Raw genomic sequence first — 53,382 nt, forward strand, 5'->3', positions numbered from 1 at the left:
CGCGGGTGCGGCCGGTGTAGGCGGTGGCCAGGTCGGCGGCGAGCGGCTGGACCGAGCCGGCGTCACCGGCCACGTGGTGCAACAGCAGGAGCAGGACGTGCTCCCGGTCGCCGGTCCGGAACAGCGAGACCCGCAGCGGCGTCTCGGCGGACAGGTCGAACCGGTACGCGGCGGCCTCGGCGAGCACGGCCGGAAGGTCGGCCGGGCTCACCTCGCCCGTCTCGAACGGCGTCGGCCGGTCCACGAGGATCTGGTACGGCCCGTCGGTGTCGTCGGCCAGCACGGTCCGCAGCGTCTCGTGCCGCTCGACCAGGTCGGTCACCGCCTGACGCAGCGCGGCGACGTCGAGGTCGCCGTGCAGGCGCAGGGCGGCGGCGATGTTGTAGGCCGGGCTGGGGCCCTCCATCTGGTGCAGGAACCAGAGGCGACGCTGGGCCGCGGAGAGCGGCAGCCGGTCCGGCCGGGTCCGCAGGCCGACCGGGGGCCGGCCGGTCGCGGCGCCGTCCAGTAGGGTCGCGATCCCGGACGCGGTCGGCGTCTCGAAGAGCTGCCGGACGGTGACCTCGACGCCGAACAGCACCCGGATCCGGGCGACCAGCCGGGTGGCGGTCAGCGAGTGGCCGCCGAGCGCGAAGAAACTCTCGTCGGGTCCGACTCGCGGCACGCCGAGCACCTCGGCGAAGGCGTCGCAGAGCAGCGCCTCGCGCGGGGTGGCCGGTTCCCGGCCGGTGCCGGCCGGGCCGGCCAGCACCGGCGAGGGCAACGCCTTCCGGTCCACCTTGCCGTTCGGGGTGACGGGGAGCTGGTCGAGGACCATCACCACGGCCGGGACCATGTAGTCGGGAACGCCGGCGGCGACGTGCTCGTGTACGGCCGCCGGTTCGGCCGTGCCGGTCACGTAACCGACCAGGTGCCGGTCGCCGAGCCGGTCCTCGCGCACCACCGCGACTGCGGCGGTCACCCCGGGATGCCCGGCCATCAGGGCCTCGACCTCACCCAGCTCGATCCGGTGGCCACGCAGCTTCACCTGGTCGTCGCTGCGCCCGCGGAACTCCAGCTCGCCGTGGCCGGTCCAGACCGCCACGTCGCCGGTGCGGTACATCCGGGCGCCGGGCGGACCGGCCGGGTCGGCGACGAACCTTTCCGAGGTCAGCGCGGAGCGGCCGTGGTAGCCACGGGCCAGGCCGTGGCCGGAGACGTAAAGGTCACCGACCACGCCGGGCGGCACCGGCTGCAGGTGCGGGTCGAGCAGGTAGACCCGGGCGTTGACGATCGGCCCGCCGATGGTCGGCGTGTCCGGGCCGGCCAGCGGCGTGCTCATGGTGGCGCAGACCGTCGTCTCGGTCGGCCCGTACGCGTTGATCATGCGACGGCCGGACGACCACTGGGCGACGATGCCGCCCGGGCAGTGCTCACCGGCCACCGCGAGCGAACGGACGCCGGGCAGCGAGTCCGGGTCCAGCTCGGCCAGGAGCACCGGTGGCAGGGTGACGTGACTGACCCGCTGGGCGGTGATCAGGTCGACCAGGGGTGCCTTCGGCAGCAGCCGGGCCTTCGGCGCGACCACCAGGCAGGCTCCGGAGAGGAGCGTGACGGCCACCTCGGAGACGGCGGCGTCGAAGCTGGGCGAGGCGAACTGCAGCACCCGGCTGTCCGGCCGCACGTCGAATCGCTCGCGTTGCGCCTCGACCAGGGAGTCGATGCCGCGATGCGAGACCACCACGCCCTTCGGGCGCCCCGTGGAGCCGGAGGTGTAGATGACGTACGCAGGATGATCGGCTCGCAGGCCGGGCTCGGTCCACGGGGCGGAACTCGCGTCCAGGCCCGCGATGCTCTTCTCGGTGATCACCACATCCGGCGCCGCGTCCCGCAGGATGTAGGCGATCCGCTCGGCCGGGTACTCCGGGTCGACCGGCACGAATGCCGCCCCGGCCAGGACCACCGCGTGCATGGCGGTGATCAGCTCGATCGACCGCGGCAGCAGGACGGCCACCCGGCGCTCGGGGCCGGCGCCGGCTGCTGCCAGCGCTCCGGCCCAGGCCGTGGCGCGCCCGGCCAGTTCACCGAAGGTGACCTCGACGCCCTCGAAGGCCAGCGCCGGGGCGTCCGGCGTCCGGCGGGCCTGGGCCAGGAACTCCACCGGCCACAGTCCGGTGGCCTCCGGGACCGGCCGGCCCTGCTGGCGGGGATCGTCCCGCCCGACCAGGCCGACCGCGCCGACCGGCGTCTCCGGGGCCAGGGCGACGACGTCGAGCAGTTCGCCAAGCCAGCGGGCGACCAGAGCGGCCCGCTCGGCCGGCACCACGTCCGGCCGGTGGTGCAGGCGGAGGTCAAGTCCGCCACCGAGCCGGGGCGCGGCCTCCAGCGCGAGGGCGTAGTGCGGCGCCGAGTGGTGGGCGATGTCGCCGATCTCCAGGCCGGCGCCGCGGGCGTACGCCCGGATCGCCTCCGGGTCGAACGGGTAGTTCTCGAACACCATGGCCGTGTCGAACAGCTCGTCGGCCCCGGCCGCCCGCTGGATCTCGGCCAGGCCGAGGTGCTGGTGCTCCAGCAGGGTGACCTGCTCGCGCTGCAGCCGGCGGGCGAACGCGGCGAGGCTCTCCCCGGCGTCGAGGCGGGCACGCAGCGGCAGGGTGTTGATGAACAGGCCGACCATCTCGTCCACGCCGGGCAGCTCCGGCGGGCGACCGGCCACCGTCATACCGGTGACCACGTCGTCCCGGCCGGTGAGCCGGGCCAGCAGCAGCAGCCAGACGGTCTGCAGCACGGTGCCGGGGGTGACGCCCAGGGCGCGCGAGGTGACGTCCAGCGGGACCGGCCCGGCGTAGGAGACGTCGATGCGGGCCGGTTCGGCGACGCCGGGCGCGGCGGCGACGAGCGTCGGATCCTCGAGCCCGTCGAGGGCGGTGCGCCAGGCGGCCAGGGCGGCGGGCCGGTCCCGCCCGGCCAACCAGGCGAGCTGAATCGCGTACGGCCGCGGCGCCGCCAGCGGTTCACCGCGGTAGAGGGCGAGCAGCTCGCGCACGATGATCGGCACCGACCAGCCGTCGCGTACCGCGTGGTGACCGGTGATCGCCAGCCGCCACCGCCCCTGCGCCAGACTGATCAGCGTGAATCGGATCAGCGGCGGCCGGCCCAGGTCGAAGCGCCGGTCCCGTTCGGCGGCCAGCACCGCGTCCGGTGAGCCGGTGTGCACGCTGAAGTCCAGCGGCGGGTCGGCCAGCACGACCTGCACCGTGGTGCCCTTGACGGTGAGCCGAAATCCGGAGCGCAGGGCGGTGTGCCGCCGCACCACCTCGGTCGCGGCCGTCCGCAGCCGCGCCACGTCCAGGTCCCCGTCGATATCGGCGACGAGCTGGGTGAGGTACGGGTCGCGCTCCCCCTCCTGGTGGGCGCTGTGGAAGACCAGGCCCTCCTGCAGCGGGGCGAGCGGTAGCAGCGCCGCGACGTCGCCCGCCGCCTCCAGCTCGTCGATCTCCGCCTGGGTCAGCCGGACGAGCAGGTCGGATGGGGTGTGCCCGGCCCGCGGCGGGGCCGCGGCGAGCGCCCGGAGCGCGGTGAACCACAGGTCGGCGAGTCGTTCCATCCGCTCGTCGTCGAGCGCCGCGCCGGCCCAGGTCCAGGTCGCGACGAGTTCGGGGCCGTCCGGGCCCTCGTGGGTGGCGGCGTTCAGCTCGACCAGGTGCCCGAGGGCGCGTTCCGGGTCGTCGGGCGCGCCCGGATGCGCATCCAGGGCGAACTCTCCGGCCTCGCCGGTGGTGAGCCGGCCCAGGTAGTTGAAGGCGAGCCCGGGGTGGCCGCGATCAGCGAACTCCGGCGCGGTGACCGGGTCGAGGTAACGCGTGACCCCGTACGCGAGATCTTGTTCCCCGGCCGCCCGCAGCTGCTCCTTGACCGTCTTGAGTAGGCCGTGGCCGCCGCGGCCGGCGAGCACGTCGGTGGCCCGGGCCGCGCCCAGCCGCAGCCGGACCGGCTGCACACCGGTGAACCAGCCGACCGTACGGGACAGGTCGGTGCCCGGCACCAGCCAGTCGGCACGGCCATGGCGCTCGGTGTCGACCAGCACGCCGTCGTCGTCGCCGCGCCAGGCCGAGACCGCCACGGCCAGGGCGGTCAGCAGCACGTCGTCGACGTCGCCGTGCACCGCGGCCGGGATCGTGGTGAGCAGGGGCAGAGTCGTGGCGGTGGACAGCCTGCGGGTAAGCCGACCGGCGCCGGCCACGGTGCCGGGGTCGGTGCGGCCCGGGTCGACGGCGAGCCCGGGCTCGTCGTCGAGCAGTGCCAGCCACGGCGCGGCGCCCACGGCCGGCAGCCGCGTCGAGCGCGCCGCCCAGGTCCGGAACGAGGTGGACGCCGGGTCGAGCGGGGCGTCCGGGTCCCGCCAGGCCGCCGCCAGGTCGGGCAGGAGGATCCGCCAGGACACGCCGTCGACGGCCAGGTGGTGAACGACCAGCAGCAGTCGTCCCGGAGCGTTGCCGGCGTCGAACCAGACGGCCCGGACGATCACTCCGGATGCCGGGTCCAGCTCGTCGCGGGCGATTTCACCGGCCGCAGTCAGCTCCGCGTCGGCGCCCGGGCCAGCGATCCGGCGCAGGCAGGTGGTGACGTCCACCGAGCCGGGCGGGGTGATCTCCAGTTCGGTGTCGTCGAGCAGCCGCAGCCGCAGCGCGTGGTGGTGGTCGAGCACGGCCTGCAGGGCGGCGGTCAGCCGGGCCGCGTCGGTCGGCGGGACGGTCACCACGACGGATTGGTGGTAGCGACTGGTCCGGCCCCCGCGTTCGGCCAGCCGCCGCATGATCGGGGTGGCCGGCATCCGCCCGAAGGCGGCGGCGACCGGCTCGGTGAAGGGGGCGGCCGCCTCCGCGGCGACGGCGAGCAGGGCGGCCGCCGTACGGTGCTCGAACACCTGCCGGGCGGTGAAGTGCAGACCGGCCGTGCGAGCCCGACCGACCAGCTGCATCGACATGATGCTGTCCCCACCCAGGGTGAAGAAGTCCTGGTCGGGTCCGACGTCGTCGCGTCCGAGGACCTCGCCGATCAGCCGGCACAGGCGCTGCTCGCCGGGGGTGGCCGGGGCTCGCCCGGACGCCGCCGCGGTGAAGTCGGGCGCCGGCAGGGCGGCCCGGTCGACCTTGCCGTTCGCGGTGGTCGGCAGGTTGGTGAGGGAGACCAGCGCCGACGGTACGAAGTGCTCCGGCAGGGTGGCACGCAGGGCGGCCCGGACGGTGTCGTGCTCGGCGACCCCCACCAGGTAGCCCACCAGCCGGCCGTCGCGGACGGCGGCGACCGCGCGGGTCACGCCGGGCTGACGGCCGAGCGCCGCCTCGATCTCCCCGAGCTCGATCCGGTGTCCACGGATCTTGATCTGCTCGTCCGAGCGACCGAGGTAGACCAGGAGTCCCTCCGGCGTCCAGCGGACCAGGTCGCCGGTGCGGTACATCCGGGTGCCGGGCGCGTCGTACGGGCTGGGTACGAACCGCTCGGCGGTGGCGCGCGGCGCGTTCAAGTAGCCGCGGGCCACCCCGGCGCCGGCCACGTACAGTTCGCCGACAGCGCCGACCGGGACCGGGCACAGGCCACTGTCCAGCACGTACGCGCGGGTGTGGGCGAACGGGCGGCCGATCGGCAGCGGCCCGGGCGGCAGCTGTTCGCCCGGTTCCACCCGGTGGTCGATGCAGTTCACCGTGGTCTCGGTCGGGCCATACGAGTTGATCACTGTGACGTCCGGGTGAGCCTCCCGCCACTCGTGCAGCCCTTCGGCGGTGAGCTGCTCGCCACCGAGCATCAGCAGCCCGGTGGGCGACACGTCGATCCGCTGGTTGACCAGGACCGGCAGGTGGCTCGGGGTGCCCTTGAGGAAGGTCGGCCGCTCGGCCGCGTCGGCGAGCTCGTCGAGCTGCACGCAGCCACCGGTCACCAGCGGGCCGAACAGCCCGGTGACGGTCAGGTCGAAGGCCGGTGAGGAGTGCACCAGGCTGGTACCGCCGACCTCCGGGTACGCCTCGCGGATGCGCAGCAGGTGCGCGGCGAGCGCGTCGTGCGGCACCACCACGCCCTTCGGCACGCCGGTCGAGCCGGACGTGAAGATGACGTAGGCGGCCTGCTCGGGGCCCGGATTCGGGGCCGGGACGGCCGTCGAGCCGGTGGCCAGGCCGGGCAGGTCCGCGGGGCGGATCACCAGGGCCGGGCGGGCCTCGGTGAGGATCCGGTCGATGCGGTCGGCCGGATAGTCCGGGTCGAGGGGCAGATACGCGGCACCCGCGTGGTGCACCGCCAGGAGCGTCGCGACCAAGTCGATGCCGCGCGGCAGCAGGACCGCGACCAGCGACTCCGGTCCGGTGCCGCGGGCCTGAAGTCCGGCCGCCAGTTCCCGGACCCGGGCGTCGAGCTGCCGGTAGGTGAGCACGGCGCCGCCGGAACCGACCGCGGGACGGTCCGGGCCAGCCGCGACCTGCTCGGCAAAGAGCTGCGGCAGGCTGGTGCGGGGCCGCTCCGGAAGGGTGCCGTTCCAGCGGGTCAGCACCCGGTCGCGGTCCTCGTCGCTGATCAGGTCGAGCCGGCCGACGGCGCGGTCCGGCGCCGAACTGAAGGCGCGCAGGGCCCGCAGGAACAGCTCGGTGACGCGGGCCGCGGTGTCCCGGTCGATCTGCGCGGACTGGTGGTGCAGCCGGAACCGGAGCCGCTCGCCGGGCATCGCCATCAGGCCGAGCGCGTAGTGGCTGGCGTCGGTGACCCGGGCGTCGATCAGGCGCAGCCCGGTGGTGGCGGCCAGGTCGTCGAGGGCGTCCTGCTCGAACGGGAAGTTCTCGAAGATGACTGCGGTATCGAAGAGCTCGCCGAGCCTGCGGTCACGCTGAATGGTGGTGAGCGCGACGTGCTGGTGGTCCAGCAGCCTGGCCTGCTCCCCGGCCAGGCGACCGAGCAGGGCGGTGACCGGCTCGGCCGGGTCCAGGCGGACGGCGAACGGCACCGTGTTGATGAAGAGGCCGACCATGTCCTCGGCACCGGCCAGATCGGCCGGCCGCCCGGCGACGGTGATGCCGAAGACCACGTCGTCACGGCCGGTCAGCCGGCTCAGGGCGAGCGCCCACGCCGCCTGCACCAGGGTGTTGAGCGGAACCCGGGCCTCGTGCGCGGCCCGGACCAGTGCCCGCGTCTCGGCCGCCGTCAGCTCGCGGTCCAGGCGGATCGGCTCGCTGTCGGCCGCCGCGGGGGTGCCGGTCCCGAGCAGCGTCGGCCGCTCCACGCCGGCCAGGGCCCGCTGCCACACCCGGGCCGAGCCTTCGTCCCGGGTGGCCAGCCAGTCGAGGTAATCGCGGTAGGGCCGGCGGACCGGCAGTTCGGTGGCGCCGCCGTACAGCTGGAGAAGCTCCCGGACCAGAATCGGCAGGGACCAGCCGTCGGCCACGAGGTGGTGCAGGGTGAGGACGATCGCCCGCTCGGCCAGACCGACCCGGATCAGCGGCGGGTTCGCCAGATCGAACCGCTCGGCCCGATCGTGGTCGAGGAACGCGTCCAGGTCGGTGATCTCGCTCCACGGCAGGGCGGCCGACTCGTGCACCACCTGGGCCGGCTCGGGCAGCCCGGTGGAGACGAACCCGGTGCGCAGCACGGGGTGCCGGTCCAGCAGCGACGAGCAGGCGGCTCGCAGCCGCGCCGCGTCGATCAGCCCGGCGACGTGCAGCACGATCTGGATCAGGTACGGGTCACGCGTACCGCCGTCGTAGGAGCTGTGGAATAGCAGCCCCTGCTGGATCGGCGCGAGCGGCAGCACGTCGGCGACCCCGGGCCGGGCCAGCAGCTCGGCGTGCTCGGCGCGCGGGGCGGCCACCGCGGGTGACTCCGGCGCCGTCCCGCGGTCACGGGTGACCGAGGCCAGCGCGGCCACCGTACGGCGCTCGAAGACGTCTCGGATGGCGAACGTGACACCCCGGACCCGGGCCCGGCTGAGCAGCCGGAAGCAGAGCACACTGTCCCCGCCGAGCGCGAAGAAGTCATCGTCGACACCGACCCGCGGCAGACCGAGCACCTCGGCGTAAAGGTCGCAGAGCAGCTGCTCGCGCGGGTTGTGCGGGGCACGCCCGGCCGATTCGGCCCGCTGCGGCGGGGCGGGCAGCGCCCGCTTGTCGACCTTGCGGTTCGGGGTCAGCGGGATCTCGTCGAGCGGCACCACCACCGCGGGCACCATGTACTCCGGGAGGGTGGCCGCGGCGTGCTCGCGCAGCGCGTCCGGATCGATCGCCGCGTGGGCGCCCACGACGTAGGCGACGAGCTTGCGGTCACCGGCCCGGTCCTCGCGGACCACCGCGACCGCGCGGACCACGACCGGGTGGGTCGCCAGCGCGGCCGCCACCTCGCCCAGCTCGATCCGGAAGCCACGCAGCTTGACCTGGTCGTCGACCCGGCCGAGGAAGTCCAGGCGGCCGTCGGGACGACGCTGGACCAGGTCTCCGGTGCGGTACATGCGAGCGCCGGGCGGGTCGTCCGGCGCGGCGACGAACCTCTCCGCGGTGAGCCCGGCCCGGCCGTGGTAGCCGCGGGCCAACCCGTCCCCGCCGAGGTAGAGCTCGCCCGGGACGCCGGGCGGGACCGGGCGCAGCGCGGTGTCGAGCACCCGGGCGACGGTGTTGAGAACCGGCGTGCCGATGTCCGGCCGGTGGTCGGTGACGACGCCGACGGTCGACCAGACGGTGGTCTCGGTCGGGCCGTACATGTTGAGCACCACGTCAGCCGCGCCGGCCAGCACGGCCGCCAGGTCCGGCGGCAGCGCCTCGCCCCCGACCAGGACCCGCAGCCCCTGCAGCGCCGCCGGGTCCTCCTCGGCCACGGCCCGCCACAGGTTGGGGGTGGCCTGCACGAGCAGGGCCGATCCGGAGCGGCGGGGCCGGCGCAGGGCGGCGCAGAGCGCGACCGGGTCGGTCACGACGTCGCGCGGGGCGAGGACGACGGTGGCGCCGACGAGCAGCGGCAGGAACAGTTCGAGGACCGCGATGTCGAACCCGACGGTGGTGACCGCGAGCAGGTAGTCGCCGGCGGCCAGGCTGGTCCGGTCGATCATCGCGATCAGGAAGTTGTCCATCGCCGCGCGCGGGACGACCACGCCCTTCGGCTTCCCGGTCGAGCCGGAGGTGTAGATCATGTACGCTGCGGCTCCGCCGGGCACGTCGACCCGCACCGGGGCGGTGCCGGTGACCGTGGTGTCCTCGACGTAGAGGCGGGTGACCGGGTGGTCCAGCTCGACCGTACGGTCGGTCAACAGCAGGACCGGCCCGGCATCGGCGAGCATGTAGTCGGCGCGGTCGGCCGGGAACCCGGTGTCGATCGGGACGTAGGCGGCGCCGCAGCGCAGCACCGCCAGCACCGACACCAGCAGGTCGGCCGTGCGGGGCAGGGCGATCGCGACGAACTCACCGGGCTCGACGCCGGCCGCCACCAGGCGCGCGGCCAGCGCGTCGGCACGGTCGTGGAGTTCCCGGTAGGTGAGCGTCGCGTCCGTGGCGACCAGCGCGATCCCGTCCGGGGTCCGTCGGGCCTGCTCGGCGAACCACTGCACGGTGTCGCCGGCCGGCAGCTCCCCGGCCGGTCCGGCGAGCGCGGCCGGGCCGCTCTCGAGCGCGACCGCGCCGAGGGTTCGGGTGGGGTCGTCGGCGACGGCCCGCAGCAGGGTAAGCAGCCAGTCCAGCGCGTGGCCGGCCAGCAGTCCGGTGACCGGCTGGTAGTCCAGGCGCAGACGCAGCTCGTCGCCGGGGAAGGCGTACAGGGCGAGCGGGTAGTGCGTGGCGTCGTCCACGCCGGCGTCAAGAATCCGCAGGTCGTGACCGGCGGCCGCCACCGCGGCGGGATCGGCCGGGAAGTTCTCGAAGATCAGGATGGTGTCGAACAGGTCGGCGCCGCCGGAGGTGGCCCGCTGCACGTCGATCAGCGGCAGGTACTGGTGCTCCAACAGGTCCGACTGCCGGTCCTGGATGTCCCGGGCCAGGCTTTCCAGGGTGTGCTCCGGCCCGACGACGGCGCGCAACGGCACCGTGTTGATGAACAGGCCGGCCATCTCCTCGACGCCGATCAGCTCGGCCGGGCGGCCCGCGACAGTAACGCCGACGACGACGTCGCTCCGGCCAGTGAGCCGGCCGACTACGGCCGCCCAGGCCGCCCGCACGAACGCGTTCACGGTGACGCCGGCGGCCCGAGCGCGGGCGGCCAGGCGGGCGGTCTGCGCGGCGTCCAGGGCGGCGGTCAGCCGCTCCGGGCGCCGCGGGGTGTGCGGCGCGGCGACCCGGGTCGGCTCGGCGCCGGCCAGCGCGGTCGTCCACGCCTGCAGCGAGGACCGCCGATCCCGGCCGGCCAGCCACGCCAGGTAGTCCCGGTAGGGCCGCGGGCCGGCTGCGGGAAGTTCCCCGTGGTACGCCTGGAGCAACTCGCGCAGCAGCACCGGCACCGACCAGCCGTCGAGGACCATGTGGTGACAGGTGATCGTCAGTCGACGACCGCCCTCCGGCAGCGCCTCCAGAGCGGCTCGCAGCAGCGGCGCGACGGTCACGTCGATCGGCCCGCCCGGCTCGTCGTCCCAGGGCACCCCCGGAGCGGTGTGCACGGCCAGCACGGGCCGGCTCAAACCCTCATGGCGTACGGCCGAGCGCAGGACCGGATGCCGGGCGAGGACTGCGGCCAGCGCCCGGCGCAGCGCGGCCGGATCGACGTCGCCGGCCAAGTCGAGGTGGATCCGCATCACGTAGACGTCGTCCTCGGCGTACGCGCTGCGGGCCAGTAGCCCCTCCTGCAGCGGCGTCAGCGGCAGCACCTCCGCGACGCCCGGCTCGGCCAGAACCGCTTCCAGTTCGCCGGCCGGCAGCGGCGCGGGCAGCTCGGTCTCCGCGGTGTGCACCGCGGTGCAGACGCCGACCAGCCGAGCCACCGTACGCAGCCGGAACAGCTGCCGGATGGGCACGTCCACGCCGGCCCGGCGAGCGGCGGCGACCACCCGGGTGGCGAGCAGGGAGTGCCCGCCGAGGGCGAAGAAGTCGTCGTCGATGCCGACCAGGCCACTCTCCAGCACCTCGGCGAAGATCCGGCAGAGGAGCGCCTCCAACTCGGTACGCGGCGCCCGGCTACCGGCCGTCCCGGTGCGCACGGGCGCGGGCAGGGCGCGCCGGTCGAGCTTGCCGTTCGGGGTCAGCGGCAGTACGTCGAGGGCCACGATCGCCGCCGGGACCATGTATTCGGGCAGCCGGTCAGCGATGTGGCGGGTCAGGTCCGCGTCGGTGCCGACCACGTAGGCGACGACCCGCTTGTCGCCGGGCGAGTCCTCGCGCACGATCACGGCGGCGCGCTCCACGGCCGGGTGCGCGGCGAGCACGGCTTCGATCTCGCCGAGCTCGATCCGGTGACCGCGGACCTTGACCTGGTGGTCGACGCGGGAGACGAAGAACAACCGGCCGTCGTCGCCGACCCGCACCAGGTCGCCGGTGCGGTAGAGGCGGCCGGTTCCGTAGGGGTTGGCCACGAACCGCTCGGCGGTCAGCCCCGGCCGGCCCAGGTAGCCGCGGCCCACGTTGCCGCCGCCGATGTAGAGCTCGCCGGCGTGGCCGGGCGGCACCGGTTGCAGGGCCGCGTCGAGCACGTGGACCTGGGTGTTGAGGATCGGCTTCCCCAGGTCGACGGTGCTGCCCCGGACCGCGCCGGCGGTGGCCCAGACGGTGGTCTCCGTCGGGCCGTAGACGTTCGTAACATCGCCTGCCGCGGCGAACAGCCGGGCGGCCAGGTCGTCGGGCAGCGCCTCGCCGCCGGCCAGCACGCGTAGCCTGGCCAGGTCGTCGCCGCCGCCGGCCAGGAACATGTCCCACAGGCTCGGCGTGGCCTGCATGACGGTCACCCGCTCCCGGGCGATAAGGGCACGCAGTTCGCCGGTGTCGAGGACCTGGTCACGAGTGGCGATGGCGGTCGAGGCACCCGACAGCAGCGGCAGGAACAGCTCCAGTACGGCGATATCGAAGCTGATCGTGGTGAGCGCCAGGACCACGTCGGCGCCGGCCAGCGGGAAGCGGACGACCATCGCCTGCAGGAAGTTGGCCAGGTTGGACCGGCTGATCGCGACGCCCTTGGGCCGGCCGGTGGAGCCGGAGGTGTAGATGACGTAGGCGAGGCTCTCCGGCGTCTGCGGCACGCCCGGGCTCCCGGCCGGGTCGGCCGGCACGTCGGACAGCAGCATCACCGGGGTGTCACCGGCTGACGCGGGGCAGGTCGCGTCGTCGGTCAGCAGCAGGGCCGGTCGGGCGTCGGCCAGCACCCCGGCGATCCGGTCGGCCGGGTGCTCCGGATCGAGCGGCAGGTAGGCAGCGCCCGTCTTGAGCACGCCGAGCAGGGCGGCCAGCAGGTCGGCGGACCGAGGCAGGGCGACCGCCACCAGACGCTCCGGGCCGGCGCCGTGCCGCATCAGGGCGTGCGCGATCCGGTTGGCCCGCTCGTCGAGGGCGGCATAGGTCAGGGCCTGCTCACCACGAACCGCAAGGGCGTCAGGGGTGGCCGCCACCTGCCGCTCGAAGCGTTCGACCAGGCCGGCCGGCACCGGGCCGCCCGGGCCACGGCCGAGCCGGAGCAGAACGGTACGGGTGTCGTCGTCGAGCAGATCGGCCGTGCCGATGGGCGCGTCCGGCCGGGCGGCCAGCGAGGCGAGCAGGGTGAGGAAGCGGCGCTGGTGCGCCATCACGTCGGTGTAGCGGTAGGAGCGCGGGTTGCCTGCGAACTCCAGCTGCACGTCGTCCGACGCCGGGTCGCCGAAGCTCTGCAGCATCAGGTCGTTGACCGGCCCGTTGGCCAGCTGAACGCCGGTCGCCACGGTGTCGCCGAAGCTAACCCGGGCGCCGAACGCCATCGCGTTGACGAGCAGGCCGTACAGGGTGCCGGTGGTGCCGGCCCGGCGCAGCTCGGTGTGCATCTCCTCACGGCGGAACCGCTGTGCGCGTAGCGCCTCGCCGAGACGCTCGCGGACCTGGCTCACCACCTCGGCGAAGCTGTCCTGAGCGGTGACCGTCAGCCGCAGCGACACGTCGTTGGCGAGCATGGCCGGGGTGCGCAGCGCGGCCGGGGTGCGGCGGGCGGCGACCGGCAGGCCGATCACGATGTCCGACTCGGAGAGCAGACGGTGCTGGTAGACGGCGGTCGCGGCGGTCATGACGACCGGCCAGCGCTCGACCGCGCTGAGTGCGGCGACCAGGGGTCCGTCGAGCGTGGTCCGGCTGCGCAGGGCGTCCGACGCCGGGGCCGCGGAACGCTCGGCGAGGGCCTGGCCGGCGGTCTCCTCCGCGTACCGGTCCAGCCAGTACCGCCGATCCCGGTGATACTGGTCCGACCCCGGATAGGCGGCCTCCTCGCCGGTGACGGTGCCGAGGCCGTCCCACTTGGGCTCGCCGGCGCCGGCGCCGGACGCCAGCGCCGTGTAGATCTCGGCGAGCCGAGCTACGTACTGGCTCTGTCCGTAGCCGTCCAGCAGGATGTGGTGGTACCGCAGGTAGAACACCCAGCGGGTGTCGCCGAGGCGCAGCAGCGCGTGGTGGAAGAGTGGGCCGGTGGTCAGGTCGGCCGCGGTCGCCCGGTCGTTATCCATCCATTCGATCGCCGCGGAGGCCGGGTCCGGCTCATCTCGCAGATCTAGCACGTCTAGGCCGGCCTCGACCCGTGGGCGGATCAGCTGGTGCACCTCGCCGTCGTCGCCGAAGACCGCGCGCAGCGCCTCGGCCTCCCCGACCGCCCGGTCGACCGCAGCGGCCAGCAGCCGCTCGTCGATCGGCCCGTCGCCGTCGTAGCGCGCGGCGCACTGATACATCGGGCTGTCCGGCTGGAGCCGCTGACCCACCCAGACGCCGAGCTGGGCAGCGGTGACGGGCAGCCGGACGGCTTGCAGGCTGGGGACCTCGGTGACTGCCAATCGACTCACGCTCCATGGGAGGGTTCACGGCTACTCCGCAGAAGCTCGGCCGTCGCACTACCCGGGGCCTATATGGCCGCCACATAGAGCAGGCATAGACGCTCACCTCAGCGTCGGCCGAAACCCGTCCGATGTCTGTGAGGTTTCGTTGCCTGCGACCATCGATATCGTCTGCCCGGCCTTCAACCGATCCGTGGCCATCAAGAACACCATCGATAGCGTCGTGGCGCAGAACATGACGGATTGGCGGCTGCTTGTCGTTTCGGACGGCAGCACCGACGACACCGACGAGGTGGTCCTCTCCTACGCCGACTCCCGCGTGCGGTTGATCCGCACCGAGCGGCATGGCCACCCCGGCGGGCCCCGCAACATCGGCCTGGCCGCGGCGGCCGCCCCGTACATCGCCTATCTGGACAGTGACGACCGCTGGCTGCCGGACCATCTGGCGGTGCTGCGCCGGGAGTTCCACCGTGGCGCGCGGCTGGTGGTCACCGCCAGCATCGGGATGAACGGCCAGGACGAGGAGCAGTACCGCTCCGACCTGCTGAACCACGTGTGGCACCCGGATCTGCAGCTGCTCTGGGCGCTGTACGAGCCGTCCCGCGTCGGGCACGTACGCGGGCTGGCCGAGGCGGCCGGCGGCTGGACCACCGAGCACACCGGCATGGAGGACTGGGATCTCTGGCTGCGGATGGCCGACCAGGGCGAACGCTTTACCACGGTGTCCGACCGGACGGTACTGATGTACCTGTCCGACTCGTCCCGACGCAAGACCATGGACGTCCGGCACCGCATCAAGCTGGGCCGCACCACCAAACCGGAGGCGCTGCTGGCCCGGGTCCGCACCCCGGAGATCCAGCACGAGCTGCGGGCCGCGTTCGCGAAGCAGATGCTGCGCTTCTACGAGTCCAAGGCGCAGGCCGGCGAGTTGGTCTTCCCCGCCGAGGTCTCGGCCGGTGCGGTGCTGGCCCGGGTGACCGAGTTCGTCCGCGAACCGGCGACACCGATGTACCGCGAGCTCAGCATCGACCCGGATGGCACCGTTTACCTGCCGCTCCAGGTCAGCAGCGCCAGCCACGCCGCACGACTGCAAACCTTCCTGCGGGTCCACGACAGCGGCCGGCACCGCATCGTGCGCCGCCTGATCGACGGAGGCAACCGATGACCGGCACCAGTCCGCTGCGCAGCCCGATCGCGCCCGCCGTCGCCTCGTCCGACTTCCGCGCCACCCTCGGTCACTACTGCACCGGCGTCGCGGTGATCGCCGGCTACCACCAGGGCCCGGCCGGTTTCGCCTGCCAGTCCTTCGCCGCGCTCTCCCTGGACCCGCCGCTGGTGACATTCTCGGTGGCCAACACCTCGCGCAGCTGGCCGCGAATCGCCCGCTCGGGCGCGTTCTGCGCCAGCATCCTCGGCGGGCACCAGATCGACACGTGCCGCACCTTCGGCACCCCCGAGGCCGACAAGTTCGGCACCACCGACTGGGCCCTGGCCACCATCACAGGCTCGCCCCGGCTCACCGACGCCATAGCCTGGATCGACTGCGAGGTGACCAACGTCCTGCCCGGCGGCGACCACACCATCGTCATCGGCCGGGTGGTCGCCCTGGACTACACCGGCAGCGACGACCCGCTGGTCTACTACCGCGGCCGCTTCCATACCGACGTCACCCGATGATCCTGTGGCCCGAGCGAAGCGTGGGCGATACAGCCGGCCTGAACCGCCCTCGGCGGCCCGAGTAGACCGAAGCGGGCAGCGCCCAGCACCAACACGACCCGGTACACCAACTTCGAGGGCGTCGTGCAGTCTGCTGGACTCAAGATCGCCGGATCCTGTCTCTGGCGGTACCGCTGCCCCACGGCACGCCTTGCCTCCGGCCTTCGACGAGAGTCACCACCAGCTCCCGTGTTGGCCGCCGCCCCGCCGGTGGGTGGACCGTCGGAAGTCACAGGTGGCGCGCGCCGGTCGACGGGCCCGTACCGGCAGGTGGGTCGGCGTCGGTGGAGAGGTGACTCCATCGAAAGGGCCCGGTCATGGCGAGGTCAGGTGTGATCTTCAAACGGTGTGGGTGCCGAGACGACCAGCGGCGGAGATGGGAGCAGTCTGCCCCCGACTGGGCGATCGTGGCCACGGCACCTGGTACTTCCACTGCTCGGCGAGGAACCCGCCACGCCCGCGACGAATGGTTGACCGCCACGAAGGCGGACCGGACGGCACAGGGCTGGACGGTCGAGCGGTGGCTGCGGTACTGGCTCGACAACCGCACCAAGATCCGCCCCACCACTCGCTTCCACTACACCCGCGACGTCGATACCGTCCTCATCCCCCACCTCGGCCCTCGGACGACAGGGCGAGTTCCTCGGCCCGAGCCCGCTCTGAAACCAGGAAGGTCTTCTCGACGGTGATCGGTGGCAGGTCGGTTGGCCTCGCGGACGTGTCGGGTCGCTTGGCCCACCGGGTGGCCTGCGTGTCTGGTGTGATGTACCGGTGGGGGTGCAGGGCGACAGCGAGTTGACGGTGCTGGTGGATCGGTTGCGGCGGGATCGTCGCCGTGATCCGTACTCGGGCCGGGACGCCTACTCGCGTACGGTGCGGGAGGTCGCCGACCGCTGCGAGGAGTTGATCGACGTGGGTGAGGCGTTGGTCGCGGTGCCGGTGCTGCGCAAGGCGGTCGATCGGATGACGAGCGCCCTGATGTACATGGACAGCTCCTCGGGCGTGCTCGGCAACGACCTCGCGTACCTGATGGAGGTCTACGCCCGGGCGTGTCGGGCCGCGCTGCCGCGGCCGGCAGGGTTGGCGGCGTGGCTGGTGAAGCTGGTGTGTGACGGCCCGGGCTGGCCGGACGTGGTGCTGCGCGAGTGGGCGCCGGCGCTGGGGCCGAAGGGCCTCGCTGAGGTCGCCCGGTTGGTCGACGAGCGTGCCGCCGCCGGGAACGAGCCCGATGGCTGGCATCGGCAGTGGGCGGTGCGGTACCTGCGGGAGCAGATCGCTGAGGTCTCCGGCGACACCGACCGCCACGTACAGGTCCTGGCGGAGCATCTGGTCAGCGCCGACCAGTACGGGCGGATCGTCACGGTGTTGGCGCAGGCGCAGCGCCCCGCCGAGGCGATCGGCTGGGCCCGACGCGGACTCGCCGCTCACCCGTCGGGGCATCAGGCTGTGGCGCTACGGACCTGCTCGTCTGGCTGTTGATCGAGACCGGTGAACCGGAGGCGGCGGTGGCCGAGCGCCGGACGGCGTTCGACGTCCAACCGACGATCGACAACTTCCGGTCACTGCCGGCCACGGTGGCCGACACCGACCGGGACGCCGCGCACACCGAGGCGGCATTGACGGTGGTACGCGAACGCGCCGCAGAGCAGGCGGGATATCTGCCCCACCTGATCGACGTGCTGATCCTCGCCGGTCGTGACGATGAGGCCTGGCACACCGGGCTCACGCGCTGGAACGAGATTCCCACCCAGCAGCGCGTCGAACTGGTGGAGTTGCGGCGGCGCACCCACCCGGCCGAGGTGTGCGAGCCCTACCAGGCGCTCATCGACGCCCAACTGCTGGACCCCTACGACAAACGCCGCTACGACAGGGCGATCACGCTGCTGCGCAACCTGCGCGAGGCGTACGTGGACACCGGTGAGGTCACCTGTTTCGAGGCGTACCTGGAGACGTTGCGCGCAGAACACCGCCGCCGGCCGACGTTCCTGGCCAAGCTCGACGACGCCCGCTTCCAGCCCAGCCGATAGGATGTGCCTGTGGCGGTCCGCATCGACGTAGAGGCCTTTCGTGATTCGATCCCCACCGTGGTGGATGAGATTGCGGCGCGACTGCTGGCCGACGGCAACGTCGGTGAGTTGGGATCCGCCGGGGGCGGTGTCCAGGCCTTGGTGCGCGACCACGACGCCACTTTCCAGCCCTGGGTGGGCATCGTCGACGGGATCTTCACCGGGGACTGCGATTGCGGGATCAGCGGAGACGACCTGTGCGCACACTCGGTCGCGGCCGCGTTGACCGCGTTCCACGCAGGCGCCACCTTCTCCGGCGCCGCCACCCCGCCCGGCGCCGCTCCCGGTGTGCCCGAACACGCCCGCTACCTTCGAGCCGTGCAGCGGCTGTCGCCCCACCAACTCGCCGAACTGGTGGCGGGGCACGCGGCCCGGGACCGCCTCTTCGCCACCCTGCTGCTGGGCGGGGCCGGCATGCTCGACGCCGCCGACACGTCCGGCCTCGCCGACTTCCGCACCGCAGTCGAGGACGCGTCGACCGTGACCGCCGGCAGCAGGTGGCAGATCTCCGACGTGGAAACCACGGGGGAGCGCCTGGCCGCCGAAGTCGAGATCCTCTGCGCCCACCCCGCAACCCCCGCCGCGCTCGACCTCGTCGAGGAAGCCATCCTCGTCTGGGACGACCTGTCCGGGCATCTCCGCGACGCCTACCACATCACCCGCACCGAACCGCAGGAGATCGCCGAGCCGCTCGTAGGCGCGCACCGTTACCTGTGTGAACGCCTCGACCTCGCCTCGGACGAGATCGCCCAGCGACTCAACCGGCTCCTCGAACGCTGCCACTACGACACCGTGGACGTCGACATCTACGCCGATCTCCTCGCTGAGCACGCCGTAGGAATGGCTGGTACGGCCGGTTGCTGATCATCGCGCGCGGAGGTAACGCCGTGTGATGCTTGTGCCGCCCGCCGCAGGACAGGACAACGCCGCCGGCAAGCACCGGCGGCGGGGCTACTGCCGGCCCCTACAGGTCAATCGTTGTTTGGTGGCAGTGGCTTGACCAACCGGAGTCGTTAAAGCCCTGGTAGCTGGGCTTGACCGAGAGGAATAGGCGTAGACAAAGTGTCCTCAGTCGATTGCTTGGGTTTCGACGGCCACGGTGGAGCCGGTGGCTGTCTTACGGACGTAGAGGCGGGATGGAATCCGCCGACGTAGTTCCGCGACGTGGCTGACCAGTCCGACGGTACGGCCACCTGAGCGCAGGCCGTCGAGGGCGTCGAGTACCTGGTCGAGTGCTTCTTGGTCGAGAGTCCCGAAGCCTTCGTCGACGAAGAGGCTGCCGAGTTGGGTGCCGCCAGCCTCAGCCAGGACGACGTCGCTGAGGCCGAGCGCCAGGCACAGCGAGACCAGAAAGGTTTCCCCGCCGGAGAGGGTGGCCGGGCGGCGTTCCTGGCCGGTCCAGGCGTCGACGACGGACAAGCCGAGCCCATTGCGGCCGGCGCGGCGGCCGGTGTCCGACTCGGTGACATGGCGCAGCAGGTAGCGGTTGTGGGTGACCTGCCCGAGTCGGGTGTTCGCCGCCGTGACGACGTGCCGGAACCGGTGGGTCAGCACATAGGTGGAGAGGGTCATCCGGGTACCGCTGTCGCTGCTATTGCCCTCGACGAGTTGGGCGAGGCGGTTGGCGATCTCGTACTCGGCGCGGATGGGTCTCCACTGAGCGAGGGCGTTGACCAGATCCGGGCCCAGCTGCTTCAGCCGGTCGTGTTGCTCGACGGCGAGGCCATGCTGGGCGTGCAGCTCGGTGGCCCGCAGTCGGGCGGCTTGGTAGGTCTGTTCGCTGCCCTCAACGTCCGGTGATGGTTGGTGTGCGGCGGCGAGCAGGGTGGGGTCCTGTGCTCGTCCTGCGGCCTGGTGGTACTCGCCGTCGAAAGCGTCGATACGCTCCTGCAGGTCGACGATCTCGGGGTCGGTCAGGGCTGCGGCCCGCGCTGCCACGGTGTCGGCGAACTCCGACAGGTGCAGGTGGTGCTGCGCCTCCCGGTGGGCGTCGGCGAGTTCCCTTCCTGCCTGTAGCCACTGCCCCAGGTTGGTCGCTGCGGTCCTGACCTCGGCGAGTTCCCCGGTCAGGCGGGTCACCCGCGCCCGCAGGGTCTTGTCCTGGCCGCGGACGGCGTCGATGCTCTCGTCGAGTTCGGTGATCTGCGCGGTCAGGGCGGCCTGCTGGGCGTTCGCCACCGCTTCGTCGCGGCCGATGTCGGCGGCCTCGCGGTGCTGATCGGCCAGCATCACGTCGAGGGTTTCCAGGTGGGCGCCGAGTTCGTCGGCCAGTTTCGTCGCCTCGGTCGCCGCCCGCACCGCCTTGCGTGCCTCGGTGACCGTCGACCTCGCATGGGCTGCGGTCAGGTCACCGACCGTCTCGGTGACTTCGTTGAGCTGGGCGTTGATGCGCTCGACGGTGACCTCGGCGCTGCGACGTTCGTCGAGCAGTTCGCCCGCCTCCGTCTTGGCGTGGTCCTCGTCGGCGGCGGAGACGGCGTCGGCGGCGGCCTGCGCGGGTTCGGGGTGTTCCGGGGAGCCACAGACCCCGCAGGGCTGACCGGGCCGTAGTTCACCAGCGAGCTCCGCGGCCATGCCGGCCAGCCGACGCTGCCGTACGTCGAGGTGCCGGGCCTCGGCGGCTTGGTGGCGGTCGACGGCAGTACGCCGTTCCTCCTCGGCGGTCGCAAGCCGCGCGGTGAGGTCGTCGCGGCGCTTGCACGCCTTGGCTTGCTTCTGCGCCTCGTCCAGCCGCAGCTCGGCGGCCTCCCGGTCGGCGGCCACCGCCAGGGCCTGCTCGCGCCGGCCAGTGATCTCGGCATGCTCGACCGGCAGCTCGACCAGGCGGGCGTTGACCTTCTCGCTTCGGCCGGCCAGATCTTCGAGCTTCTTGCCGACCGCCGTCCGCTGCCCTCGCAGCGTGGTCCGTCGCGCCTCGCTGTCGATCGCGGCCTCGGCGGCACGCAGCTGCGTGGTGCGGGTCTGTTCCGCCCGGGTCAGCGCGTTGACGTCGAGGCCGGCCACGTCGACGGCCTCCCCGCCGTCCGGGACAGTCAGCGCGATACGGTCCGGCAGCACCGCCACGTCAGCGGGCAGCGAGGCGAGGTGTTCGATCGTCGTGCGGCGGAGCAGGTCGAGGTCGGTGTGCCGCCGGTCGACCTGGTCGAGGTACGGCTTCAGCGTCGCCGCCGCGCGGGCGGAGTCGAGCTGGCGCTTCCAGCGGTCACGCTCCGGCTTGCGTGTCGTCAGCTCATCGCGCTGCTGCACCGCCGCCTGGTACTCCCGTTGCTGCCTGGCGAGGGTCGCGGCGGCCTGCCGAACCTGGTCGAGGCGCTGCTCCTCCGCCGTACCCACGGCCATGTTCTGGGCCAGGGCCTCCACCAGGTCAGCGGCCCGGTTTCGGTGCACGGCGGCCCAGGCGTCCAGCTCACTCAAGGTGTCAGGCTTGTCGAGATCGGCGGGCACCTCGACCTTGACCACCTCGGCGAAGCGCTGCGTCAGGTCGCGGATCGTGCCGAGGGCCGCGCGTTCCTGCTGGCCGAGTTGCGTCCGGTGCTCCGCCAGCCATCCCTCGGCGCGAGTGAAGATCTCGATGTCGAAGAGGCGCCGCAGGAGCCCCTGCCGGTCGTCGGCAGACGCCTGCAGGAACCTGGCGAACCCGCCCTGGGGCAGCAGGACCACCTGGCAGAACTGCTGGACGTCAAGGCCGGTCTCCGCCCTGATCAGGTCGGCGGCTTCCCGGTGCTCCCTGGTGACGAACTCGATCCGGTCCGGGAGCTGTTCGACGATCTCGACAAGAGCCTGTTGCCGGGTGGTCCCGCTGCCGCGCCTACGGGGACGCATCCACTCCGGGCTGCGGCTGATCAACAGCCGTCGGTTGGTCAGGGTGACGTCCAGTTCGACCCGGGGGCCGACACCAACGGCGGCATGCTGCGAGTGCAGCGACTTGGCATCGTCCCGGAAACCGGGCACGGACCCGTACAGGGCGAAGCAGATCCCGTCCAGGATCGTCGTCTTCCCCGCACCGGTGTCCCCGTGGATCAGGAACAGGCCGTCGGCCGTGAGCGCCTCGAAGTCCACGCTCACCGTGTGAGGAAACGGCCCGAAGGCGGTCATGGTCAGCCGGTGCAGTCGCATCAGCGGGTCACCTCCACCCGGCGCAGCTCGTCGAAGGTCCGCTGCAGCAGCGCGACCTCGTCGTTGTCCGCCGGCCGACCACGCACCTCGGTCACGAAGTCCAGCGCCACCTCCACCGGTGACAGCCGATCCAGATCGGCGAGATCCCGGCCGCCCACCTCGACGGCCAGGCTCGGCACCACGAGCTTCAGCAGATGTGGGAACCGACGCTTGAGCCGCTCGTGCGGCGACAACGGACGCACCGCATCGGTCAACGTCGCCTCGACCCAACACTGCTCATACGCGCTGTAGGCAGGGCTGTTCAACAATTCCTCCACGGTGCCGGTGAGCCGGGCCATCCGCCTCGGCACCGGAGCAGGAACCTCCTCCACACCACGCAGCCCATCGACACCAAAATCCACCAGATAGGACGACTTGACGTGCGCGGCCTCGGAAAAGCTAAAGGCAAGCGGTGAACCGCTGTACCGCAACCCGTCGGCCAGACGCTGACGCCCGTGCAAGTGACCCAACGCCACATAGTCGACGCCCTCGAACACCGCACCGGGCACATGCTGCACTCCACCCACGCTGATGTCCCGCTCAGTGTCACAACCCTGACCGCCGGACACGAAGGCGTGCGCCATGACGACGGACCGATAGCCGGGACGAAGGGCCAAATCCGACCGAACCCTACCCATCGCGGCACGCAGCGCCGCCGCGTGACTCCGATCCTCGACCCCCCAGGAGGCAACCACCGACGCCGGTTCGAGGAACGGCACCGGGTAGCAAGCGACCCTCGCGTCCTCGTCTTCCAGCAGCACCGGCGTACCCACCGCACCCGTGCCCACCCGCACGTGCACACCGGCCCGCTCCAGCAACCGGGAACTGACACCCAACCGCGCCGGCGAATCATGGTTCCCGGCGATGACGACCACCTTGGTCCCCGCCTCCAGCACGAGCCGGGTCTGCGCCTGATCCCACAGACCGACCGCGTCCGGCGGCGGCACCGCCCGGTCGTAGAGATCACCCGCGATGAGCACCGCATAGACCCGCTCGCTCCGAGCGACCTCGACGAGATGGTCGATGAACGCCTGATGCGCGTCGTGCAGGCTGAGGCCGTGCAGATGACGGCCCAGATGCCAGTCCGAGGTGTGAAGAAAACGCACGAGCCGAGACGCTAGAACATCCATTGACCGCAGCACATCACCCCAGCCGACCACACTTCCGGACGAAGATCGGGTGTGTCCCGGCAGTCCATAGGGGAAACCTTTGCTATGGAATGGCCGAAGGACCGGCGGGCGGTCCTCTTGGCACCATCGGCGCCACTGGCCTTGGAGGGCCCCGTGCCATACCGCCACAGCCGACCGGTCGCGCTGTCTCACACTTCGGCGGGGACACCTCGGGTGAAGGGGCGTCCGGTGTAGACCATGCGGTGAGCTACCCCCACTTCGGTGGAGAGAGGACTCCACCAAGTTCAGGCAGGACTACCGATACACGGCCGACACTGGCACCGCGCCAGGCGAGTAATAGCCTCGACCCCTCCTCCGCGCCAACGGGTGTGGTGAGTGGCCGAGTCCAACAAACCACTGCATCGTTGTCCCTCCATGTCGAGGGATGCCCGTAGGCCTCGGTGTGGGAGGTCCTGATGCAGTACACGCCGGAACTCGACGGCCCTGACCTGCTCGGCTGGTGGATGCGGCAGCCGACCCGGCGAAGCCGCCCTCGGACGCGGCGCCAGGCAACACCAAAGCCGATGGGTATCCGGTTCGCGTTCTACGGCCGGATGTCGACGCGGGAGTTCCAGGACCGGTTGTCGTCGGCGCGGTGGCAACGCGACTTCGCCGAAGAGGTGATCGACGGCCGGGGCGTGATCGTGGCCGAGTTCTTCGATGTCGGCGAGTCCCGTCAGGTGCCCTGGCCGCGTCGCCCGCAAGCCGCGCGATTGCTGGCAGCTCTCGCGGACCCTGGCCGGGGGTTCGATGCGGTGGTCATGGGCGAGTTCGAGCAAGCGTTCTACGGCAGCCAGTTCCGCGACCTCGCGCCGATGTTCAACCTGTACGGCGTGCAGCTGTGGCTGCCCGAGCTCAACGGACCGGTCGACGCCAGCAACGAGTTCCACCTGTCGCTGCTGGCCCTGCTCGGCGTGCACTCGAAACGAGAGGTCCAACGCTCCCGGTTTCGGGCCAAGGCGGCGATGCGCGCCCAGGTGGTCGAGCAGGGCCGTCATCTCGGTGGCCGACCGCCCTACGGCTACCGGCTGGCCGACGCGGGCCCGCACCCGAACCGGGCACACGCCAAATGGGGACGCGTGGTCCACCGGCTGGAACCTGACCCGTCCACGGCACCGCATGCGCAGTGGATGTTCGCCCAGCGCCTCGCCGGCCGCAGCGTCGCCGGGATCACCCGCGACCTCAACGATCGGCACGTGCCCTGCCCGTCCCGCGTCGATCCCGGCCGCAACCCGCACCGCAGCGGCACGGGATGGACACTACGCACGGTGGCGGCGATCCTCGCTAACCCTCGCTACACCGGACGGCAGGTCTGGAACCGGCAGCACACCGACCGCGGCCCGCTCGACGCCGCCGATGATCTCCTCGGCCAGTCAGAGGCACGCCGCTGGAACCTGATGCAGCAGTGGGTCATCTCCCGGGACCTCGCGCATCCGCCGCTGGTCAGCGAGCACGACTTCGTCGCCGCCCAACAGGCCAACGCCCTGCCCGCACCTGCCGACGGCTCGAACGGGCGCTACCTGCTCACCGGACTGATCCGCTGCCAGGAATGCGGCCGGATCCTCGACGCCCATTGGGTCAACAAGCACGCCGCCTACCGCTGCCGCCACGGCCACCGCACCGCCTCAACAGATGACGCGCCCCGGCCGCTCAACGTCTACATCCACGAAGCCAAAGCGATCACACAACTCGCCGAATGGATCGGCATCCCGGCCGCCGACTCCCACACGGTCACCGACGCGCTACTCGAACACGAGCTCCACATCACCTGCGCGATCGGCGGGACACTGACCATCACAAAGATCTCCGAGGCGGCCACAACGCATCGACTACCCGCGAAGACCACCCGTGGGGGTTAACGTGTCCGAGGGGGGACTTGAACCCCCACACACAGCATCCCTGCACACAATAGGTGTGCATGCAGTGAAGGCTACCGGCCGTATACCCCGCAGGGGAACCCCTCGCTTCCAGAACGCGCTTCCGCGGTCCAAGGCCCACACGTTGCAGGGATGGCTGCGTGAGCATCCCGGTGTCGAGGTGGTGTGCCGGGACTCCTCCGGCGCCTACGCCGAAGCAGTCCGCCGCGTTCTGCCCGACGCGGTGCAGGTCGCCGACCGCTAGCACCTGTGGCACAACCTCGCCGAGGCCGTCCAAAAGGAGGTCACCGCCCACAGTGCTGGGCCGCTGCTGACCTGCCGCGGCAGGCCGGCATCCGGGCCGTGACGACCCGGCAGCGGTGGCAGCAGGTCCACGACCTACTCGACAAGGCGTCTGCCTGCTCGAATGCGCCCGCCGGCTCCACCTCGGCCTCAACACCATCAAACGCCACGCCCGCATCAGCGAACCACAACGCCTCATCCGCGCACCCCAGTACCGACCCACCCTGGGCTTGACCCGTTTCGACGGACGGGGTCGATGTGTTGATCTTATCTAGGCGGCCGAATCTATCGGTTGAGTGACGTGGTGGGTGGCTTCGTACGCGGCTGGGCTGAGGTAGCCCAGCGACGAGTGCCGGCGGCGAGTGTTGTACCAGCCTTCGATGTACTCGAATATGGCCTGGCGGGCGGCGGTGTGGGTGGGCCAAGGCTGCCGGTGTAGCAGCTCGGTCTTCACCGTGGAGAAGGAGGATTCGGCTACCGCGTTGTCCCAGCATTGCCCGCGCCGGCTCGTGGACAGGCGGATGCCGTGCGCGGCGGCGAGGCGGGCGTGTTGAGCGCTGGTGTACTGACAGCCGCGGTCGGAATGGAAGATCAACCCAGAGGGCGGGCGGCGTCGCACGATCGCGTCGCCCAGCGCGGCATCGACCAGGTCGGTCTTGAGATGGTCGGCGACGGCCCAGCCCACGACGCGGCGGGACGCCAGATCGATGACGGTGGCCAGATACAACCAACCCTGCCACGTGTTGATGTAGGTGATGTCTCCGCACCAGCGGGCGTCGACGCGGGCGGGGTCGGTGGTGAAGTCCCGGCCGATCAGGTCGACACGATCGGCTGCCGCCGGGTCGGCGATGGTGGTCGTCAGCCACCGGCGCGGGTTCTTGCCGCGCACACCGGCGCCACGCATCAGCCGGGCGATGCGTTTGCGGCCGTGCCGCAGTCCGGCGTCGGCAAGCTCGGCGTGCACGCGCGGGGCCCCGTAGGTGCCCTTCGACATCGCGTGCACCTCAACGATCTTCGCGGTCAGGACCTCATCGGCCAGATCCCGCTGCGACTGCTGGCCGGCGGCTTGCTGGTAGTAGGCGGACCTGGAGACCTTCATCAGCTTGCACGCACGCGTGACGTTGTGCTCGCCGGCCTTCTCCGCCTCGATGAACGGATACACGTTCATCGGGTCTCCTTCGCGAAGAAAGCCGTCGCCCGCTTCAAGATATCGACGTCCTCCCGCAACCGGCGGTTCTCCCGCCGCAGCTGCGCGAGTTCGGCCTTCTCGTCGCTGGTCAGCCCGTCCGAGCGCGTGCCGGTGTCGAGTTCGGCCTGCTTGATCCACTCCCGTACCGCAGTCTCGGTCAAGTCGAAATCGTCGCTGACCTGCCGGATCGTGCGATCCCCACGCTGACACAACTCAACGATCTCGGCCTTGAACTGTGCCGTGAACGACCGACGAGGCCGGGGCCGCTTCTTACCCATGCTCTCCATGATGCTGGACATCCTCCCGGAGCCCACCGGGCTCCTGATCTCGGATGTCCGTCAAACCGGGTCAGGCCCACTCCGTCTTGTCCGCGTTGCCCGGCTGGTGCGTGCCGCCCTGCCCCACGGTCACGAACGACAGGACGACAATGCCCTCCATTACACCTGATAGGACCGCGATCGAGGTTGCCGGTGGGGTCGATACCCACCAGGACACCCACACCGCGGCGGTGATCGACTCGGTCGGGCGGGTGCTGGGCACCCAGCAGTTCGCGGCCACCGCAGCCGGATACCGTGACCTGCTGGCCTGGATACGCGGACACGGCCGGCTGGGCCGGGTCGGGGTCGAGGGCACCGGTGCCTACGGCGCGGGACTGGCCCGGCTGCTACGCGATGAGCACGTCGACGTGATCGAGGTCGACCGGCCGGACCGCAAGACCCGCCGCTTCCAGGGGAAATCCGATCCGATCGATGCGATTCAGGCTGCCAAGAACGCCATGGCCGGGGAACGTACCAGGATCCCCAAACAGCGCGACGGCCGGGTCGAAGCGCTGCGTAACTTGCGGGTGGCCCGGCGCAGCGCGGTCGGCTCAGCGTGCCGACACCCAACGGCAGATCAAGACCCTGATCGTGACCGCCCCGGAGGAGCTGCGCGTCCGACTACGCAGCCTGGGCGTGAAGCAGTTGGTCGCCACCTGCGCGAACTCGCGCCCCGACCCGGCCGACGCCGCTGCCCCGGCCACCGCCGTCAAGCTCGCCCTACGCAGTCTGGGTCGCCGCCACCAGCAGCTATCCACCGAGATCACCGACCTCGACGAGCTGCTCGAGCCTCTCGTCGCCGCGATCAACCCTGCCTTGCTGACTGCCAACGGCGTCGGCGCCGAGGTCGCCGGCCAACTGCTGGTCAGCGCTGGCGAGAACCATGACCGGCTGACCTCCGAGGCAGCGTTCGCCATGCTCTGCGGCGTCGCTCCGATCCCTGCCTCATCCGGCAAGACCACCCGACACCGACTCAACCGCGGCGGTGACCGGCAGGCAAACGCCGCCCTCTACCGCGTCGTGCGCTGCCGCCTGCGCTGGGATCCACGCACCCGCGACTACATGCAACGACGCACCAAGGAAGGCCTCTCAAAGAAAGAGATCATCCGCTGCCTCAAGCGGTACATCGCCCGCGAGCTCTACCAGATCATCACCACCAAAGACCTTGAACTCGCCGCTTGACATCCATAGGAGCATCAGACATGCGAAAGGCTCACTCAGGTGCGGCAGTCGCGGCCCGTCTCTCGCTCGTGGCCGCCGTACTGCTAGACAGCTTCTCGTCCTGGTACTCGAACAAGTAGAGCCCCCGCAAACCCCCGACCGCGATAGCGCTAGATCGGGGAAGCCAAGCAGAACAAGAAAGACTGCCGTCAACTCTCATAAAAGCACATCTTGTCCCGCTGTCCGTAGCAAACACTTCGAGCGTCCCTTTGCTCGTCACGGCCGCAAGATAAGAACCGGTGGGCGAGAAAGCGGTAGAGGTCACCGGGCCAGCACAGCGAAGTGTAACCTCGGCCGCAGGCTGATCGATTTTGTGCAAACCAACCGACTCCGTTCCATATGTCGTAGCCGCCCACGCCGCATCTGAGGATACTGAAATCGAGTCAGGTTGGCCCGATATGTCGATTTTTTCAAGCTTGGATTTAGCGACCAGATCCCAAACTTGGAGCGAGTTTTTGCTGTCACTGACGATAAGGCGGGAGGAAGCAACAGCTAATAGTATCTTGCCGTCAGTCGCCCTCCTGAGACCCAGAGCCTGATCAAGGTTCTTTACTGCGGACCGATCCGCGCTAATATCCCAGACCCGGAGGCTTCGCTCAGAGTCAACCGCCGCGAGCCATACACCATTTGGGTCCGCTGCCAAAGATCTGATTTCAGGGTTACTGTCCTTGTTGAAACTGAACTCCGCTTGGAGGCGTGTAGACTTGTTCCATAACCGCACAATTTACCCTCGCCCAATTGTGGCAATCATGCCATTGACTACAACCGCATCCCGGGTTGGCCCGGCCGGGCGAAGTTTAGCCGCCTTCAGCCTGTCTCCTGGCAACTCCTTTTCGTGAATGATGGTGCCAAGGCTCCGACCGCTGGAGACATCCCAAATTTGAGCGCCGCCATGTTGACCTGTGGTGACAACCCACATCTCCCCTGGCGCGGGACTGATGGTCGCGAGGCCCGCCTCGGCAGCGATTGGCGCCCGTTCTTCGGCAGCTTCCATATCCCAGGTGCGAACAGTGCCATCGCGGCTAGCCGACACCATCCACGTGGCATCGGGGGCAAACCGAACTGCTGTTATGTCGTCTGAATGGCCCTGGAGGCTAGCTAAAAGGTTCCGCTTCTTCGTGTCCCATACCCGTATCACCGCATCCTGTCCCGCTGCTGCTAGAAAGCGAGAATCAGAAGACGAGTGAAGGGCAACCGCCCTACTGTCAGCCTTCTCTAAGGAAACCTTCTTACCTTTATTCGTAAGGTCCCACAATCTCACGTGCTCCTGATCGGCAGTCGCGATCCATGTTCCGTCCGCGGCAAATCTGATCATCGTTACCCAGCCCGAGTGCGGAGAAAGGCTGAGATGGGATTCCCAGGACCGCGTGTGCCAAACTTTGACAGCCTCGGCCCGCCCACCGCTCGCAAATAACCTCCCGTCGGCCGAAAAGGCTAAGCAGGTGACCTCGCCTCGGTGGGCGCTCAGGGTAGTAACGAGACTTCCATCTCGTGCGTCCCAAATGCGGGCCGTGCAGCCACTGCTTGTTGCCACCCACGATCCGTCGGGCGAAACCGCTATTGCGCTAACTGTGGCAGCATGGCCTGACAGTTTGTGGATAAGACTCCCTTGCGTGGCGTCCCATACGAGTGCTTCCGGGTGGCTCCCAGCCGTCAGGAGCCATCGGCTATCAGGAGAGCAGGCGACGAGCGCAAAAGCGCCTGGTTGTGCTCGAAGTTGTGCCAGAAGTTGACCACCTTCCACATCGCGCAGTTGCACGCTATCTGATCCGGCAATAGCTATCCACATTCCGCTAGCTGCTACCGAAACGGTGGATATCGAGCGCGCCTCTCCGTTGAAGAGAACTTTCGCCTGGCCCGATGAGCTATCCCATAGGCGAACCTTTCCATCTTCACCAGCCGTCACAAACCAGTCGCCATCCGACGAAGTCACCACTCCCAACACGGCTCCAACATGATCGACGAGTGTCCGTCGCATCGCCGGATGCGGGAGGTCCGGCAGGGATAACGCGTTCACGAGGCGGGGTCGATTGAGAGCATGGCGGAGAGATTGGACTTGCATTCTCCAGCCAGAGCTATCGCCGAGCCTGCTGTGGAGAACATCGACTAACGCTTCTCGGGGATCAGTAGGTTGCAAGAGATGCGACGCACGAGCTAAATCTGCGCGAAGTTGGCTCGCATGCTTCGAATCGATGAACGATAAGTCACTGTACGGCGCGGCTGACCCGAAGCGCATGAGTCGTTCTCCAACCCACCGAAGGTTAGTGGCTATTGCGGCTGCGTCGGCCATTCGGTTAGCTGCTATAAGGTGGCTAATTATGTGCTCCCACAAATAGTGGTCCCGATTACCGAGATCCCACCACTGCGTCTGCGAAGCGCCTTCACCAGGCGGGCTGACGAGGGGAAGTCCTTCGGCAATTGCGTCTACGAACTTCCCATTAAGTGCCCGCAGCTCCGATGCACCCAACTCCGCACGAAGAAAATCCCGCACAACATCGTGCATGGAAAGCGCATCGTCGCCTTGAGAAGCCACATTTAGAAGCGCCAAGTTCATCATACGGCGACATAGCGATCGCGTCTGAAGCGCCGAGAGCCCTGCCGTACTGGCCCACAATTTACCAATGACTTCAATCGGGACCACTTCATCCTCGGCAAATATGCTCAACTCTGCTAATCGTCGAGCACCATCTTTAGTAAGGAGTTTAGTGCTCGCCTCGATCGTCGCGCGCACTGCTCTTGATCGCTGCTCAGGAACGTTCAAGTCAAGTTCCACGACATCCCCGGCAATGAGGTCAACCTGAGCAGGCCCGCCATCTTGCAGGAGACGTAGAACCTCGGCAGCGGCTTCCGATGGATCCCGACGATGGGTCAACTCATCTGCGAGTACACGGTTTACCAACCGAAGAAGTAACGGCCAGCGCCCCGTTGCCGACAGCAACCCGCGCAAGGTCCTCGGCTCCATAGGAGGAAGCTCCCATGTCAGAAGCTGGCGAGCTTGCTCTGGAGACATCTGGTCGACCCTGATGGCGATCGCCTGCGACGGAAGAACGGCTGGCAGGCGTGTGGTGATCAGTCGTGCACACTTTGATCCGCTTACAAGGAAGGGAGCAACCTGGTCATCGTTCCAGACATCGTCAATGAGAAGCAGCATGTTTGGGCGAGCATCTAAGGCCCTGCCGAGGTGCTGTCCTGCAAGCCTCGGATCGGCATAAGTCGTTCTCTCACCTGTGATCAAGTGAATGACGTCATTCACTCGCCCAGCGATTGCTTCTGATGAGCGGAGGTCGCGCCCTAACGTTATCTGATAAATGCGATTCTTGAACCGTTTCTTTATTCGCCTGTCCGAACAGACCACCGTGGCCAGAGTGGTCTTACCGAAACCTCCGGCTCCGTGGAGCGCAGTCGTAATTCCAACTGCGCGACCATCGCTTCGAGTGAGGCCCCACACAATCTCTTCCACTTCTTTCGGGCGCCCGACCACCCATCCAGGGGGGGCGGGCATCGCAGGTGGTGACGGGTCACTCTGCCCTTCGACCGCCGGCCCCTGGGACCGCACGGAGACGACAGCGAGGAGCGAACCCGCGATCGTCAATGCGGCAATGGAGATCAACGGCTCTTGAACAATGAAATCCAAGACATTGGGCAATTGCTTGTCGCCGGACGAGAGAATATTGATGGCGAAGCCTGACAGGTTGGCGACGAGCAGAACTGCGATTGGTAGCATGAACGCAATGCCTGACCTGATCCAGCGCCGCCTACCCACCCGAACCTCCCAAAGCGACGGATCAGTAGTGTGACCGCCTTAAGGGCGGTCGACCATGGTTACCCAGTCCAAACACCTTAGTACTACGCGGCAACCACTGCCTACCCGCGGCTACTGTGCCCCGGCGGCTGCCTCGCCCTCGTCGTCACCGCCCCCGCCTACGGATCAGGAGGTTAGGCGTTCGAGTCCCTTCGGGCACGCCTTCGATAACCGTAGCGGGCGATGGTACCGTCAGGGCAACGCGTGTGTTGATAGGTGATCGTGAGTCACCCCGCTTTCATGGAGCTTCTTGACCATGGTCTGATGGCCGTGGGGAGGAAGTAGTCCGTGGCTACACCGAAGAAGTACCCCGATGAGCTACGTCAGCGCGCGGTGCGTTTGTACCGCGAGTCGGACCCGAAGCCGGTGGTCCTGCGTCTGGCCGAGCAGCTCGGCTTGCATCACGAGGCGCTCAGGAACTGGATCCGCCAGGCCGCGGCTGACGCCGACGAGCGTCACGACCGGCCGACCAGTGAGATGGCCGAGGAGAACCGCCGGCTGCGCAGGGAAATCACCGAACTGCGACGGGCGAACGAGATCCTGGTGGCCGCGGGCGCGTATTTCGCGGCGGAGCGCGACCCGACCCGGCGACGGTCATGAGGTTCACAGCCCTTTTCATCCTGCGTAGCGGTTGGTTTCGGCGTGGTGCAGGACGGGGATGGCCTGCACGATCGCGGTGGTGCGGCGTGGACAGCAGCGCAGCTTGGTCAGGATCTTCCAGGTCTTGAGGGTGGCGATGGCTCGTTCGCCACGAGCGCGGATCTTCGCGTGCGTTCGGTTGATCGTCTTCTGCCGGGTTGGCAGCTTCGGCCGGAAGCGGCGCCGCTTGAACGGGGTACGGACGCTGCCCCTGGCGGCCTGGTAGCCCTTGTCGGCGAAGGTCATCATGTCAGCGTTGGTCAGCGCGTCGATGTTGCCGTGGATGCGGGCGGCGGTGAGGTCGTGCGCCGAGCCCGCCAGTGCCGGTGAGGTCCACACAAGCCGGCCGGCGGCATCGGTGATGACCTGGACGTTCACGCCATGGCGCTTGTGCTTGCCGGGGTAGTACGGCTTCTGGTCTGCCACCCGGTCGATCGGAATGAGCGTGCCGTCCAGGATTGCGTTCGCCAGGTGGCGGATGCGCCGCATCGCCGCGGCCAGGTCCTCGGCGGCTGCCGTGAGCAGCACGATGATCTCCTGCACGTACCGCCAGGCGGTAGCGACGCCGACGGCGGACCCGGCGGCGAGCCGGGTGTAGGTGTCGCCGTTACGCAGGTAGGCCAGGGCGAGCAGCGCCTGCCGGCCCGGTTCGAGGCGCCGCCATTGGGACCGGTGCTGAGTGCGGTGCGCTCGGATGAGGTCAGTGAGGTGGTTCAGGGTGCGGCCGGACAGCGGGATCATGGAAGGGTAAGACAGCACAGGTGAGGCTCCCGGTCGGGGCATCGGATCTTGGTCGACTGCTGTCTTACCTGGAGCCTCGCCCTATCGAACTCCGGGCTCGTTGCACCCGCCCTGCAAGACCAGCTTGGAAAAGGCTCCATGTACGGGTGGCCGTCCCCGCCAGATCAGTCTTCGGCGTACCAGGCGTCGTGGTGAAGGTGCCCTCGGTTGGGTCCGGCATCCGACCACGCTACCCAACGGACATCGGCACACGGAAACGTTCTATCTGGCCCGGCCGTACTACGGCGTCCGTCTGGGAGACTCGGAGGCCGCGAGTCTGCCATCCCATCGCGCAGGAGACGTCATGATCCGCCGGATCGAGTTCACATACCGGGGCGCCCTGAAAATCCTCGGTGCCGAAGACAGCTCATCCCTGACCGCGCTGGACGCCGCGCTCGGTTGCGTAATCCTAGCGTCCGGTCTACCGGGAGCGGCGACGGCGGCGCTGTGGGGACTGGTAGACCAGAAGAACGAGGCCGTGCGTCTACTCGGGCAACTCAGAAGCACCGCTACCGCCCGCATTGTCGAGAAGTCGGGCCTAGACCGTCAGCGCCTCCTGATCGCCTCGCACACGGTCATCGTCGTGGACGCCGCCTTCGAGAGCCTGCGAGCCGCCATCGGGACGAATAGCTATGCGGCGCTAGAGATCGGCGAGGCCGACAAGCAAAGTCTGACGGTCGGCGGTCGTGACCTCGCCGACGACGCCTACCGGACCCTCTACGACGGGCGGGTGCCGTGTCCGTCGACCACGGTGGGATTCGAGCAGACCGTAGAGGAGTACCTCACTCCGTACCTGAATCAGTTGACCACCAAACTGCTGGCGTTCTGCGAGGGCCTGGCCGCGTGGGGGAGATATCGTCCCCACGTCTCCGTTGACCAGCTCGCCAGGTCCGCAGTGCAGCGCTACCGTAGCTCATACATCACCATCAGCAGCCAGGTTCCCGAGTTCCAGATGTGGGCGACTCTCAACGAGACCTCCTCCATCCACCGGAAGCTAAGCGACGTCTCCGACGAAATCCGTGGCGCCCTCATAGTGAAAGAGCGCGCGCTCGCACGGTTGGAGCGGCTTCTCGACCAGATCCGACCCACCTCCACTCGGCACGGCCACGAAATGCGGGAGCAACTCGCACACGCCAACCGGATGATCCTGGGCCAGTCGATCGCACCCGGCCGCCTGGTTACCCACGCGAAGACCCTGACTTTTCCCAGCATCAATGCTGCCTACGTCACACCGCACTACCGTTGGGCCATTCATTCGGAGTCCGCGCGACCCTCGGACGAGGACTGGTGGGGCCAAGCACCTCTCGGGACGGACCTTGAGGCCTTCCTCGCCCGGTACTTCATCAGCCCGGAGAGCACCGAATTGCCCCTCGTTGTACTTGGGCACCCGGGAGCGGGTAAATCGCTGCTCACGCGCGTACTCGCTGCCCGGCTGCCGACCGAGAGTTTCACCACCGTCGTGGTCCCGCTGCGACAGGTGGATCCCGACGCGCTCGTCCATCGGCAGATCGAACTCGCGCTGAGCTCCGCCACGAACAGCCGCGTATCGAGCTGGCCGGGTCTAGTTGAGGCAAGCCGCGATATGACTCGGGTGGTGCTGCTGGACGGATTGGATGAGCTGCTGCAGGCCACGTCCCAGCGACGCGGTAGCTATCTGGAGGATACCGCCTACTTCCAGCAGGTCGAGGCCGCGCAGGGCCATCCAGTGGTGGCCGTCGTCACCTCGCGCACTCTCGTCGCGGACTGGGTGAACATCCCGGAGGGCTCGGTACTGATCAGGATCGAGGACTTCAGTCACGAGCAGGTGAGCGACTGGCTCGGGTACTGGAACCATGACAACCGGGCAGCGATCGACACGGGACGCGCCCGGCCGGTGGCACCGGAAGCAGTCCTACAGCATGCGCAGCTTGCTACCCAGCCACTGCTGCTGGTGATGCTAGCGATGTACTTGGCGGACCCGTCGTTCGCCGCTCAGCAGGAGGCGAACCTGTCCCGCACCGGCCTCTACAAGCAACTGCTCGAAACCTACATCCGGAGAGAGCTGAGCAAACTGCCATACAGCGTGGATGGTGACACGGTTCAAGCCAAGATCCAGGAGCAGATGTGGCGCCTGGCGATCGTCGCCTTCGGCATCTACAACCGGGGTCGGCAGTTCATCCGACAGGACGACCTGATCGACGACCTGTCGTCGCTCCTTGACCCAGGTAATAGCCGCCCGGATCGCAAAGAGTGGAGAATGCTCGCGGAGGAGACGGTTCAGCGGTTCTTCTTCGTACACACCGCTGCCCTGGAACGGGCTAGAAACGATGGGGACCGCTCCTACGAGTTCCTGCATGCCACCTTCGGGGAATACCTCATCGCACGGTACGTCGTCCGACTGATCAAGCAAGCCGCCGATCGCCACCGGTCAGACCACCAGGAATACTCTGCGATCCCCCGCCTGGACGACAGCATTCTCCGGCCATTGCTCTCACACCGCCCGCTGTCCCTCGCCCGTCCAATCCTGCTCTTCCTGGGAGAGATCCTGGCAGGCCTCGACGCCACAACCGCCGCCCGGATTCGGGCGTTCGTCGACGAGTTGCTGCGTGAGGCCCCGTACCGGCCCATCCTGCAGGGCGGCCGTCCCTATGTCAGCGGTCGGGTCAACCACGTCACAGCCCTCGCGTCCTACCTCGCCAATCTCACCCTGGTCCGGGTCCTCCTCGCCGAGAACTGCCCCGGCATCCCGCCGGCGGAGTTCGAGCACCAGTGGTTCCGGACGACCGTCCGCCTGTGGCAGGGCGGTCTGTATGGAGAGGGCTGGCGATCCATGGTAGGCACGCTGGAGGCGAACGGAAGGGAGGTTCACTCCCGCCGGCACTCTTACGCTCTGCACGGGCTGCTGCCCGCAGACGAGGAAGCCCTCGTCGGTGACACGCTGGGTTCCTACCTGGCCGCCTCCGCTGCACTAGGCAGTGCAACCCCTTTCCTAAGACGGGACGAACACGAGCTGCGCGGGGCGATTCTCCACGCCCTGCTGCACCAAAACGGCAATCTAGGCGGCATTTGCGACGTTACCGACGAAATGGACGGCCGCTCCGGGCTCGACGAACAGACCGTGCACCTCATCGCGCTGCTAGCGGCGAGGAAGACCACGTCACTCTCGGATGCGCACCTCAGGTCGCTGATGAGAGCCGTCGTGCATCTACTGGAGCGGTACATCCGGCACGGCGAGCGTCCGGGTCCCCACATGGCAAGGATCGTCCTCCTAAGTGCCGCCGTGGTCGCCGCTTCCCCGCTCCTCCTGCTCGACCACCCCGAGCTGGAGATTTTCTACCGGGAACTGATGCCGATGGTCCCAGACATCGTCGGTGTTTTCGGAGAGGGACCGAGGGAGCTCGACCATTGGTATCTCGTCGAGAATCTTCGCGACGTCCTCGCTAGCGAGAGGTATCCCCGCCAATCGTTCGACCCGGATGGCCGGCTTGGGCCCTCGGCGGCGGGTAACCGTCCCGACCAGATCAGCCCTGACGACGAGCAGTTCAGCGTCGAGACGGCCACCACCCGCCCTAAGGAAATGGGGTGACCATTCACCCGCTAGAGCATCCGCAAGCTCACCGATCAGCTGCGGGTTCACGCCGCCCGGTCCGTTTAGATAGGCCGGGAGCGGTTGCGGCAGGTTCTGCAACGGCACTCCATCACCTCCCCGCAGACCAAGACCTGGTAGGAATCCCACCGACCCGAACCGGAGCGTCAAGCTCGCCCGGATCGAGTACGTCAGCGCACACTTCTCCAACGCGGGATCGCTTTTGAGCGTGTTCGGAAGGGTCTGTTGTGGACGGCATGGCGGCATGACATCCGGCGGTGGGGCGGGCAGGCTGGCGCGGTGTCTGTGCGCCGTGACTACCCCTGCGGCCTGACTGACGCTCAGTGGGCGCTGATCGAGCCGTTGTTACCGGAGCCGAACACGGACGGTAGGCGGGAGAAGCACCCCCGGCGGGAGATCGTCAACACGCCATCCTGTACGTGGTGCGGTCGGGGTGTCCGTGGCGGTACCTGCCGGCGGGTCTGCCGCCGTGGCAGACGGTGTACTGGTACTTCACCCGGTGGGAAGAGCCGGCGTGACCGAGGAACTCCTGACCACGCTGCGGATCAAGGCACGGGTGCAGCAAGGCCGTACGCCGCAGCCGTCGGCGGGGATCATCGACTCCCAGAGTGTGAAGGGCGCCGACACCGTCGGCCGGGACACCCGAGGCTACGACGCAGGGAAGAAGATCAACGGCCGCAAACGGTTCATCGTCACCGACACCCTCGGCCTGCTGGTCACCGTCACCGTGCTCGCCGCGAGCTGGCAGCACCGCGACGGCGCGAAGACCGCCCTGCTCAGCGCCTACATGCTCACCCCGATCCGGCATGTCTACGCCGACCAGGGCTTCACCGGACGGCTGGTCGACTGGACCCGCGACACCCTGCGCACCACCCTGGAGATCGTTCGAAAACCCGCCGACCAACGCGGCTTCGCCGTCCACCCCCGGCGCTGGGTCGCCGAATGCATCCTGGCCTGGCTCACCGCCTGCCGCCGACTGGCCCGCGACTACGAACGCCACCCCTGCATCTCCGCAGCCCTCATCCGCTGGGCCGCCATCACCGGCATGACCCGCCGCATCACCCGCGGCCAACCCGCACACCGACAAGCCCGCCGCACCTTCAACCAGACCTAACCAACCACATCTCAAGCACGCACTCAGGCATACCGCGTAAATCATCCTAGGGGGATGGTTCAATTGGTGGTCTAGCGCGAGATCGGGCCGACAGAGCGCAAATGGTCGCAGTGCGGTCGAGGTCAGACCGATCTTCTTACTGCGGCAACTCCGCATGCCAGGAGGAACGCGAGGGCGATCAGTCCGACCCGTAGCCACGGCACGTCCGGGGCCGGTCGTACGCCGATCGAGACCGCCAACCCGAGCTTTGCCAGCAGCACCAGGCAGATGACAATGCTGAGCGCCCGGTACGTGTTGCCAAACTCGGACCAGAACACCCAGGTGCCCCAAACAGCGGGGACCGTCATCAGCAGGCTCAGGCCAATGAGCGGGACGGCCAGCTTCCACCGTGTGCCCGCGTTCACCGCCGCTCCTCCCTGCCATCGCCGGTGCTGCCGTCCCAGGGATCGACGTCGACGGTCACCGCCGGGCCCGCGTCACGGAGACGCTGCGCTTGCTGCTGCCACTCGGCCCGCTCGTCGGCGCTCATGGCATCGCGCTCTGCCAGCGAGACTGTGAAGGCATCTTCCAGGGCCCGGCCGTGCCAGGAGACCCCGAGAGCCATGCGCAGGTCTGCCTCGCCGCGCAGGACGGCGCCGGCCAGGGAGCCCAGCGGGTCGTCGTTGCCGCGGCTCTTGGCGACCGCCGTGAGGACTACCCGGGCCAGGGCTCGACGGTGGACTTCGTCGGTCATGGCCTATCCCTGCTGTCCGGGGTGGTGGTAGGGCTTCAGGTCGGGGAGCGCGGCGACGGCGGCTCCGGCCTGAATCATGCCAATTGTGCCGGCGATGCCCTTGAAGGTGGCCTCGGCGTTGCCGTAGAAGGTGGAGATCTCGTCGTAGAGGTCGTACGCCTGCCAGGCGTAGTAGGCGGCCACGCCGTAGCCGACGACCGGCCCCACCCCTGTCTCGATCGTCGCGGTGCCCACGGCCGAGGCTAGATTGATGACGACCAGGACATCGATCAGCTTGGCGGTCAACCCGCTGACCACGTCGAAGAGTTGCTTGGCAGCCTCGGCGGCCTTGGTGTAGAGCTCGGCGTACTGGTCACAGATCGGGTGCAGGGCCATGGCGGCAGTGCCGAGCTTGAGCTGGAACTCCTGCTCGGCCTCGGCGGCATTGCCACGCCATACCTTCGGCACATCCCCCGCGGTCGCGACCAGGTTCCGGCCCACGTCGAACAGCGCATCACCGATGATCCGCCACGCCGCAGCGCAGTGGACGTAGGCATCCCAGTCACCGCTGAGCTGCTTGCTCCAGTCCTCGAAGGGGTCGTACCCGAACAGCCATACGCTCACCTGACGCAACCAGGCGGCGGGGCTGATCAGATCCGCAAGCGGGTTGATCTTCCACATCTCTACCGCAGTCGCGTAGTTGGGCGACACCAGCTTGTTGGTCGGCTCCGCTACATCGGCGAACGCAGGACGGGGCACGGTGGGCCAGAGGTCGGGACGACCGGTGCTGAGGGTCGACCACATCACGGCCGGGTCCTTCGCGCCCGGGTAGGTCCGGTCGAGCCGGCCTGCCGATTCCGCATCCGCGCTGGTGTAGGCACGCTGAGCCAGGTTGACCTGAGTGGCAGCACCCTGGGCAACCGCCTGCAACCGGTGCAGACCCTGCGTCATCCGGTCGTAGACCAACTTGTGCGGGCTGGCGAGGATAACGAGCAGACCTTCGTCACCAAAGCTGAGGCCACAGTGCCGCTCGACGTAGCCGAGGATGTCATAGACATCGCCGGACGCCCGGTGCAGGACGTTGTACAGCCCGTCCAGACCGACCGGGTCTGCGGAGAAGCCGCTCATGTTCCCCCGATGAACGCTCGGCTTTTTCGCGAACACGCACCGTACTGGATCGTGATCAGAAGCGTCAATGGTCTCTTGGCCCCCGGTAACCCACTGGCACGATGCGCCGCATCAGAGGTTCGATTCGTCGATCGGGTAGCTCGCCGAGTCGGGCTCGGGACGCCCTCGACGGGCATCATCGAGACTGTCTCCGGCGGACTCCATGTCACTGAAAGACAGCCACGGCGGGGTGGCGGTGGTTGCTGAGACCGACAGCAGCGGGTGCTGCTCACCGGTCAACAGCGAAAGCGCCCGGGCAACCTCGTAGACGTCTGCTCGCACGTACGTGCTCGTCGTACCCGCATCGGCTCTGCCGTTGTGGCCTGCATATGCGCGCGCTACCGCGTATCCGAAGTTTCGCTCTACCCAGGTCAGGGTCGTGTGGCGTAACCAATGCGTGCTGATCTGCTGAGTATCCACCCAGGACAGATGCCGTCCGAGGCGCTGCCACAGATGGTCGTAGCGGCGGCTGGTGATAGGCCTGCCCGTGCGATATCTGAGCAGCCGGGCATTCGGTTCAACATCTGGTCGGTCCTCGACATGCTGAGCGAGACGATGAGCCAGCGTCGGGGAGATCGGCTGCCACCGCACCTCTCCCTTCTCGCGTAGTTGGATCATGCACTGCTCGGTATCAAGGTTTGCTCGACGCAGTGCGAGGCCGCCGCCACGCCTGCAAGCGGTCTCGATGTGCAGCCGAAGCAGGAGAGTGTCCAGCTCGGGGTCGTTTCCCGTGCAGGCTGCGGTCTCGCTGATCGAGGCAAGCTGGCTCTCCGACAGGGCACGACGCGTGCTGGATAGTCGTCGTGGCTTTGGCACCCGCTTGGCGGGATTGCCGCTCTCAGCGATGATGCCGTCGGCCACCGCATGGTGGTAGAGGCACCTGAGCGAAGAGATCAGGTGTTCAGCGGCCGTCCGACCGCCACGCGAGTTCCTCCGCACCACCCGCTGTTCCTTCATCCGCTCGGCGAGCTGCCTGATGTCGAGTGGGCTTACTTCGTCCAGCCGCCTGCCACCCCAGACGTCTTGTACCCGCCTCCAATAGGTGCCGTAGACGCGACGGGTGCCCGCTGACACGGCTTCCGAGACCCGACCGATGTACTCGTCGAAGGTAGGCATCCCTTTGATCTCGCTTGTCGCCGTGACCAACTGCTCGGGGGTCACCCCTAACCGAGCGAGGAGGATGCGCGCCGTCCGAAGATCTTCACCCTCGGTCCCCCGCCGGCCCATCTCACCCACCACGTCGCTGCTCGTCGGCGTGCCGGGCAACAATCGCCTCCAGTACCCCCATCGTGAACACCAGCAACGAATCACGGTCGGGGTACGCCAAGACGAGAACGCGGTCGCCAGCGGCCAAACAACAGCGTCGCCGCATCGGGACCGGCAGCAGCAGGTGGCCTTGGCGCGTGAGCCTCCACCGCCCACCGCGCCGTCTCTCCACCACAACCACCCCGTTCCGATACTTGAGGGTCCAAGCGTCACCCGCCGTCCAACCGAGCGCTCGCAGAGGTGCCCGGTCGGCCAGACGGCCGTTGACGTCTAGCGGCGTGATGGCGCCGATCGCCATCTCCGGCTGCGGCTTCTGCCCGAACTGCGGAAGCGGCAATCCGTGCCTCGAAATCCCCTGGCCACAATTACATCGACCTGACATAGGAGGGTGCTCTCCCCCTCCCCTAACTGCCATGCCCCCACCCCCATCAGATGCTGAATCTCTGGTCCGGACCGGCGTCGGCTTCTCACACGAGCTTGCATCGCCCGCCGCTCGAACTATCTACCCGTCTGGACTCACTCTGCGTTTCGGGGCGATCCTCGCCGCTTCTCAACGTCAGTTCTCCATGGCCATCCCCTTCGCAAGGGGGTGGCAACGTGCCTCGAAGATAGGTTGATCACGGATCCGCGCGAGATAGGGAGTTCCTTCCGTGTACCCGGTACCAGCCTCCCCGCTGCCCAGCATTCGTACGGCGAGTCGGTAGTGGGTGTGCCGCCACTGGTGCAGCGCGCCGGCGAACTCCTTCATCGCGACCGCCAGCGCCGATGTGCCCGCGGTGCGGTTGCAGTACTGCGCGGCGGCCAGTGCGTCGTCAAGGCCGGGTTGCCCGTCGATGATGCGGTCACGGACCTCGGGTACGGACAGGTAAGCGGATGAGTCGAGCCGATCGGCGCTGGGCCTACGGCACAGGGCCTCCACCAGCTTGTAGTTGCGTGACTGGATCGCGCTGGCCCCTTCGGTGTAGGGGCGAAACCGTTGGAATGCCTCGGGTTGCAACGTCGCCATCAGCGACCAGAGCGGAGCGCTCTCGCGCAGTAGCGTCGCCGCTGCCGACAGCCGAGCAGCCGCCTGCTGCGGACGTCCGGCGTCCACGGCTGCGATGATCGCGTGCAGGTCCACCGCCAGCAGCGCGAAGGTCGCTTCGAAGGTCTGCAGGATGCGGATGAACATCCACTCGTCGTGGACGGTCCAGACCGGCAGCATGCTGAGGGTGAGTACGAGTTGCTCCTCGGTCGCCAGGTCGAGGTCGACAGCGGCCAGTACCTTCTGGGCAACCTCTCGATGGTCACCGTAGGGCGTCTCCTCGATGAGTCTCAGCCGGTGCAGCGCCGGCTGGGCTGCACGGAGGGCGTGGCGGATCCGTTTGGTCACGAGTCGGGACTCTGGACGCAGCTGCGGCAGGGGCGCGGTCGCGCCGTCGATGGCGCGCAACTCGAAGCGGATGACGTCGGTCAGCAGCTGGACGTGGAGTCGGTCGCGGCGGGCCAGGAGCCTGGCGGCTGACGCCGGAGCGCCGTCGATGGCGGCGAGTGGCAGCAGGTTCAAGCTCAGATAGGTGCGGTAGTCGTACCGGCCGTCGGTCTTGTCGAGGGCATTGGTCAGGAAGGCGGCAAGAGGGCTGTGCCGGATGCCTCGCACTTCCGGCAGGCGATTCCGTGTGGCGGTGAGCAGCTCGGTCCACTGGTCAGGGATCAGGTGTTTGCCGTGGCGCTGGTACGCGTCGACGACGGCGGCGTACGGGAACTGCGCGGCGGCGGGTCGACGCTGGAACAGCCACCGTTGCAGGGGTTCAGGACTGGTCATCGCAGTCCCCGGCATGCGCTCGGGGAGTGAAGCGGGTCCGGTAGGTCCCGATCGCTTCGCAGAGCGCGTTGATGTCGTCGACGGTCGAGTAGGCGTGTACGGCGATGCGGACGACGTTGCCACGTGGCGCCACGGTGATACCTCGGCGTCCGAGCCAAGTTCCCAGGTTCTCGGCGTGCGGTTCCATCAGGGCCAGGTGTGCGCCGCGCTCGTCGGGTTCGGCGGGCACCCGTACGGTCTCCCCCATCTGTTCGAGGCGGTCGGTCGCGTGGGTGAGTAGCCGCTGGGTCTGTTGGCGTACCGCGTCGAGGTCGAGGTCGGCGATCAGCGACATTCCGGCGACGGCGGCGTAGGCCGCAGCAGCGGCCGGGGTGCCGGTCCCCAACCGGCTCGCGTGCGGCGGGAAGTCCGGGCTGATGGTGGATGGGTGTACTCGGCCGAGCCAGCCAGTGAGGGTGGACGCGGGTTGGCGGCAAGGGTGGCGTACGTAGAGGAAGGCCATGCCGGGTAACCCCAGGAGGTACTTTCCGGTGCCGCCGGCGAGGTAGTCGCAGCCCATGGCATCGACGTTCACGGGCAGTACGCCGGCGGCCTGGTAGTCGTCGACGAAGACGTTCGCGCCGGCGGCGTGCGCGGCCTCGGCTATCCGCGCGACGTCCAGGCGGATCCCGTCGCGGTAGGTCACAGCGGGCACCGACACCAGGGCGGTCCGGGAGGTGATGCCGTGCAGGTAGTCAGCGGTGGTGACCTCGCCGGTGTCCGTGCCGCACCAGTGCACCCGGGCACCGCGCTGCTGGGCGGCGAGCCAGGCGTGAGCGACGCCCGGGAATTCGGCGGTGCTGCTCAGCAGCGTCCGTTTCCATCGCCAGCGCCTGCCGCTGATGGCCTGGTGCGCCGCGCTGCGGACGTTCGGTACGACGGCGATCTGGTCGACGTCGGCGCCGATCAGGGCGGCGAAGCGTTGTCGTGCCTGAAGCACCTTTTCTTCGCAGGCGGTCCAGAATCCGGGGCGGGCAAGGTCGTCGAGCATGGTCGCCAGAGCGTTGTCCAGGTCGAGGCTGCGTGGGCTGATGCTGCAGGCGGCCAGGTGCACGGTGTGTGCCAGTTCGGGCAGCCGACTGCGGAGCGCGGTCGGTGGTCGGGTCATCGTGGTGGTCATGGGTGGGCCCGGTGGGCGGCGCGGCCTCGCGCGCTGGTCTCGGTGAGCGCTGTTCGTGCCTCCCACAGGGTGGGGAACCGACGGTGTGAGATCAGTTTGGCGAGGCTGTCGACGGGGGTGTTGCGGGTGCCGAGGACGCCGTGACCGATGAGTCGGGTGGCGATGCTGTAGTGCTCGGTGCGCCACAGCGCGATCTGCTCGTCCAGTCCGACTAGGGCTTCGGCGAGTCGATGGAGCGGATTCGCCGGCTGCCCCTGGTACACGGCCAGGGCGGTGGTTTCCAGCGATGCCAGGAGGCGGCTGAACGCGATGTCGAGTTCGGTGGTCGCTGTTCGCACGTCCTGCCAGCCGGGTGATTCGAAGCCGGACCCGTTGCCCAGTACGGTACGGATGAGGGCGAACTGTCCGGGGTGCAGGTGGCGCAGCATGCGCAGCTGCTCGGTGATCAGGTGCAGGCTCAGCGTTGCCCGCTGCAGTAGCATCTCGGCCGCGCTGGGTTCGTCGGTGGTGATGTGGTCCCGTGCTCGCGCCAGATGTACGCGGGCCAGTTTGAGCCAGAGTTCGCTGCTCTGGTGGACGATCTGGAACAGGAGTTCGTCGGGGTGGACCCATTGGGCTGGGGTGCGTTGCAGGGCGAGTAGTTCGTCGGTGCGCAGGTAGCGGGCGTAGTCGGTGGTTCCGTTGCCGGGCAGTACGGCTGGAAGCGTGTTGGTGGGCACGATCGGTCTCCCGTTGTGGTGATCGACGCAGGTTGGTGGGGTGACTCCCCGGGCGACGTTGGTCAGGCGCGTAGGCCCCGCATCGCGGAGACGGCGATGCCGGTCAGTCGCGACGGCAGATCGGCTGGCAGCGTGGTGCCGAGGCGCAGCGGGCTGGCGGTGACCGTTAGGTAGAGGTTGGCGTCGTAGGTCACGACGTTGGTGCCGGTCAGCTCGTCGACGTAGCTGTAGGCGCCCGAGCCGAGGTCGGCCATCTCGGAGATGGGTCCGAGGTCTCGCTGGGCCTGGCGCAGTCCTTCGTACATCGTGCGTCCGGAATCGGGTTCGCCGATGTCGGCCTGCACCAGCAGGATCGCGCCATCGGGCAGGTCGCCGACGGTGATGGTGCACTGCAGGTGGACGCTTCCCTTGGAGCGCCGCAAGTCGTCCTGCTGCAGACCGGCGGGCCCGAACAGCTCCACAGCAGGGCTGAGGTCCAGCGCTGCGCACAGCTTGCCGGACTGTCGGTAGGTCGCTGCGGGTGTCGGTGGTGCGGTGCTGATCGTGGCTGCCGCCGAGTCACGGGGCGGCTCAGCGCCTGCGTCCGGGCTGTCTGCCGGGTGGGAGCAGCCCACCGTGAACGCCAGGGCAGCGCATCCGGCTGCCGCAGCCAGGGCTCTCAGGCGTCGATGTGTCCTCGGCCGTGCGCTGGTCATCGTGGAGTAGCGCTGGGGAAACAGGTGGAACGGCTTACGCATGGCGTGAACACCAATCCGGGGAGTAGTAGAGATTCTCGGGTGAACGGTTTCAGCGAGCCGTAAGTCCGCACTTGCCTTCACCGGCACCGCACTCGGCTCGGTCAATTACGCACCAGGAGAAGCGGCCCGTCTACATGTACAACCACATCTAGCCGCATCCCCGGACTTCCACCGACCACCTCAGATCGCCTTTGAGCTGGTCTGATGAGGATGCTTGACACGGCATTCGGGATCGGACCTGTAGCGCGGGATCGGGAGGGCCGCTAGCGTCGCCGCGAATCACGTCGGCGAAATGGATCCGCTCCATTGCGGTCGACTTCCATACATCGCGGGGAGGACTACTCGTGCACCGCTATCCCACCACCGTCCTACGGTTTCTGGCGCTGTCGGCATCCAGCGCCACCGCGGCCGTTGTCGTCGGAGTGCCACCGGCAGGGGCGGACCCGACCCCGGTGGCGGACCCAGGGCGAACCTTCACCGCGGTGCCGCACCGGCCCACGGCCGACACCGATCCGCCCGAGCCGGAGCCCACGACGTCGGCGGAGCCCGAGCCGACCACCCCGAATCCCGAGCCGGAGCCGACGACCGCACCGCCCGATCCGGAACCCACCACCGCGCCGCCACCCCCTGCCCCGGGTACGCCGTCGACAAGGCCGCCGTCCCACCGGCCGACACCGTCGCCCAGGCCGTCGTCAACTGGACCGGGAAGCGTCACCGATTCCACGACCGGCGACAGCGGCTCCGGCCACTCGAAGGTGGGGCTGCCGGTGACCGGCGACAGTCTCCTGCCTCTGCTGGTCGCGGGATCTGCGGCGATCCTCGTCGGCGTCGTCATGGTGCGCAACGCACGGCGGCGCCCCAGCTGACCCGAGGATGGGCCGGGGCTGAGGCCCGAGAGGAGTTTTCCAGTGACGACGCAGCGCCCCGGCCAGGCGATATGGCCGATCGCACGCGGCGATGTGCCGGCTGTGCCGCCCGGCGGGGCACCTGCCGTTGCACCCGTACCCCCGAGGTCGTCCACTCCTGCCGAGCGTTCACCCGACGCTGAGCGGGTTCCGACGAGGCCGGGGCTACGGCTTCGCTTGGCCTCCCTCGGTCCTGCGCTGGCGGCGATTGCGGTGCTCGCCGCTGGTGCTGCGCTCTTCAGAGTCGCCTGGCCGAGCGATTCAGCGCCCGGCCGGGCGTCACCCGCTCCGACATCTTCGAGTGCAGACCACGCCGCCACGGCCGGTAAGGCGTTCGGGCAGCGTCAGGCTGCCGCCAACCGGGCCCGGTTCCAGGACCAGGCGGCCGGCGAGTTCGCCGAGCCCTGGTTGAGCCGGGTCGGTGACTGCACCGCCGACAGCAGCAGCGGCGGCCCGCGACCCGGCGCGGGCGAGGCGAGCCGCACCCGCTGCCCAGCAGGCATCGTCACCACCTACTGGATCTCCTACCGCAGCATCGCCGACCGCGATCGTGCGCTGGCTCGCTACCGGCAACAGGCCGAATCGGCATCGCGGTTGACGCCCGATGCCGGCTCAGCCCCAGACCGGGAAGCAGCGGGTGACGTCCGCAGTACGAACTACGTGGAGTACGCGTACACCGTCCCGACCGGGCAACAGGCTGGTCAGGTAGTCGCTGCCATCTGGTACGCCGACCCCCTCGAACCTGTCGCCGGGGTGTTCCTGGCCTACTGGACCGATGGCCTGGGCTCCTCGTGGGAGCCGCTGCGCGACTTCTGGCGACAGAGGGACTGAGCTGGACCGCTTCGGCTTGGAGAGCCGCCTGTGGATAGCTGCCCGCCGTCCACAGCCGATGCCCGATTGACCGATCCACTCGCTGGAGACGAGGCAGGCTGAGCACCATGATCGAGGACGCTCTTCGCACGGCACACCGGGCTATCTCGCTGGACTCGGATCCCGACGGGATCGAGGCACGTGCGGCACTTCTTCTCGCCCATCGCACGGCAGACGTCGCTTCCGACGAGGCGACGACCGGTCAGGACCGGTGGACCTTCACCAGCCTGAGTATCGCCGAGGGCATCGACCGGCTCGTCGAGGGCCTGCCCGACGAGCTACCTCCCGACATCGACGTGCCAGACCTGGCAGGGGACGCCACAAATGCCGTCCACGAACCGCTCCGGATGCTGCTCACCAGCCTCTCCGCTCTCTACGCCACCGCCGCCGGCCGCCACGACGGTCCGCCATGGCGGCGACTGGCCTGGGCCGCGGTCACACAGCACCTGGACCGCGCCCTACGAGAACTGCCATGACCTACGGTCGCCACCTCGCCCAAGCGGCGACCGCGCTCGCCACCGCGCAGCTCGCGCTCCGCCAGCCCGAGGCGGGCAGGATCACCGACCACGCCGCAGCGGCCATTGCCCGCACCCACCTCTACCGGGCACTTCAGCGGCAGGTGGCACGCTTCGCCGGCGGGAGCGACCAGGAGTTCGATCGGCTGCTCGGACGCGCCACCGAGAACACCACGTCCGATCTTCCGTTGCCGCCACCGTCCCACCATCCCGCCGCCGTGGCGTTGCGCCAAGCTGCCGACGCAGTCCGTGCTGCCGGCGAGATCGTGGACAGCCAGTTCGACCCGTCAAGCGGGCGTCCCCGGTCATCCGACGGCTATGCGATCCTCGCCGGAGTCGACCGGTCGGAGAACCTCACACACCTTGCCCGGCTCGCCCGCGCCGCCGGCGAGGTTGATCGTCCACTCGCCCGGTGGCTGGCGGCCGGATACGTCGACGGCAGCCAGCAGGACGTCGTCCGCACGGCACTCCAGGATTCGCGCACCGCTCGCGCCGTTCTTTATCCGGCTGTTCGCGCCGTGGCGGCTCGACCGTCCGAGCAGAGCCCGCTGCGTCATCTTGAACCGCCGCCGCTCACCGACTACGCCGGCCGATGGACCAGCATCGGTTCCCCCACCGACTGCGTCACCGCCCTGGACGTCACCCGCACCTGGCTTGTGCAACATCAACACGATCTCACCGCCGTGGACCTCAGGACGCTCACCCGGACCAGTCTGGCGCTGACCTACGAGACCGGTTACCTGCTCACCCAGGCGACCGGCCGCGACACACCCTCCGGTGCCATCGGTTCTCTCGCCGCAGGGTGGCGTCTCGCGGCACGGGCAACCACCCACCTGCAGAGCCTCACCACCGCCGGGCCGGGGGTGGGACCGGCCGTGCTCGCTGCCGCCGAACTCTGGCTCCGTGACCGACTACGACCTGATGGCGGCTGGCGAGATCCCCGTGAGCTCCGGGCCACCGTCGACGCCGGTAGCTGGGAAAGGCTCGGCCGCGAACTCGCCGGGAGGCTGCCGGACTTCGTCACCCTGGTTCATCGCGCGGCCAGGGCAGCCCTGCATCGCGGCGACCTTCTCGAGCCCCACCGGCTCAGCGAAGCCAGTTCAATCACCGCACGGTCACGATGGATCAGAGCCACCACCGGCAGCCCCCGAGGAGTCCAGGTTCTCAGCGCCACCAGCCAGCTACGGCGCAGCGCCAGCAGAATCGCGCGAGAGGCCGGCATCACGGTCCTGCCGGGAATCCATGAGTACGACCCGCAGAACACGACGAACCGCACCCTGCGCGCCCAGCATCGCCCCTCAGCCAGCCTGGTCCCCTCCGCCTCCACCCGCCAACAGGGCCTGCCTGCCCCACCGTCCCGCAATCCCCTCCAGGCGCAGCGGTCAGAAGATCATCGGCAAGTGGCTCATGCGCACCAGCGCAACGAGTCACCGGGTTTCGGATCGGGTCAGGACGTGGAGGGCCTCAGCCCGTAGGAAGGTGCTGTTGGCCCGGCACCCCGGATCCAGGCCAGCTCTCAGCGTCAGCGGGTGGCCACGCCGCCGAGCATCGGGGAGCTGGTCCCGGCGACGGCGTACGGGTCTGGTTCGCTGAGTTCCGCGCGCCAGTGGGTGAGCGACACCAGGCCGGGCGGCAGCAGGGTGAGGTCCCCGAACAGGGCGGTGAGCTGGTCGCCGGTACGGGGGATGATCTCGGTGGCGGCCTGGGTGCGGTAGACGTTCTGGGCCTTCGCGACGCCGTTCGCGCCGTATGCCTCGGTCACCGTCGCGCTCAGGTGTGAGATGACCATGGCGCTGCCGGGGACGAGCCGGTCACGGATCGGCGCGATGACGGCGTCGATCCGGTCGTCGGGGACCTGTTGCAGGACGGAGCAGTACAGCAGGGCTGTGGGCTCGTCGAGATCGATCACCGTGGCGAGGTCGGTGTCGTCGAGGGCACGGAGGATGTGTTCGGGACGGGTGAAGTCCCCCTCGATGGCCCGGCACCCCGGATTGCCCATGAGGATCTCGTTGGAGGCGACGACCGCCACCGGGTCGATGTCGACGTAGAGCACTCTGGTGGCGGGATTGATGGCCTGGGCGATCTCGTGGACGTTGCCCTGGGTGGGGATGCCGGAGCCGAGGTCGAGGAACTGCGTGATGCCCGCCTCCGCGAGCACTCGGACCACACGCCGCAGAAACAGGCGGTTCGACAGGGCCACGTTGGCGGCGTCCGGCACGACCTGGAGGAGCTGCCGGGCGGCCTCACGGTCGGCGGGGAAGTTCTGCTTGCCGCCGAGGAGGTAGTCATAGATCCGGGCGACGGTGGCTCGTCCCCCGCCAGTGCCATCTGCCTCGTGCTTCTGGTCTGTCACTGCTCACCCCGTTACGTGGATGCGCCGCCACGCATCGGCGACGTCCATTGAAGACAGGCAGCCTAGTACTCCAACGTCACTTGGCTTCGGCGTTGGGCGTGGCGCGGTCATGAAGACGGCCACCGCGTTGATCATCGATGGTTTGTGAAGACAACCGAAGATCGTGCGGTGGCCGCGTGCCACAGCGTAAACCCCGCTGGGTGGCGGGTCATCCTGGACGAGGCGGTGACGCGTGTCGCTGACCGGTTCGTGCGGGCGGAGCCCCGTCGGACCGCCGGGCAGTTCGTGGAAGGACTGCTGTCGGGTGTGGAACGAAAGACCTGCTGGTCGCTTGCGGAACGGGCGGGTCACGCTGATCCGCAGGCGATGCAGCGGCTGCTGCGCACCGCGGTGTGGGACGCCGACGCCGTCCGTGATGACGTTCGGGCCTGGCTGATCGAGCAGCTCGGCCATCCCGACGCGGTGCTGGCCTGCGACGAGACCGGCTTCCTGAAGAAGGGCCTGTGCTCGGTCGGGGTGCAGCGGCAGTACACCGGCACCGCCGGCCGCATCGAGAACAGCCAGGTCGGGGTGTTCCTCGCCTACGTCTCACCTCTCGGACGGGCGATGATCGACCGCCGGCTCTACCTACCCGAGACGACGTGGTGCGACCGACCTGAGCGTCTCACCGCCGCCGGCGTCCCCGGCCAGGTCGGGTTCGCCACGAAGCCGGCCCTGGCCCGGCAGATGATCGCCGCCGCCCTGCACGCCGAAATCCCGTTCGCGTGGGTGACCGGCGACGAGGTCTACGGCGCCGACCCCGGCCTACGCGCTGACCTCGAACACTGTGGGATCGGTTACGCCCTCGCAGTCGGGTGCGACCGACGCGTGGCGGTCAACGATGGCCGCACCCTCATCCGCGTCGACGACCTCGCCGAGCGGATACCCACCCGCGAATGGCAGCCCCACAGCTGCGGGCCGGGCGCGAAAGGTCCCCGCGACTACCTGTGGGCCTGGATCACCACCGCCGCCCACCCTGGTGAGCACCGGTGGCTGCTCATCCGCCGCAACCGCACCACCGGCGAGCTGGCCTTCTACCTGTGCTGGTCACCCCGCCCAGTGCCGCTGCACACCCTCGTGACCGTCGCCGGCTCCCGTTGGAACATCGAGGAGCTGTTCCAAACCGGCAAAGGCCAGGTCGGCCTGGACCACTACCAAGTCCGCAGCTGGACCGGCTGGCACCGATTCATCACCCTGGCCATGCTCTCCCTGGCCGTCCTGACCATCCTCGCAGCCCAACAGCCCCACACCGACCCGAAGATCATCGCGTTGACCGTCGCCGAGATCCGCCGACTCATCAACGCCTTCGTCCTCGCCACATCGCTCCCGCCAGAGCACACCCTGCACTGGTCGCTCTGGCGACGAACATCCCAAGCCCGCGCCCGCCGATCCCACTACCAGCGCAGACAAGCTAAATGACGTTGGAGTACTAGTCGATCAGGCACTCTGGTGAGGTCCTCAGATCCGTTCGGCAACCCGCCGCCGGAGGCTCGTCAACGAGCTTCGGCAACGGCAGTGTCCGGCCCGGCCGGGCAGCTGGCCGCGCCCTGATCCCGTACAGGCCAATTCGGGCAATGCTATTCGGCAACAATCGGCTCCGGCCCGTCGTACCTCGCCCCGCCGAGGGTCGCCCCGTCAAAGCTCGCGGTGCTGCTGAACGTCGCCCTGTCGAACCAGGCGTCGCCGCAGAATGCCACCTTGTCGAACCAAGTGCCGCCGCCGAACGTCGCCCTGTCGAACCGGGCATCGCCGCTGAACGTCGCCTCACCGAACCGAGCACCGCCGCCGAACGTCACCTCGCCGAACCAGGCATCACCGCCGAACGTCGCCTCACCGAACCGAGCACCGCCGCCGAACGTCACCTCGCCGAACCAGGCATCACCGCCGAACGTCGCCTCACCGAACCGAGCACCGCCGCCGAACGTCACCTCGCCGAACCAGGCATCACCGCCGAACGTCACCTCGCCGAACCAGGCACCGCTGCCGAATGTCGCCTTGTCGAACCGGGAGCTGCTGCTGAACGTCGCCTTGTCGAACCAGGCACCGCCGCTAAACGTCGCCTCACCGAACCAGGCACCGCTGCGGAACGTCGCCTTGTCGAACCAGGCATCGCCGCTGAACGTCGCCTTGTCGAACCGGGAATCGCCGCTGAAGGTCGCCTTGTCGAACCAGGCACCGCCGCTAAACGTCACCTCGCCGAACCAAGCGCCGCCGCTGAAGTGGGCCTTGGTGAAGGTGGCGTTGTGGATGTGGCAGCCGGTGAGGTCGAGGTCGATAAGGACGGCTTCGGTAAGGTCGAGGATCATCTTCGGCCCCCAGTAGAGGGGGTGGAATTGTCCTTCTGGGGTTGTTGGTCGTAGGTGGCGGGCGAGGATGCGTTGGGCGGCGAGGCGAACCTGGCGTTCTTCCCGAGGGTCCACGGCCGGTTTGTCGCTGTCACCGGTGGCGACCACCGGAGTGGCCCAGTCCGGAGGTGATGGCGGGGTGGGCTGGTCGTCGGGTGGGGTGTAGGGCATTCGCAGGTAAGCGCAGATCACCTCGACGATGCTCTGCCGGTGGATCGGATTGTCGTGGGCGAGGCGTTCCAGGGCGTACAGGCCGGCGAGACGGACCGGGGCTTTGTCCGAGCCGAGCTGGTCGGCAGCCTTGACGTACAGCTCGGTGACGCGTTTCTCCCCGGCGTCGTACTCGGTGGCCTGCTGGGTACGCTCGGCCAACTGCTGCCGGCGGAACGCCAGCAGCAGCGCGAACGCGCCGGTCACCGCCGCGCCGATGGTCAAGCCCGTACGAATGGACTCCACCCGCAACTGCGCCCGCTGCACCCCGTCACCCACCGCCGGCACCGAGTCCTGCAACCAGGTAACCGCCGCCCAGGTAACCGTTCCCACCAGGGCCACCCCAACTGGGATTACCCACGACGGCAGGGGGCGGACCTGCCGATTCGGCGGCGTCGGCGCGGCAGATACCTCATGATGCACGCCGCCCCGCTGCCACAGCAGCACCCCCGCGACCAGTGTTGCCAAGCCTCCCGCCACCGGCACCAGCACCGGCCACCCGGAAGCCAGGACACCCCACCAGGAGTGGGGAACCAATACCAGCGCGACCGACAGCAGAACCAACCCGCCGACCGACATCAAAGCGACACTCAACCGTCTCGTCACACTGCGGAATCGTGCCCGTACAACGCAAATCCGCAAAGTTGACAGGTGGGTCTGCTGCACCGATAGGTGACATCTGAGATGGCTTGCCCTGACGGTGAGCTGGAAGGATGTTGCTGTGCCCAAGCCCTACCCTCGTGAGTT

Annotated in this window: 32 protein-coding genes and 3 pseudogenes (1 of these 35 running past the window's edge); 15 read left to right on the forward strand and 20 right to left on the reverse strand. The window is 68.8% G+C overall.

Annotation, left to right across the window (positions count from 1 at the left end; genetic code table 11):
• Nucleotides 1-13,921, reverse strand: partial view of a non-ribosomal peptide synthase/polyketide synthase gene (locus AB0C22_RS26335; RefSeq protein ID WP_357537645.1) — the 5' portion only. 7,280 nt of this gene lie to the left of the window's left edge; 13,921 of the gene's 21,201 nt are visible here — the first part of the coding sequence; it begins with the start codon at nt 13,919-13,921; its stop codon lies beyond the left edge, outside the window.
• Between AB0C22_RS26335 and AB0C22_RS26340 the strand changes: the two genes are divergently transcribed.
• From AB0C22_RS26340 to AB0C22_RS26360, 5 genes are all read left to right on the forward strand, one after another.
• Entirely contained in the window at nt 13,911-15,086 is a 1,176-nt protein-coding gene (locus AB0C22_RS26340) for a glycosyltransferase family 2 protein (RefSeq protein WP_357537647.1), read from the forward strand. The two genes, AB0C22_RS26335 and AB0C22_RS26340, sit on opposite strands and share 11 nt — an antisense overlap.
• Nucleotides 15,083-15,598 carry a flavin reductase family protein gene (locus AB0C22_RS26345; protein WP_219463566.1) on the forward strand — a complete coding sequence of 172 codons (516 nt, stop codon included), beginning with the start codon at nt 15,083-15,085 and terminating at the stop codon, nt 15,596-15,598. Before AB0C22_RS26340 ends, AB0C22_RS26345 begins: the two co-directional genes overlap by 4 nt.
• A gap of 810 nt (nt 15,599-16,408) precedes the next feature.
• Nucleotides 16,409-17,116 (forward strand): hypothetical protein, encoded by a 708-nt coding sequence (locus AB0C22_RS26350; RefSeq protein WP_357537649.1) that lies wholly within the window; start codon nt 16,409-16,411, stop codon nt 17,114-17,116.
• Complete coding sequence (locus AB0C22_RS26355) at nt 17,113-17,664, forward strand: hypothetical protein (protein WP_357537651.1); 552 nt, start codon at nt 17,113-17,115, stop codon at nt 17,662-17,664. Before AB0C22_RS26350 ends, AB0C22_RS26355 begins: the two co-directional genes overlap by 4 nt.
• A gap of 57 nt (nt 17,665-17,721) precedes the next feature.
• Nucleotides 17,722-18,567: a hypothetical protein gene (locus AB0C22_RS26360; RefSeq protein ID WP_357537653.1), complete on the forward strand. Its 846-nt coding sequence runs from the start codon at nt 17,722-17,724 to the stop codon at nt 18,565-18,567.
• 204 nt (nt 18,568-18,771) lie between these two features.
• On the opposite strand, the gene AB0C22_RS26365 is transcribed toward AB0C22_RS26360, so the two are convergent.
• The gene (locus AB0C22_RS26365; RefSeq protein WP_357537655.1) at nt 18,772-21,819 is read right to left on the reverse strand and encodes an SMC family ATPase; all 3,048 of its coding nucleotides are present in this window, start codon (nt 21,817-21,819) and stop codon (nt 18,772-18,774) included.
• Complete coding sequence (locus tag AB0C22_RS26370; RefSeq protein ID WP_219463576.1) at nt 21,819-22,964, reverse strand: exonuclease SbcCD subunit D; 1,146 nt, start codon at nt 22,962-22,964, stop codon at nt 21,819-21,821. Before AB0C22_RS26370 ends, AB0C22_RS26365 begins: the two co-directional genes overlap by 1 nt.
• Before the next feature lie 479 nt (nt 22,965-23,443).
• On the opposite strand from AB0C22_RS26370, the gene AB0C22_RS26375 reads away from it, so the two are divergent.
• Together AB0C22_RS26375 and AB0C22_RS26380 are read left to right on the forward strand one after the other, a co-directional pair.
• Nucleotides 23,444-24,886: a recombinase family protein gene (locus AB0C22_RS26375; RefSeq protein WP_219463578.1), complete on the forward strand. Its 1,443-nt coding sequence runs from the start codon at nt 23,444-23,446 to the stop codon at nt 24,884-24,886.
• Between the two features lie 133 nt (nt 24,887-25,019).
• Nucleotides 25,020-25,413, forward strand: a pseudogene (locus tag AB0C22_RS26380) (transposase); the annotation flags it as partial.
• Nucleotides 25,414-25,457: 44 nt separating this feature from the next.
• On the opposite strand, the gene AB0C22_RS26385 reads toward AB0C22_RS26380, so the two are convergent.
• Both AB0C22_RS26385 and AB0C22_RS26390 read right to left on the reverse strand, forming a co-directional pair.
• Entirely contained in the window at nt 25,458-26,354 is an 897-nt protein-coding gene (locus AB0C22_RS26385) for an IS3 family transposase (protein WP_357537658.1), read from the reverse strand.
• On the reverse strand, nt 26,351-26,653 hold the full coding sequence (locus AB0C22_RS26390; protein WP_357537660.1) for a transposase: 303 nt from the start codon (nt 26,651-26,653) through the stop codon (nt 26,351-26,353). The genes AB0C22_RS26385 and AB0C22_RS26390 overlap by 4 nt, the downstream gene beginning before the upstream one ends.
• Nucleotides 26,654-26,802: 149 nt before the next feature.
• Here AB0C22_RS26390 and AB0C22_RS26395 point away from each other — a divergent pair.
• Nucleotides 26,803-27,874, forward strand: a pseudogene (locus AB0C22_RS26395) (IS110 family transposase).
• 31 nt (nt 27,875-27,905) lie between these two features.
• On the opposite strand, the gene AB0C22_RS26400 reads toward AB0C22_RS26395, so the two are convergent.
• Both AB0C22_RS26400 and AB0C22_RS26405 read right to left on the reverse strand, forming a co-directional pair.
• The gene (locus tag AB0C22_RS26400; protein WP_357537662.1) at nt 27,906-28,634 is read right to left on the reverse strand and encodes a WD40 repeat domain-containing protein; all 729 of its coding nucleotides are present in this window, start codon (nt 28,632-28,634) and stop codon (nt 27,906-27,908) included.
• Between the two features lie 3 nt (nt 28,635-28,637).
• A complete protein-coding gene (locus AB0C22_RS26405; RefSeq protein ID WP_357537664.1) occupies nt 28,638-31,676 on the reverse strand; it encodes an NB-ARC domain-containing protein in 3,039 nt (1,012 codons plus the stop codon).
• Between the two features lie 327 nt (nt 31,677-32,003).
• On the opposite strand from AB0C22_RS26405, the gene AB0C22_RS26410 reads away from it, so the two are divergent.
• Nucleotides 32,004-32,315 carry a transposase gene (locus AB0C22_RS26410; protein ID WP_357537666.1) on the forward strand — a complete coding sequence of 104 codons (312 nt, stop codon included), beginning with the start codon at nt 32,004-32,006 and terminating at the stop codon, nt 32,313-32,315.
• A gap of 15 nt (nt 32,316-32,330) precedes the next feature.
• Here AB0C22_RS26410 and AB0C22_RS26415 read toward each other — a convergent pair whose 3' ends face one another.
• Complete coding sequence (locus tag AB0C22_RS26415; RefSeq protein WP_357537668.1) at nt 32,331-33,113, reverse strand: transposase family protein; 783 nt, start codon at nt 33,111-33,113, stop codon at nt 32,331-32,333.
• Between the two features lie 325 nt (nt 33,114-33,438).
• Between AB0C22_RS26415 and AB0C22_RS26420 the strand changes: the two genes are divergently transcribed.
• The gene (locus AB0C22_RS26420; protein WP_357537670.1) at nt 33,439-36,699 is read left to right on the forward strand and encodes a hypothetical protein; all 3,261 of its coding nucleotides are present in this window, start codon (nt 33,439-33,441) and stop codon (nt 36,697-36,699) included.
• 243 nt (nt 36,700-36,942) lie between these two features.
• Nucleotides 36,943-37,834 (forward strand): annotated as a pseudogene (locus tag AB0C22_RS26425) (IS5 family transposase).
• 122 nt (nt 37,835-37,956) lie between these two features.
• On the opposite strand, the gene AB0C22_RS26430 reads toward AB0C22_RS26425, so the two are convergent.
• The 10 genes from AB0C22_RS26430 to AB0C22_RS26475 form a co-directional block, all read right to left on the reverse strand.
• Nucleotides 37,957-38,238, reverse strand: coding sequence for a hypothetical protein (locus AB0C22_RS26430; RefSeq protein ID WP_357537672.1), 282 nt, complete (start codon nt 38,236-38,238; stop codon nt 37,957-37,959).
• Nucleotides 38,235-38,567 (reverse strand): hypothetical protein, encoded by a 333-nt coding sequence (locus tag AB0C22_RS26435; RefSeq protein ID WP_357537674.1) that lies wholly within the window; start codon nt 38,565-38,567, stop codon nt 38,235-38,237. The genes AB0C22_RS26430 and AB0C22_RS26435 overlap by 4 nt, the downstream gene beginning before the upstream one ends.
• Before the next feature lie 3 nt (nt 38,568-38,570).
• The gene (locus tag AB0C22_RS26440; protein WP_357537676.1) at nt 38,571-39,710 is read right to left on the reverse strand and encodes a hypothetical protein; all 1,140 of its coding nucleotides are present in this window, start codon (nt 39,708-39,710) and stop codon (nt 38,571-38,573) included.
• Between the two features lie 75 nt (nt 39,711-39,785).
• Complete coding sequence (locus tag AB0C22_RS26445; RefSeq protein WP_357537678.1) at nt 39,786-40,952, reverse strand: tyrosine-type recombinase/integrase; 1,167 nt, start codon at nt 40,950-40,952, stop codon at nt 39,786-39,788.
• A 583-nt stretch (nt 40,953-41,535) separates the two neighbouring features.
• Nucleotides 41,536-42,783, reverse strand: a complete 1,248-nt coding sequence (locus AB0C22_RS26450; protein ID WP_357537680.1) for a tryptophan 2,3-dioxygenase family protein — start codon at nt 42,781-42,783, stop codon at nt 41,536-41,538.
• Complete coding sequence (locus AB0C22_RS26455) at nt 42,770-43,930, reverse strand: aminotransferase class V-fold PLP-dependent enzyme (protein ID WP_357537682.1); 1,161 nt, start codon at nt 43,928-43,930, stop codon at nt 42,770-42,772. The genes AB0C22_RS26450 and AB0C22_RS26455 overlap by 14 nt, the downstream gene beginning before the upstream one ends.
• A gap of 8 nt (nt 43,931-43,938) precedes the next feature.
• Nucleotides 43,939-44,661: a tryptophan 2,3-dioxygenase family protein gene (locus AB0C22_RS26460; RefSeq protein WP_357537684.1), complete on the reverse strand. Its 723-nt coding sequence runs from the start codon at nt 44,659-44,661 to the stop codon at nt 43,939-43,941.
• A gap of 62 nt (nt 44,662-44,723) precedes the next feature.
• Nucleotides 44,724-45,398 (reverse strand): hypothetical protein, encoded by a 675-nt coding sequence (locus AB0C22_RS26465; protein WP_357537686.1) that lies wholly within the window; start codon nt 45,396-45,398, stop codon nt 44,724-44,726.
• Nucleotides 45,399-45,750: 352 nt separating this feature from the next.
• On the reverse strand, nt 45,751-46,233 hold the full coding sequence (locus AB0C22_RS26470) for a hypothetical protein (protein WP_357537688.1): 483 nt from the start codon (nt 46,231-46,233) through the stop codon (nt 45,751-45,753).
• A gap of 414 nt (nt 46,234-46,647) precedes the next feature.
• Nucleotides 46,648-46,806 (reverse strand): hypothetical protein, encoded by a 159-nt coding sequence (locus AB0C22_RS26475; protein WP_357537690.1) that lies wholly within the window; start codon nt 46,804-46,806, stop codon nt 46,648-46,650.
• A 157-nt stretch (nt 46,807-46,963) separates the two neighbouring features.
• On the opposite strand from AB0C22_RS26475, the gene AB0C22_RS26480 reads away from it, so the two are divergent.
• The 3 genes from AB0C22_RS26480 to AB0C22_RS26490 all read left to right on the forward strand — a co-directional run bounded on the left by AB0C22_RS26480 (nt 46,964) and on the right by AB0C22_RS26490 (nt 49,163).
• Nucleotides 46,964-47,134 (forward strand): hypothetical protein, encoded by a 171-nt coding sequence (locus tag AB0C22_RS26480; RefSeq protein WP_357537692.1) that lies wholly within the window; start codon nt 46,964-46,966, stop codon nt 47,132-47,134.
• 107 nt (nt 47,135-47,241) lie between these two features.
• Nucleotides 47,242-47,649 carry a hypothetical protein gene (locus AB0C22_RS26485; RefSeq protein WP_357537694.1) on the forward strand — a complete coding sequence of 136 codons (408 nt, stop codon included), beginning with the start codon at nt 47,242-47,244 and terminating at the stop codon, nt 47,647-47,649.
• On the forward strand, nt 47,646-49,163 hold the full coding sequence (locus AB0C22_RS26490; RefSeq protein WP_357537696.1) for a hypothetical protein: 1,518 nt from the start codon (nt 47,646-47,648) through the stop codon (nt 49,161-49,163). Before AB0C22_RS26485 ends, AB0C22_RS26490 begins: the two co-directional genes overlap by 4 nt.
• Before the next feature lie 47 nt (nt 49,164-49,210).
• Here AB0C22_RS26490 and AB0C22_RS26495 read toward each other — a convergent pair whose 3' ends face one another.
• A complete protein-coding gene (locus tag AB0C22_RS26495; protein ID WP_357537698.1) occupies nt 49,211-50,041 on the reverse strand; it encodes an SAM-dependent methyltransferase in 831 nt (276 codons plus the stop codon).
• Nucleotides 50,042-50,266: 225 nt separating this feature from the next.
• Between AB0C22_RS26495 and AB0C22_RS26500 the strand changes: the two genes are divergently transcribed.
• Complete coding sequence (locus tag AB0C22_RS26500; RefSeq protein WP_357537700.1) at nt 50,267-51,499, forward strand: IS701 family transposase; 1,233 nt, start codon at nt 50,267-50,269, stop codon at nt 51,497-51,499.
• A gap of 158 nt (nt 51,500-51,657) precedes the next feature.
• Here AB0C22_RS26500 and AB0C22_RS26505 read toward each other — a convergent pair whose 3' ends face one another.
• Nucleotides 51,658-53,241 (reverse strand): pentapeptide repeat-containing protein, encoded by a 1,584-nt coding sequence (locus AB0C22_RS26505; RefSeq protein ID WP_357537702.1) that lies wholly within the window; start codon nt 53,239-53,241, stop codon nt 51,658-51,660.
• Nucleotides 53,242-53,382: the final 141 nt, after the last annotated feature.

This window comes from Micromonospora sp. NPDC048894 (assembly GCF_040649765.1).
Classification (GTDB): domain Bacteria; phylum Actinomycetota; class Actinomycetes; order Mycobacteriales; family Micromonosporaceae; genus Micromonospora; species Micromonospora antibiotica.

Excerpts from the sequence above, each read along its gene's own strand:
- AB0C22_RS26345 (WP_219463566.1), top strand. The coding sequence starts at position 15,083 with ATGACCGGCACCAGTCCGCTGCGCAGCCCGATCGCGCCCGCCGTCGCC.
- AB0C22_RS26365 (WP_357537655.1), bottom strand. The coding sequence starts at position 21,819 with ATGCGACTGCACCGGCTGACCATGACCGCCTTCGGGCCGTTTCCTCAC.
- AB0C22_RS26375 (WP_219463578.1), top strand. The coding sequence starts at position 23,444 with ATGCAGTACACGCCGGAACTCGACGGCCCTGACCTGCTCGGCTGGTGG.
- AB0C22_RS26385 (WP_357537658.1), bottom strand. The coding sequence starts at position 26,354 with ATGAACGTGTATCCGTTCATCGAGGCGGAGAAGGCCGGCGAGCACAAC.
- AB0C22_RS26390 (WP_357537660.1), bottom strand. The coding sequence starts at position 26,653 with ATGGGTAAGAAGCGGCCCCGGCCTCGTCGGTCGTTCACGGCACAGTTC.
- AB0C22_RS26420 (WP_357537670.1), top strand. The coding sequence starts at position 33,439 with ATGATCCGCCGGATCGAGTTCACATACCGGGGCGCCCTGAAAATCCTC.
- AB0C22_RS26435 (WP_357537674.1), bottom strand. The coding sequence starts at position 38,567 with ATGACCGACGAAGTCCACCGTCGAGCCCTGGCCCGGGTAGTCCTCACG.
- AB0C22_RS26450 (WP_357537680.1), bottom strand. The coding sequence starts at position 42,783 with ATGACCAGTCCTGAACCCCTGCAACGGTGGCTGTTCCAGCGTCGACCC.
- AB0C22_RS26455 (WP_357537682.1), bottom strand. The coding sequence starts at position 43,930 with ATGACCCGACCACCGACCGCGCTCCGCAGTCGGCTGCCCGAACTGGCA.
- AB0C22_RS26465 (WP_357537686.1), bottom strand. The coding sequence starts at position 45,398 with ATGCGTAAGCCGTTCCACCTGTTTCCCCAGCGCTACTCCACGATGACC.
- AB0C22_RS26470 (WP_357537688.1), bottom strand. The coding sequence starts at position 46,233 with ATGACGACGCCGACGAGGATCGCCGCAGATCCCGCGACCAGCAGAGGC.
- AB0C22_RS26475 (WP_357537690.1), bottom strand. The coding sequence starts at position 46,806 with ATGCCTGCTGGGCAGCGGGTGCGGCTCGCCTCGCCCGCGCCGGGTCGC.
- AB0C22_RS26485 (WP_357537694.1), top strand. The coding sequence starts at position 47,242 with ATGATCGAGGACGCTCTTCGCACGGCACACCGGGCTATCTCGCTGGAC.
- AB0C22_RS26490 (WP_357537696.1), top strand. The coding sequence starts at position 47,646 with ATGACCTACGGTCGCCACCTCGCCCAAGCGGCGACCGCGCTCGCCACC.